Origin of the sequence: Desertibacillus haloalkaliphilus, assembly GCF_019039105.1 — a bacterium.
Lineage (GTDB): Bacteria > Bacillota > Bacilli > Bacillales > KJ1-10-99 > Desertibacillus > Desertibacillus haloalkaliphilus.
In genome coordinates this window covers 115,343-173,013 of record NZ_JAHPIV010000009.1, presented here as the reverse complement: position 1 = coordinate 173,013, position 57,671 = coordinate 115,343, and the positions used below count along the sequence as shown (strand labels likewise).

Here is a 57,671-nt window from a genome sequence, read left to right as displayed (position 1 = left end):
CCAATACCGAAAAATATGCTCGCTTTTTTCTTATTGCTCTTTACGATGATATGATAAATGCCTAAGCACCCAAATACGCCAGCAATAATAAAAAATAATAATCCAGTAATTATAATTGTTACTTCATTTCCCATAGCTAACTCCTTTTAAAATTAATCTTCTTCATTCAGTCCGAGACGCGATAAAATCGTATCAATTGGTATACCGTCTCTGCTATCAACGTCTCCAAAGTCGACATCCCTTAAATCGTTGATTCGACTCGGATCTACCACCTGTTCAGTCTGTTTATGTTCAACGAAGCCAGAGTTCCAATCCTCTATTAATCCTTGCTTTGACTTTTGCTGTAAGTCCCGTTGGAGGTCTGACAGATTGTCCCCTGTACGACTTATTGGATCATTTGTGAACAATTGAAAGATGATCAAGCCCCAAACACTCAACAGCAGACAAGATGCCATTATAACTAGTATCCATTGTTTCATAGTTTACTCCTCATACCGTGTACATGTTTCTATTATCTATTATATAGGTCTTTTAGTATACAGGATGTAGCCATTTCATGAAAACAAAACCATGTGAATTTATTACCGTTACATAAGCGGATAAGTAGCAAAAATCAATGATTCTTTCCAACATTTAACTCCCACCGTCATTTTTGATGTATAATGGAAAGTACTATATTGCAAGATCATAACTGCTAACAAATGAAAAGCATAGGTGATAAGCATGAAATCCCAAAAAAAATATAAAATCGGCGGGGAACGTGTCATTAAAACAGGGCTTGCCGTTTTGATTACAGCTTGGATTTGCACATCACTAGGACTCCCTGCCATTTTTGCAGTAATAACAGCCATCGTCACGTTAGAACCTACAGCATCAGATTCGATTCGCAAGGGGTTTGTTCGCTTACCTGCTTCAGCCATCGGGGCAGCCATTTCAGTCGGTTTTGTCTCCATCTATGGTGAAACCGCTTTTACTTACGCGATCGCTGCGACGTTAACCATTTTTATTTGCCATAAATTAAAGCTCACAGAAGGTACCCTAGTGGCAACTCTCACAGCTGTAGCGATGATTCCTGACATAGATGGCCATTTTTTAATGACCTTTCTAGCGCGTTTAGGGACTACATTTATCGGCCTTGTCGTCTCAACACTCGTTAATTTAGTTGTCTTACCACCAAAGTTCACACCGCTGTTGGCGGCAAAGTTAGACAAGCTCTTTCACTTAAGTGCCCATGTGCTCGTAGAGACGATGGAGACCATTTTTAAGATCGAAGGCCGTGTAACGCCAAAACCGATGGATAGCTACTTACTCTTACGTAAAGAAGGGGAAAAGGCCGTACGACTTTCTACATTCCAACGTGAAGAATGGAAGTTCCATCGAGGTAAAATCAAAGAGTTCCGTCTTTACTCTCTTAATGAAAAGCGCCTAACGATGTTGCAGAGGATTATCTTACATCTTGGCAACCTCCAATATATTGACCAGAATGTGCGCTTAACTCCAGAAGAGAAGACTTTACTCATATCGATTATGACAACCATGAAGAAGATTCTTCAAGACCCATACCACGAAATTGATGAAGAGCATTACTGTGCAATTGAAGAACTTGATACTCGCCTAAAAAAACATCGTCTCGTTGAAAAAAACCCTGAAAAATACCGTCATCACTTTTCACCTAAGACGATTGTTTTTTATGAACTGTTATCTTTACATGATACACTAGAAGAGCTCGAATTACTGATGAGCCATTCATCCAACATAAGAAAATGACCATTAAGTCTTTGACTTAATGGTCATTTTCTTATGACATCCATTTTGGGGGTGTGTTTTTATCCCAATAGATCTTCCCTAAATCATGGTGTTGTTCAAAGTTATCCTCTTGCAAGTGATAGTGAAAGTTAAACCAATACCCTTGTTTTGGCGGTTGGTCACGTCGCACATGAAAACGAACCAAATCTTCCCCGCTACGTTCATCATAAAGGTGGAAAATCTTTTCACCAAGTCCACTGGCAGGATCCTCGCTTACCTGCACATAAACCAGAGCCTCAGGGTCTACGTCATTACTAATCATCTCAATCACTTTTTCTATTTTGGGAGTTATTTTTTCCTCATACTCTTCACCGACTCGCTCTTGAATCACAGGGCCAAATTTCTTCTGTGCTTGAACCTGCGCTTGCTCACGTAAATACGCTTTCCATTGTTCCGATAGTTGCTCAGGGTCTTCGTCTGCCCAAAATGGGGTTTCACTTTGAACATATTTTTCGGAATCTGCCTTTTCTGTATCAGACGCCCTACTTTCAGCGTTCGACACTGAATTTGAGGAGCTTTCTGAATTCTGATCAGATTCTTCAGCTTTTAGATAATCGTTTGGTACAAATGTCCCGAGTGTAAATACTGCGACAAGGATGACAATGATTTTTCTCAAGAATAATGGCATTTGTATGTTCTCCTTCACAATCAAATCATATCTATTATTTTCTCATGAAGTCTAGTAAAACACCATTACAAATGCGTAACAAATCTATGAAACATTCATTTAATCTATGGCAACTGAGTTGATCCCATTAAGAATCGATCACATTCTCTGGCTGCCTCTCTTCCTTCATGGATCGCCCAAACAACTAAACTCTGGCCACGACGATTATCGCCCGCTGCAAAGACACCTTCAACACTCGTTTGATAGTTTCCATAATCAGCTTTAATCGTCGAGTGGTGGTTCGTACCTACCTCTAATTCTCGAACCAAATCCTGCTCCGGTCCTATGAAGCCAATCGCTAGTAAAACGAGATCTGCTGGCCATACTTTTTCAGTGCCAGGAACCTCTTTACGAGTTTTATTTCCGTTTTCATCAATGATCGTTTCTACCTCTATCGTATGAAGCTCTTTGATATGACCGTTCTCGTCCCCAACAAACTTTGTTGTCATCACTTGATACGTACGAGGATCTTTCCCAAAGACTGCTTCTGCCTCTTGATGTCCATCTTCAACTTCATGAACAACAGGAAATAGTGGCCATGGATTTTCGACGCTTCGTGTGTTGGGCTTTTCAACGTTTATATCAAATTGCGTGATGCTACTACAACTATGCCGTACTGAAGTCGTAATACAATCGACTCCAGTATCACCACCGCCGATAACGATCACATCTTTTCCAGCCGCTGAGATGTATTGACCATCCTGTAAGTTTGAATCAAGCAGACTCTTCGTGTTTTGACGTAAGAAGTCCATCGCAAAGTGGATGCCTTCTAGTTCTCTACCTTCAACAGGAACATCTCGTGGAACAATGGCTCCAGTACATAATATGACAGCGTCAAATTCGGAACGTAGTTCTGCTGTTTGATAGCCCTTTCCAACTTCAGTATTCGTCTTAAAGGTAACACCTTCTGCTTCTAGTAGATCGACACGCCGTTTCACAACATGATAAGATAGTTTTACATCTGGAATTCCATAGGTCAACAACCCGCCGATTCGATCATCCCGTTCAAATACAGTCACCCAATGACCCGCTTTATTGAGTTGTGCAGCTGCGGCCAATCCTGCTGGTCCAGAGCCAATGACTGCAACTTTTTTCCCTGTTCTCGTTTTCGGTGGTTCTGGTACAATCCAGCCTTCCTTGAACCCTTTTTCAACAATCTGCTTTTCAATGTTTTTGATTGAGACTGCATCATCACTAATCGCAACTGTACATGAACCTTCACACGGAGCCGGACAGACACGCCCCGTAAATTCCGGAAAATTATTTGTTTTATGAAGTCGAGCTAGTGCCTCCTTCCATTTCCCTTGATAGACAAGGTCATTCCATTCAGGAATTAAATTATGGACTGGACAACCGATTTCCCCAGAGCCATCGATCGCCGTTCCTGTTTGACAAAATGGAACACCACAATCCATGCATCGAGAGGCTTGCTCTTGTAAATTATTTTCCGGCATTACAAGTTGGAATTCTTGCCAATTCTTTACCCTTTCTAACGGATTCCGCTTTGACGGATTTTCACGTTTAATTTCAATAAATCCTGTTGGTTTCCCCATACTCTCACTCCAAACTTTGACTCTACTATGTCTATTCATATTGACATTCAAACCATGTAATCAACCTGACATTTATTTTCCACTTACTCGAGTTTTGTCATTTTTATTTTCAGAAAAAGCTACCATGACCGCCTCTTCATTTGATAATCCATCTTGTTTGACACGTTCAATTGCATCTAACATTCTTTTATAATCTTTTGGGATGACGCGAACAAATTTGGAAGCAAAGGACTCCCATGAATGTAACACACGACGTCCAAGACTACTGTTTGTATAACGAACATGTCTTTCAATCATCGATTTCATATCATTTATTTCCTTAGCGTCTTGCAACGATTCTAATTGAACAAGTTCTGTATTGCACTTCTCAGCAAATGTTTCATCTTGATCAAGGACATACGCAACACCGCCGCTCATACCTGCAGCAAAGTTCTTACCGGTTGTGCCAAGGTTTACAACACGTCCACCTGTCATGTATTCACAACCATGATCACCGACGCCTTCAACAACAACATCCGCCCCACTGTTTCGAACACAGAAACGTTCTCCAGCAGCACCATTAATATAAGCTTCTCCAGATGTCGCCCCATAGAAAGTCGTGTTGCCGATAATGATGTTCTCGTCTGCACTAAATGTTGATTTCTTGGGAGAATGGACAATGATCTTCCCACCAGATAAGCCTTTTCCAATATAATCGTTCGCATCGCCTTCAAGGGTAAGTGTCATTCCATGAGGAACAAATGCACCAAAGCTTTGACCAGCGGAGCCTAAAAAATTCAGATTAATCGTGTCTTCAGGTAGTCCGTCTGCACCGTACCGTTTTGTCACTTCACTTCCAACAATTGTCCCTACGACACGGTGGATATTTGAAATCGGTTGACGTGATTCAACAGGCTTTTTTTGTTTTAACGCTGGTTCGCACAGGTCAAGCAATACTTTTCGATCTAAAGACTCATCGAGCATATGATCTTGTTTTTTATGAGCATAATTAAACTTGCGTTCTTTATTCGGTTGATATAACAAACTAGAAAGATCGATATGCTCGGCTTTAGGATTTTGAACATTCTCATTCATTTCTAACAGATCCGTTCGACCGATCATCTCATTGATTGTTTTAAACCCTAACTTCGCCATAACTTCGCGAATTTCTTCAGCAATAAAATACATAAAGTTCTCAACATGTTCAGGCTTACCCATATACTTTTTTCGTAATTCAGGATTCTGCGTTGCGATTCCAACCGGGCACGTATCAAGATGACATACCCTCATAATCACACAGCCTAAAACAACGAGCGGTGCCGTTGAAAAGGCATACTCCTCTGCTCCTAAAAGAGCAGCAATTACTACATCTCGCCCCGTCATTAATTTCCCATCGGTCTCGATAACGATTCGGTCTCGTAGACGATTCATCACGAGGGTCTGATGAGTCTCAGCTAGCCCCATCTCCCAGGGAAGACCTGTATGCTTGATACTCGTTCTTGCTGCAGCACCTGTTCCTCCATCATATCCACTGATGACAATGTGGTCTGCGCGACCTTTAGCCACTCCAGCAGCAATTGTACCTACGCCTGTTCCAGCAACCAATTTCACACTAATTCTTGCCTTTGGATTAGCATTCTTTAAGTCATGAATTAACTCTGCTAAATCCTCAATCGAATAAATATCATGGTGTGGTGGTGGTGATATTAAACCAACACCCGGTGTAGACCCTCGGACTTCAGCCACCCATGGGTAGACTTTATTCCCAGGTAATTGACCACCTTCACCAGGTTTCGCTCCTTGAGCAACTTTGATTTGAATCTCATCAGCATTAACTAAATAATGACTCGTAACACCAAATCGTCCTGACGCGACTTGCTTAATTGCACTGCGTCTGGAATCTCCACTTGTGTCAGGGGTAAATCGATCAGGATCCTCTCCGCCTTCGCCTGTGTTACTACGACCACCAACCCTATTCATGGCAATGGCTAATGACTCATGTGCTTCCTTACTAATTGATCCGAAAGACATCGCCCCAGTTTTAAAGCGTTTTACAATTTCCTCAACTGGCTCAACATCATCTAGCGGAATCGCTTCTTGCTCCCTGTTGAATGCTAGTAAGCCACGCAATGTTGTTTGCTCTTCCGTTTGCTCATCAATGGCTTTAGTGTATTTTTTAAATAACTGATAATCATTGTTTCGACATGCATGTTGTAACATATGAATCGTGTGCGGATTATACTGGTGAGGATCACCACTTCTACGCCACTGCAAATCATCACCAGCATCTAACGTACGTTCAGCTGCTTGCTCTGAATAAGCGCGTTTGTGACGTTCTAATACCTCAGATGCAATCGTAGATAAGCCGATTCCACCAATTCGAGACGTCGTCCATGTGAAATAGTTATCAATGACAGTCGAGTCAATGCCAATGGCTTCGAAAATTTGCGCCCCACGATAACTTTGGATGGTTGAGATCCCCATTTTCGATAGGACCTTCATAATCCCTTTCGTTGCAACACTGACATATTTCGTTACCGCCTCATAGTATGAAACATTTTCTAACAATCCTTGTCTGATCATTGAATCTAGAGAATCGAAAACTAAATATGGATTAATGGCTTCTGCCCCATACCCTAATAGAACAGATAAGTGATGCACTTCACGCGGTTCACCAGATTCAACAATCAGGCTCACTTTCGTTCTTGTTCCTTTTCGAATTAAATGATGATGAAGTCCAGATACCGCTAATAAAGCCGGAATCGCTGCGGTTTGATAATCAAGACCACGATCCGTAAGTATCAGTAGGGTAGCACCCTTTTCAATCGCTTGGTCAGCTCGTGCGAAAAGGTTTTCTAGAGCCGTCTGTAATGCTCCCTCACCATCTTTGGTTGAAAACAACATCGGTAATACCGTAGAACGAAGCCCAGAGCGATTTTCTCTTAGCTTGGCAATCTCCTCATTTGTGATAATTGGATATTTCAAATGAATCTTTCTGCAGCTCTCTGGTGCCGGATGTAAAAGGTTTCTTTCTCCTCCGATTGTCGTCCCTACCGCTGTGACAACTTCCTCTCTGATTGCATCAATCGGTGGATTCGTTACTTGAGCAAACAATTGTTTAAAATAGTTATATAGCAGTTGAGGTTTTTTCGATAATACCGCTAATGGCGAGTCGTATCCCATTGAGCCGACAGGATCTACGCCTTCGGTAACCATTGGTTTTAGCACTTTATTTAATTCTTCATACGTATACCCAAAGGCGATCTGACGGCTGACTAATTGTTCAACATCAGTATCATAAACGTTCGAGCTTTCTAAAATATGTTCAAGCTCACAATAATGTTCATCCAGCCACTTACCGTATGGCTGTTCTGTTGCAATTTTATTTTTTATTTCTTCATCTGGAACAATTCGTCCTGCTTCTGTATCTACAAGCAACATATGTCCGGGACGTAAACGTTCTTTATAGGCGACTTTTTCTGGCTCAATGTCAATCACACCTACCTCAGATGACATAATAATGCGGTCATCCGTTGTCACATAATATCGCGCCGGCCGCAACCCATTACGATCCAGACATGCACCAATTTGCTTCCCATCCGTAAAAACAATTGCTGTCGGCCCATCCCATGGTTCCATTAAGCAGCTATGAAATTGGTAGAAATCTCTTTTTTCCTTATTCATAGATTCATCATTTTGCCATGGCTCAGGAATCATCATCATTGCCGCATGTGACATCGAACGTCCCGATAAAGATAAGAACTCTAGTGTATTATCAAACATCGATGAATCACTGCCACTCTCATCAATAACAGGCAGTACCTTACGTAAATCCTCACCAAAAATATCCGATTCGAACATGGACTCTCTAGCATGCATCCAGTTTACATTCCCTTTTAATGTATTAATTTCTCCATTATGAATCATATAGCGATTCGGGTGCGCACGTTCCCAACTTGGAAATGTATTCGTACTGAACCTCGAATGGACCAGTGCCAACGCCGTCTCAAACGTTGCATCATTTAGATCAAGGTAAAACTGATTCACTTGCTCGGTCGTTAACATCCCTTTATAAACAATGGTCCGACTTGATAGACTCGTAAAATAAAACGAATGACCGTTTGCTCGTTTCGATCCTATCTCTTTTTCAGCTCGCTTACGAATTACATATAATTTTCGTTCAAATGTTTGGTCACCTTCAATCTGATGATCGCGAGCGATAAACAACTGACGTACAAATGGCATCGATGCTTTCGCAGCTTGACCGAGCATCGAATCATCCACCGGTACATCTCGCCATCCTAAAAGCACCTGCCCCTCTTCGGTAATAATCTCCTCTAATTGTTTTTCACATTCTTTTCGAAGTGCTTGTTCCTGCGGGAGAAACAACATACCAACACCGTATTCGCCTTTATCTGGTAGTTTGATTGCTAACTGTTCACATTGGTGTTTGAAAAAGGTATGCGGAATTTGCATCAAAATCCCAGCACCATCCCCTGTATTTACTTCATCCCCTTGCCCACCTCTATGCTCGAGATTACGAAGAATATGAAGTGCGTCAGTGACAATTTCATGGGATTGTTGTCCTTTTACATTGGCGAGAAAACCAATCCCACAATTGTCATGCTCAAACTGAGGGTCATATAATCCTTGTTTTTGCGGTAAATGATTTCGTTGCATTCGCACCAACACCTTTCAATTCCAAAATAGTTTTTTTTATCTGAACTCACCAGGTATGAATTCTCCAATATACAAGATATTATCATTTTTCAGAAGTTTCGGCAATTTATTTCTTGTTATTTTTTTAAATGAAAACGCTTTCTGATGCCGTTTTAGATAATATGACAAAATCCATGTTAGAAAAATTAACATAAATTTTTATTCAATTAATTTAATTTTTATACGCAAAACGCACCAAAAACATATACTCATAGAGTTATATTAATAAAACAACCCATCCCAACTACTTCCTCCTATGTAAAAAAGAAGATTCCTACAGGTCATCCACCTAATAGGAATCTTCTCTAAATAATAGTCTATGATGAGTCGTAGTCTTGTTAGATAATCGTAACACTTCGGGCATCCTCGATTTACTTATAGTTTTTCCAATCAAGGTCACTTTCATCGAGCAACTCTTGAAAAGATTTATTTTTCTCACGTTCTTTGCGCTTTTTTATACGTATTTGCGCTGCTTCTTCCTGCTGCTTTTTTTCCTCCTGTTTTAACGTGTGAGCCGCCTCTTTTAGTTTTGACAAGCTATTTGAGTCAACAAGGTCATCAAGACCGAAATGATTTTCACCGTTCTGATTCTTCGGTTGTTTTGTTCGTTTTTTAGCCACTTCTATTCCCTTCCTTATCTTATTGTGTATACAAATCACTAAAAATATGTTCTAGCATTCGTTCATTAAGAAGAATGTCGTGTTCTGAGTCCTGTCTAATCCCGAATGGTATATCGTTTGGCCATGGACAATCTTGATCATATTTAGAAAAAAGGTCGTACAACATTTCAGATAAATGGCTTAGCAAATCAAATTGATATTCGCTTGTTAAATCCGATAAATGACGTTGAATCGCTTTAGCGATAAAATGAAGGGTTGGGATATGGAGGATGAACCCATCTTGTTCATAAAGGTATCCTTTGTACGTATCTTCATTCCAAATCGCCATAACAAAATAAGGTGCTGGTCGATACATGAGCCCATACGAAACACCGAAACTTGGCCCCTCATCAAACTGACCAAATCGATACTCAATATCGTCTAATCCACCCAAACTTAGGCGCTTTTGGCAAATCCACTTTTGTTCAATTTGTAATATTAGGTCTTCTCGATCCATCGTCTCACATCACCTTTGAACAGAACGTAAGAATGTTGATGTTTTTTCAATCGCTTCATCTAGTTCAGGCGTTGCCCCTGAAAACGGGTGCACAGCATTAAATGTATGCCCGGCATGCTTAATCCAAGATAATTTCCCATTCCTAGATGAACGTCCAAGCGTCTTTGCACCTTCAACAATTCGCTCAACATCCTCTTCTCCTTGAATAAAATGAAGCGGGGTTGATAGTGACCTGACAATATTCACTAAATCATAGTTATCTTTATTTGCATCAACATCGGCAATCGCTTCTTTACTTATTGGCATCTTCGCTTTTGTACGTGCATTGATGATATATCCAATTCCATCGCGCGTTATCTCTTCACGCAGTTCGGCATTAAACAAGTCAACATTGGAAATACCGTTCCACGTCACTACTCCATTGATATCTGATTCATGTTGAGCTGTAAAGAGAAGGGATGTAGCACCGCCCTTACTGTGTCCAAGTAAAAATATCTCAGACTCGTCAATAAAATCGGCAAACGGGATTTGGTTGGCTTTGATCAAGCTAATGACTTCTTTTAAATCTCTTAATTCGCGTTGGTACGTATTCTTGGAAAACTTCTCTAGCTCCGAAAAACTTTCTAAATCAGCGCCTACCCCATTACAGGAAAAGTTAAACGTTATCGTTATAAAGCCGCGATCACTAAACTGTTCCGCCGCATATGGAAAGAATCCCCAGTCTTTAAACCCTTTAAAACCATGACAGATGACAAGTACTGGCTGTTTTCCCCGATGCAATTGCTCGTCACTGGCATGGACTGTTCCACGGATAATCAAATCTTCTTCCATTACAATTTGAAAGTCTTCCTTCATCAACTTCTCCTCCCTCACCACTCCTAATGAATCGTAAATTCAACGCTAACATCGTTGATTCCTGCAAGCCCATCATTTCGATATGTTCGTTCATGAAATTCTACATGGCCATTATAATCAACGGTGATCACCGTTGATGACCTTGTTCCATACCCTTCACTCTTAATAAAAACAGATGATAATAACCGCTCTAACTCTAGGCTAACACCCGTTTTAGGCAAACACTCATCTGCAGCTTTCTTCTCGTCTTGTAACGTTTCAAGAATAGATGCCATTGAACAATTCGAATTTGTTTGATCCAAACAGTCTTTTAATGATTGTTTTCCCCTCGTCACTTTTGGCCATGGCGTGTTCAACAGATGGTTACTAAGCCCATGAACCCCCGGTGTAAGAGTTCGAATCACATCTTCCCGATTTGAGTAATACAGCAAGTCAGACTGGGTACCTACGAGGAGGTTAAACCCATTATAAGTGTCCTTATCTTTACGGATCGCTTGTAAATAGTCATGCGGAGAATCGTCCCCACATAAAAAATCTTTTACAAGAGCACCTCTAGAAATCGGTTGCTCTACCGTTTTGAGTTCTCTGTAATTTGTAATCGCGGCAAATCTTCCTGCCGTTGTCATCCCCATCCAAGTTCCTTGCATTTCAAGGTCTCTTCCTGCAAATACATGTGGATGATCGGACCAAAAGGTAGCCTGTTCCGTTGGTCGACGATAAAATTCATCACGATTGGCCGCAATGACAAGTAAATAATTTGGATGATACCGATAAGCAAAATTTATTAAACACATATTATCCCTACTCATTTTTCCAGGTTGTTTTTCCTTATATTTATTTTATGTGAACGAAAACTGAATTACAAATAATTTCATCGTACATGCGAAGGTAACAATGAATGGTATAATCTAGTTCACTTACCGTCCTTTACCTATGCTCTTAAAATCAAACATTTAAAGCGCTGATATGCTACAATAATAGAAAGAGCAATCCTTATCGATATCGAGGAGTGTGTGTCAAATGACTGAGCATACAAACGTACAACAAGACAAGCAATTAGATGAAAAAGCCGCAAAAATCATCGCGCAATTTCAAGAGGATGAAAATGTAACGAACTTGATTGATTCGTTAAGCGGTTTAGGCGAAGAAGCACAAAAAAATGCAGGCGAGTCATTAGAAGCATTAAAACGGCCTGTAAATGAAATGTTGAACGACCAAAATCAACAATTACCCGAGCAGCTCCATAAATTAAAAGAAATTGTTGGGGAACTAGAACCTGATTATTTAAAAGAAGGTCAACTAAAAAAAATGTTCAATCGACTCTTAAGAAAAAATCCGATTGAACAATATGCGAAAAAATATCAAACGATCGAAAGCCAAGTCGAACGAGTCATCGAAGGGTTACTGAGCGGACGTGACAAACTTCAAGAAGACACTCTCATGCTCCAACAATTAAAAGAGACTGCCTCTCAACGAATTAAAGATTTAGACGAAGAGATTGCGATCGGAAAATCACTACAATCAATGTTAGAAGCTGAAATGACCAGTGAAAAGTGGAAAGACAATCCTGTGCCCCTTCAAAAAGGCCAACAAAAAGTTGTTTCTCGAATCAAAAACATGTCTCAAGCAATCATGGTTCTACAGCAATCGATCGCATCTGTTGACCTAATCATTGAAAATAACGACAAACTTGATGAAGCTATTTTTAACGCGATGACTATGACCAAGAATGTCATTTCCGTCACAGCATCGATTCAGCTAGCGTTAGGTAATCAAAAGAAGGTTATCAATGCTGTGCAGAACGTCAACCAAGCAACGGAATCCATGCTTCTATCTAATGCAGAGATGTTAAAATCTAATACCGAAGAAACTTTAAAAACCCTTGAGGAACCTGCAATCGCATTGGAATCATTTCAGAAGGCCTACAACGATGTTTTTGATGCCATTCAATTAACGGAAGAATCAAATGAACGGATTGTTTCAAATGGTAAGAAAGTCATCGCAGAGCTCGATCAATTGAATCAACAAATGAAGACAAAATTGATTGGACGCTAAAGCTCATTCTCGCTTCTATAAGGAAGGGATTTTTACCATGTTTAAATCACTTGTTGAACTGCCATGGGTTGAAAGATTTTTACCTGAACGCTTAAAGCCTGTGAATGATGAACTGCTTTCGAACGCCCATAGCCAATTGCTAATCAAAGAAACAGAAAAACTATTGGACAAGTCTGCTAAACAAGCACCTAAACCGAACAGTACACAAACGTTTAAAAAGAAAGAAAAAGAGTATGTTATTACGTTAAAAATCAAAAAAAGAAAAATCAGTATTCTCGCTTATGATACAAAGCAATCAGGTGCTGCCATTAAAAAACGGTTCTTTATTGAATGCTTCCGAAAATATATAAAAGAAAAAAACGGTCGTGGAAAGTGCGTAGAAGCGACCATTCAGTATATCGAAAGCGGAAAAACTTACATTCGAAGTATAAAAAAATCACCGCATTTCCAATCGGTTTTCGATTGTATGTCCAAGCTTGATGATGCCATGATTGGCCAATTAATCAACTCACCACCAAGTGTTGTGACAATGGACCGGAACAACGATGACGAAGAATTGTCAAAAACACCGAGCGAGCTTCAACAGCTAATGACTGAAACTGAACAACTGATTGATAAACAAGACAAATTTGTGATCGATCCAATCATACAAAGCCGCTTGTCAAGATTACTTTCACAAACGGAAATGCTCATTCCAGATTTTGAATTGTTGGATATTGAAGAACGACATCTCATTAAACGAATGCTACGTGAAGATCTACCTAATTTGATTGAAACCTATGTGTCACTATCCCCTCAAAACCAAGCCATTCAAAAAGAAAGCTTGTTTATCGCCATCTCAAAGATGGAATTAACCGCCATTACATTAACTGAACGGCTTGAACAGACGAGGCTTCAAAAAATGGAACACCTTCTCAAGCTAAATGAATTACGGTATTCCAACCAAAACCAATCAGATTAACTGAACATACTTCCTGCAATCCTACTCCCGCAAAAACTGGCGTTCTGAATGTTCTGCGAGAGTTTACTTTTATTCTACTTCCCAAAAAATAAAACAAGCGCTCAGGATCGAGCGCTTGTTTTATTAGTTATTACCATTACCTTTGCCATTACCGTTTCCATTGTTTCCTCGAGATTTTTGGTTTCGATCCTCAAATTTTTGTTTCACGTGTTCAGGCATCTTTTCAAGTGCATGAGCCGGCGGTCCATTTCTCTTCACTTGGTCACCTTTTTTTTCAGCGCGATTTACCTTAGCACTTTCTACAATGTCATCACTTTCTTCAGTGGCTTCATCCGTAGCACTTTCACTTTCGTTCACAACTTCATTCTCTTTATCATCACTGTTTTCTTCTAGCGAATCATTTGTTTCTTCTTCTCGTCGTTGTTTTCGGTCCAGATGCTTCAATTGCCTTTCAATGTTTCGAGTAATCACTTCTTTCGCCCTTGGATTCTCAACTTTGTTCACAACATTTAGTAAGCTGATAATATTTTGAGAAAGCTTCAGCTCCACTTCATTGTCATCAGGCACGAGACCCTCTTCGATTAGGTCTTCAGTTGTTTCAAATTGGTTTCGATCATCATTCTCTCGTTTTTCCTCTTGATACTCGATCGCTTGATCATGAATCTCAAGCGCTTGTTTCAAGATTTCCTCCGCTTTAGCGGCCTCCCCTTGATCAATTAGCTGTTCGGCTTCTAATACTCGTTGTTGTGCAAAATCGATAAGGAGACTAGCTTTGTCTTGGTCAGCAAACGCCAACGTGTATTGAACTCGTTCAAGCAACTGCTTGACAAAATAAAACATATCTCCTGGTACTGTCGCCGCTTCCTCAGTTTGACTTAACTGCGCAGTATTAATCCCCTCTTTATAGATGATCTCAACCTCTTGATCATCAACACCAGCCTCTGTTTCATACACGCTGATTGCCTCCTCAAGCAATCGCTGTTCCTCAGTCACCTCTGGGCTTGCATAACTAATTCCCGCTCCCGATCCAATCGTTATGGCCGTTGCCAACATTCCAACAGCAAAGATTTTTCCACTTCTTTTCATGATGTTCCCCCTAAAATAGAATCATTTTATTTATTGCGTTATAATAATTCGGTCATCACTACCTATTTTATGGGGGTATATTCATTTAATTTTGGTTTGAAGGATGATTCTCCCCCTTTGGCTTTCCTTGTTGATTCGAAGGATGGTCTACACTCTTTTGATTTCCTTTTTGATTTGAAGGGTGGTTTGCGCCCTTTTGATTAGCGTTATTATTTGAACGTTCTGCTGCTCGTGGATTTTTCTCGTTTTGTGCGTTTTCTCTCGCTGGTTGTGCGCGCTTCACTTCAGCTTGATTTCTTGCATCATTGTCTTGTTTGCCCTTGTTCGTTCGTTCTTCTTTCATTTGTTGGCCAGGGGGATGAACGTTTGAGTTATCATGGTTGCTTCCTGAATTCTGTTGTCCCTGACCCTTTTGAAGATCTTGTGTATTCCCTTGTTCATGTGCGCTATCTTGATTTCCTTGCGAATCGTAATGCGGGTTGTCCTTCCAAGCCTGATACTGCTCATCACTAACCTCACTCCCGACAACTTCTTCAAGTTGCCCTACATCTTCCTTGATTTGGCTAACATTTTTCATTTTCACGTCTTGTACCGTGTAATCAAAGCCCTTTGCGTTCGCAGCAATAAATAATGCATATTTTCCCGGAGAGATATTATTCTTTAGTGATTCCTCGTAAATCGATGCCGTTGTTTGAAAAATTGTCATATGAACAGGATATGCCTGCTCAAGATTCTGCAACCTCGAAGTCACTACCTCATAAAACTCATCTGTCTCTGTTCCCTTAGCGGTTGCCATTGTAGAAATTAAAATATCGGAGTATGAATCAAAATTCCCTTTAGATAAACTATCACTGACAAGCTGTTTCGTCACATCTTCGACAGGTTCCTTTTTCCAATCGTTATTTACTGCAAGAAGTTGCTTTGCATCGTCATTATATGCATCGATGGCAACAACCTCCATATTTTTATTAACACTAATTCCAAAGCTAGGATTAATATCAATAGAGACGACCCCGTATACTTGATTGGAGTGATTGAAGTATGCATATGAACCAGCAATCAAGACAAGCAAAAACGAAAGTGTAGAAATCACTTGCTTTTGCATAGGGATGTGTAAGCCACCTGAGAATAAGGAATTCCGCTCTACAGGTGTAAACTCAATTTCTTCGCCAATTTGGTAATCACGCTCTGGTTTACGCGCTCTACAAAACTCCCCATCAGCTGTCATCACAATCAAATAGGAACGTTTAACCTCAGTTATCATTCCTGTTTTCATTTCAACCACTCCCTTACATAATCCCTTATATAAACGTAATCCTCTAGGAGAATAATCGCCAACGCAATTAAATATTTACGATTTCGTTCCAATGTTTTGCGACTAACATCAACATCATTTAATAATGGCTTGATTGGCAATCGTTTTTTCTCTAAAAGTTGTGCTTTCACTTCTTCATTTTCAATAATTACACGAGCGACCTTTGCCATATTTTCTCTGGCATCTCTATGTTTTGGACACTCTTTTTGTAAATGAGAAAAAGTTATTCCAAATTCCTTTAATCGTTCCTGAAAGTGAAGAAGTTCCTCTTTTCGATAGGAGATTTCGATTTCTTCTTGAAAAACATCTAGAGAGGCAGATACCTCTGCATAATTTTCTAGGTTTTCATGCAGGTCTTCATTATGGTCAAGTGATGTAGCCACTTGCCTTTTACTTTCTTGACGGATATAGTCAATCACTCTTCGCCTAATCACTAGGCTCGCAAACGAGAGAAATGAACTTCCCTTATCAGGGGCATACTGTTGAATCGCTTCATCAAAAGCAATGAGTCCAACACTATATTCATCGTCAATCGTACGGTCAACATACCGTTTACAAACGCTTGAAACATGTTTAGCAATGAATGGTTTATATTGATCTATAAATTCATTGTGTAGAGAGCGATCTCCCATTTTAATTTGGTCGATCACGTCCTCAACCTCTTTATCCTTTGTTCGTTTGGGTAAAAAGCGCCTTAACACCACGCACACCTCTTTACTGTCTTTCATTTTATAATATTCGTATCGTAATCATTGGATATGGGGGTCCATTCCCCACTAGTTTACCATTGTTTCGAAAATAGTTTATTCATATATAGTAAAGGGTTCTCCTAAAATACTCAAAGGAAAATCTAGTAAACCCACTATTTGTATGAATTTTTAGAAACATTTCTTTACAGCTATGTATTTGCTGATTACAATAGAATAAAAGGCACCTTATTATCATTGTCACTATTGCAAATACGAAAGGAGCACACGATGAATAAGAATCAGCCAATTGACTTAGGAAACCGCATTCATCTTATTGATGGATTTGACCTTGGTTTACCTGAGCGTACAGGAACCTATGTCATTCAAGAAGATGAATTAACGATTGTCGAAACAGGACCTAGTATGTCAATCCCCTACGTATTAGAGGGGCTTAAAACCTTACAGCTAGATCCGAGAGATGTCAGATATATTATTGTTACTCATATCCATCTTGACCACTCGGGTGGTGCTGGGCTATTACTTAAGGACTGCCCAAACGCTACCGTTGTTGTCCACCCTCGTGGTGCACGGCATTTAATTGATCCAACAAGATTAATTAAAGGAGCAAGAGCTGTTTACGGTGACGACTTTGACAAGCTTTTTGAACCAATTGTACCTATTCCTGAAGAAAAAGTGATCATAAAAGAAGATGGAGAAACATTAGCAATTGGCAGTGATTGTACCCTACGTTTTTATAATACACCCGGTCATTCCGATCACCACTTTAGTATTTATGATCCCGTTAGCAACGGAATGTTTACGGGCGATACCATCGGTATTAAATATGATCAGCTTTCGGATCAAAGGTTTAACCTGTATTTACCAACGACATCACCTAACCAGTTCAAACCCGATGCGATGCTTCACTCGTTAGAACGTATCAAAGACATGAATGTTGAACGAATTTATTTCGGACACTTCGGGGTGTCTACTGACGTCGATGATGTTTATCAACAAGTAAAAGAATGGATTCCGCGATTTGTTGCTGCTGGTGAAAAAGCAACAGAAGAAGGTCGTGACTATCATGCGATTGCTGAAGATCTATTAGCGATGATAACTGATCATTTAAAAGAAAAACATGTTCCTGACAATCATCCTATCTTTGAAATTTTAAAACTAGACACCGAAATATGTGCAATGGGAATTGCTGATTACCTTGCAAAAAGACAAAAGCAAGCATAAAACTCTAACAAGGGGATGCCCCAAAAAGGTTGATTTACCTTTTGGGGCATCCCCTTAACATTAAGAGTTATTTTATATTTTCTTTTAAATACGCTTCCACAGCATTCGTCACCTCAAATGTCGTATGGGCAAGCTCATAATTTTCAAAAGCATGCTCGCATGCTTGTTTATATTCCATCTCTTCATCATAATGGCTCATATGCTCACGGATAACCTCTTCAGAGTCACCACGTTCTTTCTGTCTTTCAATGACTGTGTTACGATCAGCATATAAAAACATGCGGATGACTTTATCTCCATATAAATCTTTTAGGATGTCCGCGCCCTCTTTGTTTAAGACGAGATAAATACAACCGTGTTTTTGAAAACTTTCCGCAACTTCAGCTTCTTTGATCCCATATAAATGCCCATTGATTTCTACTTTCTCAATAAACTCTCCATTTTCTTGTGCCTTCGCAAACGCTTCACGGGATAAATAATGATAATCAACATCTTCTCGTTCATAATGTCTTTTCTTACGAGTAGTCGAAGAGACAATTCCTTTCATATTCAATGTATCACCAACTAATTTGGCAACTGTCTTCCGCCCCGAACCATCTGGACCGGTAAATACGAAAATTCGCTCTTTTTCTTTTAAATTATACATTCAATCACCCTCCTAGTAGAAATGAATGATAAAAACAGTATCGATCAGCCTGCGCTGCCATGGCTAGACAAGCATACGCTACTATTTACTACTATCTCTTAACTATTCAACGAAGCCGTTGCATATTCCTGCTGATTTCTCTTATGTTTGTTCCTAACCTACCACTGCTATCACTCTTGTAAATACATGTAAATCACCTATAGACTTGCGAAACCTTTAAATAAACGACTATAATAGGATAGAAAGTAGATGAGTGAATTACCGTTTTTCCATCTAAAGAAAATTTACGTATGAAAGCTAATCGGCGCCCAAACTTCACTTTACCATCTGCGAAACTAGTAAAACATTTATAATTATAATCGTTATAACAATTAAAAAAGAGAGGGTTTTCATGGATCGTAAAGAAGCACAAAACCATATTGGAAAACAAGTCTTAATTGATGAAGCTATTAAAGGACAGTACGTTGGTGAATTAATAGATGTAGTTGCAGAACCCCGAAAACCATGGCGTGGGATTGTAAAAATAAAAGGTGTTGACGAATTTCCCTCACTACAAATTAACTCTGAAGGGCATTGTAAACTCCAAGAACCGATCTATTCAGTTGGTGACGTCGCAGAGTTTGCTAGTACAAAAATTAAACCATTGCCTGCGCCCTTTGAATCGAGTTTTGAACAATCGGTCATCGACTCTATTTATAAGAAACTATCAAGCTATGAACAAACAACATCACAATATGAGCATTTAATTTCACATTTAACAGACTACCTAGAAACGAACTACCCTAACCAAATCGATCCGAACAAACTTAAGCATAAGCAAACAAATAGAAATCAACAATATGTAGAACAGGATTTCGATGAAAATTACATTTTGTATGTTGTTCAGGATAATCATGCTGAAGTGATATTATATGATGAAGATAAAAAACAACACCTCGTTCTTGAAGGATGTCCATTTGAGTTCGAAGTCAAACATGGTAATGAGTGGGTCACTGGACATTATCTATCAAATTGGAAGTTTCAAACCAGCGATAACTCAGTGATCACTTTAACACCGAATCAAAAAATTAGGCTTCATAAAAAACAATTTGAGCCATACCATATTTTAATTAAAGAATTAGAAAATCCTGCTCGTCTATCGCTAGAGAAGAGCTTGAAAAACTTTGGAATGACGCATAATCATGCTGTTGATTGTCACAATTCTTTACTTTTTAAACTTCTTCATTCAACAGAAGAGAATAAATTCTCGGGTGTCAATTTCATCACTTACAAACGTAAGCAGAAAACGATTGTCGTTCAACATCATTATGAGCGAGAATTAATTGAGAATGACAATGATGTTATTTATGACCGCTTTGAATTTACAACAGATTCTGGTCAACGTTCGATCATTACGTACACAAACTCATATTCCAAAGATCGGTAACATCACAGGTTCGGTTGAACCATAATAATGATAGAAGTAGCAACAAGCGCGTTGAAATGAGGAGGTCATTCAACGCGCTTTTGTTACAGAGAACCATTTGAATAATCGTTCACTTTCGGTTTGATCTAAATCAATGACAGAGAAACTTTTACCAGTCATACTTGTTAATATTGAAACTTTAAACGTCGATAAGCTTCGATATGACTGCAGTAGTGATTGTTGATGTTCTGCGGCTTGAATCTTTCTTCTTGGAACAATGACCATCGTTTGATTTAAACGCCGAAAACGTAACCATACAGCTTCTTGATGATTTCCGTGACCGGCATCTCGATATTGAAAATAGGATAGTAAAACAACAATTGGTAGCGTCAGTACACTGAGATGCCCATACGGCATCACAAATGTTATGGTCACAACTAGTAACCCTGCTGGTAGCAAGTTTCGTAAGAGGTACCTTAACAATGCCCGTTTTGGCACGCGCTGAAATTGTAAGGGCACCGAAAATGTAGGGGCTATTTCTTTCAGCACAGCTGGTATGTCCCGCTTCTTTATTAATGGAAAGAGGATCGTTGATAACTGCTCTTCACGAGAGCCACCTCCTGCACTTTCTACATAAACAGTAGCATAACCAAACGGCTGTCTAAACAAACTACTCACAATTCGAATCGAAGTGATCCGATTCAAATGCAACGATAGTTGCCTTTGTTCAAGAAGCCCCCGCGTTATTTCCAATTTTTCATCTTTCTTCACAACCGAAAAGCCACCATATTTTAAAACGACTTGAGTCATTGAAATTAGCCAAGCAATGACGGCGAGAATAATCATCACGATAATTAGCACAAGTAAGCTTGATTCAAATATCAAACCTGCCGTTGTTTCCAAAACAGCATCCGGTAGCAATTGCTCAATTTGCGTAAATAAAGCCAAGACAGCAGATAGGACAAATCCTACACCACCAGAAGTCAGTGCAGCAATGAGTAACTCCCGTTTCTGTAATTGCCATACCCATTCAGTCGAATTTTCTATCTGATCCTCATCCGGCAATAGGACTTGCTCTGTTCCCATACTCTCCTCTTTACGTAATAATTCGGTTCTCATCCGGTTGGCTTCATCTTTCGTTATCGCCACCAGTAAAACTTCGGGCTCATTTGCTCCACCTGCAGTTTCAATCCGAACTTTCACTAAAGAAAAGAGTCGTTGGATAACACCTGCGACGACATCAATACTCTGAACTCGCTCTTGTCTTATATATCTTTTTTTCTTAATGAAAATTCCTTGCTGGACCGTGAGCTCACCATTCTCCAATACATATCGATACGAAACCCAATACAAGATACTATGGATAAGCACAAACAAACATATAACGAACAAAAAGATTTGCGTAAATGACTGACCTGTACTCCCGATTAACACCCCAACAACTAAAGGTACAATAAACTCCCGAATTCTCATAAAAATGGTAATCAATATTGCTGCCGGGTGCATTCGTCTCATCGGGTTATTCATCATCTTCAGCCACCGCAGCAAGAGACGCAATTCGATCTCTTAAATCATCTGCCACTTCATGAGTGAGCGCTGGTATTTGATGAACCGTTGCAGCCGTAGAAATAGTAACAGCAGCTAACCCATACTTACGAAGTAGGGGGCCATGCTCCGTATCTACATGCTGTACACGGTTCATCGGAATTAATGTTCGTTTCACTATGATGATTCCATATTGAAGGTCAATCTCACTTTCTAACACATCGTAACGCCACCGCTTCCAACGAATATTCGGAACAACAAAGATATGTATGAGACTGCCCAAAACAAAAACAATGATAATGAACACCAACAAACTAGTAGGTAATTGTAAAAAGTATGAGATAAATCCGTATCCAACGACCACGAGCGCAATCACAACTGATTCAATTACGGCTTTGAAACGCCACACCGGGAGTGCGTGCTTGGAAATTCTCTGTCTTGGCTCCGCTCGCAAGCAAATCCCCTCCCCTCAAAACACTTCTTTTCACTCTTCATCTGTTACATAGATAAGCTTGACTCCTAAGCTTTCTAGAAGTTCTAAAACTTCCTTGTTCAACTCTCGATCATAGAGTAACCCTAACGATTCTACTAACTCAAGTTCTTCTAAATAGCCCTCCTCAGCATCCTCGATCAGCTCAATAATATCCTCTAAGCCTTGTTCATTTAAGGCGTTTAACACTTCTTCTTTTGTCACACTCATTCATCTCCTTAGTAATAAGTAAATCATCAATCCATACTTCCGTCCTTATTTTACCATAGAATGAAACAAGAAAAAAAAGGGAGGGATTCTCAGTCTCCTCCCCTCCTTTTTGCTGCAACGACTATTGTTCATTCGTTTTGGAACGCTGCTCTGTCATTTGTTTCCAAACAGACCCTTTTGCTTCTTCCCCACCTTCAATTCGCTTTAAAGCCATTTGCGCTTGCATTGCTACTTCAAATTCTGGGTCATGTTGCGCTTTCTTTAAGGCATTAATCGCTGATTCGTCACCTACTTCATATAAAAACATCGCTGCTCGCCATCGGACTAGCTTGTTATTGTCTTTCAGTGCTTCAATCATAGGTGCGATTGCATCTTTATCACCAATATCTGATAAGCAATCCCCTGCCGTTCTCTTTACCGTTACTGAACTATCTTTCAAAGCTTTATATAAGTACGTCAAAACAACTGGCTTTTCAATCATACCTAAATATACTGTCGCTAAGCGCCGAATCGAAGCTTTTTCATCCTCAAGCGCTTTCGCTAGCACGGGAAGGTCCTCTTCTGTTGGGTCCATTTGTTCAAGCGCTGCATATCTCTCTTTCCAATCAGGCACATCAAGCATCCCTAATGTCACTTTTTTATAACGTGGTTGATTCGTATTATCTGTTTCACTCTCTTGTTGTAGCGCTTTTGACACTAACCTCTCTAAACGTTCATCACTATAAGAAGCGGATACTTCCTCAGCTACTTCTTTCGCCACTTCATCAAGATCACCGTATCGAACACCTTGCTCTACCCATTGACGTTCCATCACTAGATTATCTGCCGTTTCTTGAACTCGAAACGAAGCTTTTGAAAACCGTTCCGGCAAGCCTTCGCGAACTTCTTGGTCAGCCGTTGTTAATTTAATTTGCATCGGAATTCCTTTAAACATCTGTAAAAAGACGTGAACTTCCCCAAACCCGTCTTCGGTTGAGGCCTGATTGACCTCTTGGTTGGTTTCCTCATCACTAGCCTCTCCGAATACTTCTCGCACTTGAGGTAAAATCACTTTCCAATCCACTTTTGGATGACGCTCAATCGCTAAAAAATCTGCCACATGGTAAATCCCTTTAACACCTTCAATCTCAAAGAGCTCCTTAATATAGCTCGGCGCCTCTGAAATATTCTTTGCGGTATAGTTATTGCTACTCCCTTGCGGTAAATGTTCATCTAGCGTTAACTTCATTGTATTCGGGCTTGGTGTAGGCTCAATTGATTTAATTTCCATCGTTATTCTCCTTTCAAAGGAAGCGATCCATTCGCTGTTTACCAATATTTGTACTGTGTTAATGATTTTATCATAGGTGATTCTGTACTTCTACTAATTGAAGTTGATATACTTATGTCCATTAAGAAAAATTGAAGGAGTGATGATAACATGAAATTGGCATTTATTTCTGATATCCACGGAAATGCTATTGCCCTAGAATCTGTACTTGCGGACATCAGAAGGCAAAACGTTGATGAGATTATTGTTTTAGGAGATCTTTGTTATCGTGGACCCGAACCGAAGCGATCCCTGCAATTAATTAGGTCCCTAGAGACAAAAGTAATAAAAGGAAATGCAGATGAGTGGGTTGTTCGCGGTGTCAAGGAAGGTGAAGTCCCAGATAAAGCGTTAACAATGATGAATGCTGAGCGCGACTGGACAGTTTCTCATCTCGATCAAGATGACATCAATTACTTAGCTTCACTCCCTACCGAGTTAGAGTTACCATTAACAAGTAATCGAAGCCTCCATGCGTTCCACGCAACACCGAACAGTCTTTTTGATGTTGTCTTGCCAGATACGCCACCCGATCAATTACAAGAAAAGTTAATAAATAACAGCAGTCATGATCTATACATTTACGCACATATTCATTTACCATATGTACGTTATTTTAACGGTAAATGCTATGCTAATCTAGGCAGTGTCGGCCTTCCATTCGACGGACTTCCACAGGCATCATATGCCATTGTAGAAGTCGTAGACGAGCGATTCAAAGTAACAATTGAACGTGTTCCATACGATGTAGACAAAGTCATTCGACAATACAGCGATTACAATTTTCCAAATGCTGATGCTCTGATTGATGTCGTTAAAAACGCTAAAAGTCCATTTTAACTAACCATTCCCAAAGCTTGATTTAACTGCAAAATTGATTCGCTTTCACACACCCTACAATCAAAAAGATCAGCGCCAGCATCTGCTAGCGCTGATCCCTTCTTATTCAATCAGTTTACCAACACCTTTGATGATATCGATAAACGCGGCACGATCATTATAAGTTGCAACAATCTCTTGCTGTTCATTGATTAACACAGTCGTCGGTACCCCCATGCACCGGTACCTGTCATAAACCTTTGTTCCTTCATCAAACAAAACAGGGAACGTATAGTTGTGCTCCTTGATAAACGTTGCTCCATCTTCATCGTGCCCTTCACGACCGGTCACATTAATCGTTAAAAAAGCAAGCTTGTCCGTTTGCATTGATTGATAGAATTGTGCCTTTTGTGCTAAATCTCTAATTGAGTCCGGACACCAAGAAGCCCAAAAAGTCACCATCACAGCCTGACCTTTATAATCTGAGAGCGATTTGTACGTATCCGTGTGGTATTCTCGCAATGTAAAAGGTGGTGCCTGCATGACAATCTTCTCCTCTTCGTTACCAGTATAAATCGGCCTTAATCAAAAATTACTTGCAATACTTGTCATAACTTGTTGTTATGTTTTCAAGAATTTCCTCTAACGAGCGATCTTCAATCTCTTCACGAGGAATAAAGTGAACAACCTCTTTCCCTTTTAATAAGGCCATTGATGGGGAAGATGGTGGATAACCCTCAAAGTAGGTACGCATCTTGGCAGTTGCCTCTTTATCTTGTCCAGCAAAAACTGTTACGATTTGGTCTGGTGTCACTTCATGATTAAGTGAAGACACTGCTGCCGGTCGAGCAAGGCCTGCAGCACACCCACACACAGAATTAACAACAACTAGTGTTGTTCCTGTCACTTCATTCATAAACGCTTCCACGTCAGCTTCAGTTGTTAATTCCTTCACACCCGCTTGCGTTAATTCCTCACGCATCGGCTGAACGATTTGTTTCATATAATCTTCATAATGCATTGACATTAAACGTTCCTCCTCATTACCTTTATTTAGAAAAGCATACTATAGGAACGACTGAAAAAGCAAATCAAGAGTCCCCTCCCCTCCCCCGCTTGCCAGTCACGACTTCATTCGCTCATCTTCCTACCCTTGTTGGCAATAGCGATTATAGAAATGAACCGGGAACATTGAACCTTCATCGTTCATTCGCGCTTGTTCATCCGTCACTGGAATCGCAGCTCGTTTAGCAAACTGTTCCCAGGCGTAGCTCTCTTTTTTCGAAATCTTGTTTCTCATTGTCATCCCCCTTTTAACGTTACGGTTATTTTTCTTTTTCCGCTACAAATGACGTTTAAACATGAGATTTTATCAATTGATAGATGTCACCTACTGACTTAAACGCATACACGTCAGCAATCACTTCCCCGTGATCAATTAAAACTAGATAAGGGACACTCTTAATCTTCAATTGATTCGTAATCTCAGGCATTGTATTAATGTTACAAGCAAAAAAGCCTACATCATGTATCAGTTGCTCTACGACAGTAATCATTTTCGTTGCCATTTTACACGTACCGCATAACGGAGTATAAAAATAAAAAACACTAAAGTTGTTCGCCATTTTCTCATTGACTTCAGCTTGTTGTAATTCTTTCATATCTCCTCCAAGGATAATTGATCAACTAAAATTTTATTACGATAAAAAACCTACCAGTACGATGACTAGTAGGTTAAAAAAAGTCTATCACTTTGCAACTGGCTGTTCAAATGCACGGTCAGCCGCTTCGATCCCGGCCGCCACGTTCACGTCTACACCTTGTTTTCGTAACGCTGATCCCAGTGCCGTGAGCACTAAGGTGACTTTGTTAGGGTTTGCATTATAGCCCATTAACCCAATTCTCCAAACCTTCCCTTTTAATTCTCCTAATCCACCACCAATCTCGAGTCCATAATCGTCTAATAAATCCTTTCTGACTTGTGTATCATTAACCCCTTCCGGAATGCAAACAGAGGTTAATTGATAGAGACGATACTCCTTATCGACGAGTAATTCTAATCCCATTGCTTCAAGTCCGTCATGAAGGGCTAATCCATTACGCTTATGACGATCAAATACTTGATCTACACCTTCTTCCGTAATCAATCGTAATGATTCTCTAAGGGCATAAATCATCGTAATTGGTGCCGTATGATGATACGAGCGTTCATCACTCCAATAGTTTTGAATCATAGAAAGATCAAGGTACCAGCTTTGTACCTTCGTCTTGCGATTCCTAATCACATCAACAGCTTGCTCACTTAACGTCACAGGCGCCAATCCAGGAGGAGCACTTAAACATTTTTGTGTTCCACTATAAGCAGCATCAATTTGCAGTTTATCGATGTCTGTCGGGATTCCACCTAGAGAAGTGACCATGTCACAGACAAATAAACTGTTATGGCGGTGAACAATCTCACTAATTTGCTGCAATGGTTGCCTTACCCCTGTTGATGTTTCTGCATGAACGACAGCGACCAGCTTTGCTTGAGGATGTTCCTCTAAAGCCTTTTCAATCGCAGCTGGTTCTATAGTATCACCCCAATCTGCGGATACAGAGACAACGGTTGCCCCGCACCGCTCGGCAACATCAACCATCCGAGTTCCAAATAACCCATTGACTCCGACAATGACGGTGTCGCCTGGTTCAACTAAATTAACAAATATCGTTTCCATACCTGCACTACCTGTTCCTGACATCGGGATCGTCACTTGATGATTCGTTTGATATACCTCTCGTAATAATTCCATTGTTTCATTCATCAAGGTTAGAAAAGCAGGATCTAAATGCCCCAATAGCGGTGTTGTCATCGCACGCAACACTCGCGGATGGACATCACTTGGTCCTGGTCCCATCAACGTTCGTTCTGGTGGATTGAGCTCCGTTTTCATATGCCTATTACTCCTTCCTCACTCATTCATTGTTCGTCTATACGTATATTTAATTCCATAAAACAACAAAAACTCCTGCTTATCTACAGGAGTTTTTGCTGACGTTGACAACAGAACTATCATCTCTCAATAGAGATGATTCGCTTTGATCCAACTACAATAGAGTTGTAGGTTCATGTCTCTCACGATCGTTTCGCGAATACGTTGACCATCCATGTAAGCGCATCGATCGTTTACACGGACTCGTTCTGCTCAAGCTTTTCTATTAGTTCAGATAGCTCTGCCCAACGTTCAATCGCTTGTTCTAATTCATCATCTACCTTCTGTTGTTCTTCATATAGTCCATTGGCTTTTTCAAAGTCACTTCCTACGTTTTCAATTTCAGCCTTTAATTCCTCACTGCGCTGCTCTAACAGTTCGATTTGCTGTTGAATATCCTCCCACTCGCGCTTCTGCTTGTAAGACAGTTTTTTCTGACGTGTCTCTTTCACACGGACCTTTTCGTGTTCGCTACTTACTTTCTTCTGAGCACTCGCTTCTTTTTCTTGTTGCTTCTTTTCTTCAATATAGTCGGAATAACTTCCATAAAAATGACGAATCGATCCATTCCCTTCAAAAGCAAATAAGTGATCCACTGAACGATCTAAGAAATAACGGTCATGTGAAACCGTTATAACCGCACCAGGGAACTGTTCGAGGTAATCTTCTAAGACCGATAACGTTTCGGTATCAAGGTCATTGGTCGGTTCATCAAGAAACAACACATTCGGTTCAGACATCAAGATTCGTAGTAAATAAAGCCTTCGCTTCTCACCACCAGAAAGCTTGGAAATCTTCGTCCATTGTGCATGTCTTGAAAACAGAAAACGCTCTAACATTTGCGCGGCGGTGATCGCTTGCCCGTCTTTCGTATAAATGACTTCTGCTACTTCTTTAATGTATTCAATCACACGTAGGTTCTCATCAAGTTCTTGGCTCTCCTGCGTATAATACCCAATTTTCACCGTCGGCCCAATATCGATCTCTCCAGAATCGGGTTTGACTTTCCCTGCAATCATATTTAGCAAGGTTGTTTTCCCACTTCCATTCGGTCCAATAATACCGATCCGATCATTCGGTAAGACTAAATAACTGAACTGATCAATCAAAGTACGACCGTCAATCGCTTTTTCAACCTCGTTGATCTCTATCACTTTTTTACCTAATCGCTGTGAACCGATGGCTACATCGACTTGCTCTGACTGACGTGGCCCTTCTTCTGCTTTCAGTTGTTCAACTCTCTGAATTCTTGCTTTTTGTTTTGTTGTTCGCGCCTTTGCGCCTCGTTTTAACCAAGCAATTTCTTTTCGAAGTAAATTTTGCCGTTTTTGTTCCATTGAGGCTTCACGCGCTTCGCGTTCAGCTTTTTTCTCCAAAAAGACTTGATAATTCCCTTCATAACTATAGAGGCGTCCTTGGTCTAACTCGATGATCCGGTTCGCAACACGATTCAAAAAGTAACGATCATGGGTCACCGTTAATAAGGAGCCTTTATAGGTTGATAAATAGTCCTCTAACCACTCAATGGTTTGATTATCCAAATGGTTTGTCGGCTCATCTAAAATTAACAAATCGGCTTGCTGGATTAACGCTTTCGCAATCGCTACTCGCTTTTTTTGTCCACCTGAAAGATCGTACACACGCTTTGAAAAATCCTCAATACCTAGCTTTGTCAAAATTATCTTTGCACTTGTATTAGCATCCCATGCTTGCTGTGCATCCATCTTTTGTTGCAACGAAAACAAGGTGTTCTGTTTCGCTTCACTTGTAGGATCGTCTTCGAGTTCAGCTAATGCTTGTTCATACGTCCTAAATAATGTCATTAGTGGTGTGTCACCAAAAAACACTTCCTCTAAAACGGTTGAATCTTCCCGAAACTCTGGATTCTGTGGCAAGTATTCGATATGAAACTGTCTTGGATGATCTATGACACCAGCATCTGCTGTTTCGATGCCAGCAATCACTTTTAATAACGTCGACTTCCCTGTTCCATTTATGCCAATTAAACCGATCCTTTGTTGTTCAGCAACTGTCAACGATAACTGATCGAATAAAACTTTATCTCCAAACGATTTTGTAAGTTGTTCTACTGTTAAGATATTCATCGATACACTCCTGCCTTCAAGCTTTGTCGTCCTTTCTTCATTTTACTAAAATTCGCTAGACAAACAAGCGAACGGCCTAAAAAAACTAAAGCAGGAACATTACATCATTATAATCTTTTGACTTTAATTTTTTATAAGTAGGACAACTGCCCAATCATCCCTAACTATCAGGCATACAGTAGTAGTGTAAAATGATCTTGGGTTAAGGAGGTTTTCCACATGGCACATTATTACGGTGGAGGCTTTGCGTTAATTGTTGTATTGTTCATTTTACTAATTATCATTGGGTCTGCTTACACGTATTAAAAAAATCAATTAAAAAGACGGATAAATGAGAAAAAGTAAAGGCGATTTCGCCTTTACTTTTTCTATCTACATCCGTAAAATCATATGATTTTGTGTTTGACGAAGCCGCTGTTGGGCTCGCTCGAGTTGTTCTCGTTGTTCGGGTGTCGCACTACGTAAGATCTGTTCCAATTCTTCATCCACTTTTGTCAGTTGCCCCTGTGCCTCCGCATAATCAACAGGGTCACCCGGTTGCACTTGTTTCGCTTGCTGTAGCTGCTCTTCAGCATGACTAATCGTTTGATTCACTTTTTCTAAATAAAATTCTATTTGCTCGTGAGTTGCCATACCAATTCCTCCTCGCTTTTTTTCATATTGAGGTATGAATGGTATTAATTTGGCTCATTCATCTCGTTTTTATGCTTTGCTCGCAAACAATATACCCAGAGATCTTCTGCTAAATAACTATTTGAAAATAATTGCTTTGCCTCATTAATAAGATTCCATGCGTCCTCTTGATACCTTGAGCTAATGTGAGTTAGTATGAGCGTGTGAGCATTCGCTTCCTTCGCTGCTCGTGCAGCATCTACCGTCGTGGAATGATTAAATTCACTCGCATGACGAGCTTCTTCTTTTGCAAAGGTCGCCTCATGGACAAGGACATCAGCGTTTTCAGCCAAGCTCACAACCGCCTCACACGGCTTGGTATCCCCAGTGACGGCAATCACTCTGCCACGCTTTGTCTCTCCAATAAAATCCTTGCCATTGATCATTTGACCATTCTCTAAACGGATCGATTCACCATTTTTTAATCGGCGATAGACTGGACCTGGTTGAATCCCTAAAGACATGAGTCGTTCGGTATCTAACGCCCCTGGTTGATCGGTTTCTTGAATACGGTAGCCAAAATTATCAATGCCATGAGAGAGTTTCACACACTCAACACTCACCTGTTCATCTGTAAACAATGTTCCGCCTTCACTCACTTCAACAATCGAAAGTGGGTACGCAATATACGTACCAGAAACGGTAAGAGCAGCATCGATAAATGCTTTAATTCCTTTTGGACCATAAATGGTTAACGGGCGTGTGCTACCTTGAAAGGAGCGACTCCCAAGCAGCCCTGGTAACCCAAAAATATGATCCCCATGAAGGTGGGTAATAAAAATTTTTTCAAGCTTGCTTAATTTCAGTGGCGAACGTAATATTTGATGCTGTGTCGCTTCGCCACAATCAATCATCCATACGCTTCCGTTCTGTTGTAAGAACCGGATCGCAATCGAACTCACATTTCGACCTGTCGAGGGTACACCTGCCCCTGTACCTAAAAAATGAATTTCCATCTTCACTTATACTCCTTCTAAAAGAACCGTTCACGATTGCTTTGCAAGAACATCAGCAAACGCTTTGACGTACGGAGGTAAATCAGGTGGGCGACGACTAGAAACCAGATGTCCATCCACAACAACTGGCTCATCCATCCACACTGCTCCAGCATTTTCCATATCGTCTTTAATTCCAGGCGTGCTTGTTACTGTACGGCCATGTAGAATTTTTGCTGAGATCAATACCCACCCAGCATGACAAATTTGACCGATCGGCTTTTTCGCCTCATCCATATGTTGTACAAACTCAAGGACCTCGTTGTACCTTCTTAATTTATCAGGAGCCCAACCTCCTGGAACAAGAAGCGCATCATATTCACTCGGGTCAATATCAGTGAAGGCATAATCAGACGTTGCCGGTACTCCGTATTTACCTATGTATGTTTCTAATGCTTTCGCACCAACAACATGGACTGTTGCTCCTTCTTCTTGCAAGCGCAGAACCGGGTACCAAAATTCCAAATCTTCAAATTCATGATCAAGGATTGCAATCACTTTCATATTTTGTAAACGCATCTCTTAATGATCCCTCCTCGTTAATCTGTACCATACTCTAACATCAGGTACGTACTTCATTCTAGCATAGCTATCGATTCTCTTTTCTAATCAATGTACTTTCCGTTTTTAAGGGTTCAGCATCTCCATCCCATTCACGGTAGAACTCAGCTAAAAATTGCTCCATCACTTGATGACGTTCTTCTGCTAACTTTTTTGCATAGCTAGTATTCATCAAATCCTTTAACTTAAATAGCTTTTCATAAAAATGATTGACGGATGTACTCTTGCCCTCACGATACTGGTCATAGGTCATCTCACTGCGTGATTTTAGGTCAGGATCATAAATTAACTGCCCTTTTGCCCCGCCATAAGCAAAGGTTCGAGCAATTCCAATCGCACCGATAGCATCAAGCCGATCAGCATCTTGCACGACCTTACCCTCGATTGTCTCTAGCTGCTGCTTGTTCTGCCCACCTTTAAACGACATCGCAGTAATGATTGCAAGAATATGATCAATATCTTCACCACTCACTCCTTGTGCTGTTAACCAACTTCGAATTCGTGCGAGACCTTGCTGCTCATCACCATATAGCTTTTCATCTGCAAGATCATGAAGCAGAGCTGTTAGTTCACAAAGAAATTCATCTCCACCTTCTTGAACAGCTATCCGCTTCGCTAAGTTCGTGACACGATAAATATGCCACCAATCATGCCCACTGCTTTCCCCAGCTAATTCCTGTTGCACAAAATCCCTTGCCTTCGATAAAACAACGGAACGATCCATCTCAAACCACCTCACTATTGCTTCCACTCCGTGACAAACGTTTCTTATCTTTAGTATAGACGGATGAATAGCAGACTATCACATCCTCGAAATTGTTTGCAACTATTAAGCGTCATCAATGTTTCCTATTTTTTCAAGTATCTCCGGGAACTAAACGAACAACCAAACAGCGATTTGGAGCATCACGATACGCCTGTTCTAACCCTACTTCTCGTATTGCTTCTTTATTAACCTCTTTTCCCTCTATTGAAACCATGAGGCGGTCTTTTAATGGGAACGGAGAAAGAGACACTTCTGTTGTATCAAGCCAATGAGCAACAACGCGCCGTTGATTAAAAAAAGAGAACTGTTGTGGGAACCCCGAACGAAACCATGAAACTTCATTCTCCTTCTTCGTCCCTGGTTCATGTAAACAGATATAGAGGGACAAGTTATCACAAAACTGAAGAAGGTCAAAGTGGAAGTGAAAATTCTTCGTATCCACCTCTCGCTCACGTTTCAATTCTCGAATTAACTGTTGTTGTCGTTGTTGCTCATGAATAAGGAATTGCCGACTTAGACCCCCAAGTTGTTTGACATCGTCAAAAAAGGAGGTGTAATGACAACTGCAAAGTAAAGCGGCATAACGGTCATCTCGTTCGAGAGCATCAATCCCTCCCTTATACGCCGTGAGCTTCTCATTTATTGGATAATCCATAAACGAGTATGGAGCCTGTTTGACCTCATTCCAAAGCGGTTGATCATCAAGTGGCAACCAACTTGCATCATGATGTTCAATTGCATACATCACAGAAGACCATTGGTTCAATCCGTAAAAAAACGTCCGGTCCCAAACAGTCGCAATCTCACCAGATACCTTCGCATGTTCATGTTGTGTTACTAATAAAAAATGACTTGAACAGTCCCTTACAATCAATGAGATTCACCTTCAATTCTCTTAATATATGAACCACCAAATAAACTACTTCACTTTAGAGAATAACCCACTAACTTAATCCTAAGGCGGTGCGAGTAAAAAACAACCTCTATCGGTTTGATAGAGGTTGAGTCTATTTAATCTGCATGTCGTAAACATTTATCACATTGATTATGATACGATTCATGCATCTCATCGATTTCTGATCCACAATCTGTACATGTTTTCGGTGGTAAGTTTCTAAAAAATTCAGTGCTCGGTGTCATTTGACATCCCCTCCGTTTGATTTGTTACTCATATTGTATTATAACAGCGTCGAATTGTCAACACTCTGTATTGCTACAATTTTATCTTTTTTATGAAATGTGCGTCTGCCACCGTGATTTGTGTTTAACTAACTTTAGGTGGTAACACACTGTATTAATACAGAAATAAAAAAACACACCTAGTATCAACTAGATGTGCTTAAACTTATAAAATCAATTGATCGATTTTTTGAACAAGGTTCGCAATGTCTGGCTTACTTACTTGTGCGTCAGCACCGACAACTTCACCCTTATGCTTTAGATCACCGGAAATCAAGGAAGAAAAAATAATCACAGGAATTCCTTTCAGCTCTTGGCTCGACTTTATTTTCTTTGTTAGGTGATGACCATCCATTTTCGGCATTTCTAAATCCGTAATCATAAGGTTAACGTAACCTTGAACATGATCATTCGAAGCAAGCTGGTCTAAAAACAGCCAAGCGTCTTGTCCATTTTCAAAGAAACGAAGATCCGCATATCCTGATTCAGTCAGTGTGTGCTCTAACTGTTTACGTAAGATCGGTGAATCTTCCACAACAATTATTTTTTTCAATGATCGTTCTCTTGTACCAAGGACTTTTAACTTATCAACATGAATACTTGATTGCGGGCTAATGTCTGCAACAAGTTTCTCATAATCTAACAATAAGACCATTTGTTCATCCATTTTCACAACACCTATCGTAGAACCTTCAAGCCCTTGCGATAATTCAGCAGGCTTTTCAATCTGTTCCCATGAAATGCGATGGATCATTGAAACTGAATGAACATGAAAAGCCACCTTTTGTTGGTTTAATTCAGCCACAATATATTTATCATGACCGGGGTTTGCGGATGGCGGAAAACGAAGCGCTTTCGCGACATCCACGACTGGGATGACCTCTTCCCGTAAGCGGACAACCCCTTCAACAAATGCGTGGCTATTGGGCATTTTTGTAAGCGGAGGCGGTTGAATGATTTCCCTTACTTTCATGACATTTATGCCAAACGTTTCTTGACCAATCTTGAAGACAATGACTTCTAATTCATTTGTTCCGCTCTCTAACAAAATCTCACTATGATTCTCGCTTTTCATGAACTCCCCCCCTAGATCAATAGATTAAAAAGACTTTCATCTTTGTTGATCTCATTATAATCAAAACCTTTCTTATTAAGACGATCAATGAGGCGTTGATAATTCTCCCTTTTCTTTAGTTCGATCCCGACAAGAGCGGGTCCATTTGACTTATTATTTTTTTTAGTATATTCAAAACGAGTAATATCATCATCAGGTCCTAATACATCGTCTAGAAACTCGCGCAAAGCCCCTGCTCGTTGTGGAAATTTAATAATAAAGTAATGTTGGAGTCCTTCATAGATTAACGAGCGTTCGCGCATTTCTTGCATACGGCCGATATCATTGTTTCCACCACTAACAATACAAACTACATTTTTACCTTTGATTTTTTCCTTGTAGAAATCGAGGGCTGAAATAGGCATTGCCCCAGCAGGCTCGGCAACAATTGCATTTTGATTATATAACTCTAAAATGGTTGTACAAATTTTACCTTCAGGTACTGGCACAATATCATCAATGACTTGCTTACAAATTTCAAATGGCAATTGGCCGACTTTCTTGACTGCGGCTCCGTCGACAAACTTTTCAATGTTTTCAAGCTCGACAACTTTATCTTGTTTTAATGCCTCTTTCATTGATGCAGCACCGGCAGGTTCAGTTCCGATGATTTTTGTTTTAGGACTGATACTTTTGATATACGTACCAACTCCAGAAATTAATCCCCCACCACCAATAGAGGAGAACACGTAGTCAATATCCTCTTCAATATCATTCATAATCTCCATCCCAGCTGTTCCTTGCCCTGCAATGATTTTCTCCTGATCAAACGGGTGAATAAACGCCATCTTATGCTCATTACAATAATTCATGGCCTCATTGAAAGAATCATCAAACGTATCTCCGGTTAGAATGACTTCAACAAACTCACTACCAAATAGTTTCACTTGGTCCACTTTTTGACTAGGTGTCGTTGTTGGCATGAAGATCTTCCCTCTAATCTTTAATGCTTTACAGGAATAGGCAACTCCTTGTGCATGGTTACCAGCACTTGCACACACAACTCCATTTTTCAACTCTTCCTTTGGTAAGCTATCAATTAAATGATACGCCCCGCGGATCTTAAACGAACGAACAACTTGAAGATCCTCTCTTTTTAAATATACATTACATTGATACCGTTTCGAGAGGACTTCATTTTTTTGTAATGGAGTATGAACAACGACATCCTTTAATGTTTGATTTGCAATAATTATGTCTTCAATTTGAATTTTTGCCATTTTACTAGTCCTTTCATTCTATTGATTACCTTTAACCTATAAAAATAGCCTATCTCATCTTGATAGGTTTACTTTCTTTTCATATCAACTTCTGTCGAATACTAGTTATTATAACATGTTTTACTTTGAGCGAAACCCTTGATCAAATGTCACAACATAATCTTTTTGGGGGGCGAAGAGGGATCGGTCCTTTGTTCAAAGTTCAAAGATGTAGTCTCACTGATCTTGAAATATCATTGCTAAAAACATTGACAAAATCTATAATGAATATTGTTGGTATCCTTTGCTGAACGATGTACATACGGATGGATTGATATCGTTCATGACCATAAAGGTGATAAAAACTATTTATTAGTAAGGAGGTCAAATGATGGTAAAGAAATTAGTCGTGTTTATGTTTTTAGGTGTTCTCCTATTGGCTTTGCCCGACATGATGTTCGCTGCTGGTGCAGAAGGTGCGGCAACTGAGGGTGACAGTGAAGGAACAAACGCAATATTAGATGGGTTTTTACTTATCCTCTCAGGAGTTACAATCGTCCTTATGATTTTTCTTTCAGTTACCGATAACGGTTAAGAACCAGGGCCAACCTGCTTTTATCTGAAGGTTGGTTGTATAAAAATGCCGAGGGACACAATCTTCGGCATTTTTTTATTCAGTGAATATTTACAATTCAAATAAAATTCATGCTATCCTTAAATAAGTTGATCATAGTATTAAATAGATGGGGAGAAACAAATGACTTGGGAAATTTTAAATATTATTGGTACGATTGCGTTTGCACTCAGTGGTGTTATCGTTGCAATGGAGGAAAAATATGACCTGATGGGCGTCTATATTTTGGGATTCGTAACCGCCTTTGGTGGAGGAGCGATACGTAACCTCCTCATTGGTGTACCAGTCAGTGCCCTTTGGGAGCAAGGAACACTATTTACCATCGCATTCATTGTCATGACGATTGCTTTTTTACTACCAAGCCTGTGGATTAATCACTGGTTAAAATGGGGATTATTATTTGATGCGATTGGTCTTGCGGCTTTTGCTATTCAAGGCGCACTTTATGCTGTTGATATGAATCACCCATTAAGTGCGATTATTGTTGCTGCTGCTCTAACAGGTACTGGAGGAGGGATGGTTCGTGACCTTTTAGCTGGACGGAAACCTCTCTTTCTCCAAAAAGAGATTTATATTGCTTGGGCGATGCTGGCAGGGCTAGTGATTGGTCTAAACCTTGTCAGTGGTACGATAGGCTTAACCATACTGATCATTTGTATTGTCCTACTGCGAATGCTTTCTGCTCACTATAAATGGCAGTTGCCATACCGAAAATTAAAACACCCCAACATCAATGAAGAGCATGTGAACAGCTAGAGAAACCGTTCAATATGAGAGAGAGGATGTCTCAAAAGGTATACCTTAACCTTTTGGGACATCCTCTCTCTTCATCATCGGACATCTATGTTATTTTGGAAGTTGTTGTTCAATGGTAGCTAAAACGTAGTCAATTGATTTAATCATTTCTAGGAAACGTTTCTTTTTTGTATCTGTTTGAAATGCTTGGACGGATGAGATTGTTATGTTTTCGTACGTATCTTTAATTTGTATACCATAAACATAGGTAGGCTTCATTTCAATGACCCACTGCATCGCAAGGGGGCGCCATTCATCTGCTAATGCTAAGACGGCATCAGCAAACGGCTTTACACGCTCATAAAAATTAACTTGATAATCGGTTTTACACGTATCTTCTACGAATTGCTGTCGTGCGAGTTCATTATATCGTCGTAACTCGTTTGTTAGCTCTTTCAAGCGAAGTTGTTGGTTCTGTTCCAAATGCTCGACACCTCCACTTCCATCGTACCAAAGCTCACTCGCAATTGAAAATAGAAGGTTCGATTAGAACGAAAACATTTTCACCAATGCACGTTTGACTGAACGCGGTTGTTCAAATAACTGCCGCTCTGGTTCTTTGTTTGCTTCGATATCTTGATGCACTTGTTGTTCAATCGTACTCACTCGCTCTTCTATTTTTTGAAGGGTTTTCATCATGTCATCAATTTCAGTTCGATGACGCAACACTTGAAAACTGACAACTTCATCTGCTTTCTCTGAAAGCTTTCGTTCTAATAAGTCAATTTGCATCGTTAAATTTTCAAGCTTCTTTTCATACAGCGCTTTAGGAATCATTTCTTTTTTAGGGCTTTCTTTATGAACGGCAACAACTTTATCACCTTCTACCGTCAAATCCTTCATCTTTTGCCCAGCTCTTAAGTGTTTTTTGATTTCAAGAAACAATTCAACTTGTTTTGGGCTGTATAAATAATGGCCTTTGTCATTCGTCTTTAACGTTAGATTAAAATGAGTTACCCATCGCTTCACCGTCGTTGAATTTACACCTACTCGTTTGCAAACATCCGTAGTCTTTAGCATCGTTTCCATACGAATCCCTCCAAAATCATTGTTAGTTTACGTATTCTTACCCTTACTTGAAGATCCCTTTACGCTTGACAAAACTAGTAGCCATTCGGCAAAGAAAGTGAAAAATTTCCAAAACCAGCTCTACATTAGAAAAATTTCAACGAAGACCTTGCTTTTCGTATGATTTTGTAAAAAATACGCAAACTAACAAATGATTCTTTATTAGAAAGGTGTGAAGCATGTCATGAGCGATAGTAAACAACAAAAGAAACAAGCAACGCAAAATCAAGAACGTCAACAACGAAACCAATCACCTGAAGGGTACGGCGATAAAAAATTAAAAGGCCCTAATCGCCCAGCAGAATAAAAAAAACCGGTTTTAACCGGTTTTTTTTATTCTGCTGGATCAATTCTCTCCCCAAGTGTATCTGGTTGAATCGCTGATAAAATGACATGATCACTATCTGCAATAATAATTGACCTCGTTTTACGTCCACTTGTTACATCAATCAGCATATTTCTTTCTCTTGCCTCTTGAATCAAGCGTTTTGTTGGAGCAGAATCTGCACTGACAATAGATACAATCCGATTTACAGGCACTATATTACCAAAGCCTATGTTCAAAGGTTCAATATCCACGCTAAACCCTCACTTTTTTGTTAATTTAATGTAATCCCACACATTTTTAGGCAACAACAACTCTTCTAGTCTCATACTAACATATAATTGCTTCTGTTTGTTCTCATACCACTTCGTCAATTCGTATTTTCTAGGTACGGTGAAATTTGCGAAATATTTGTCGACATAACGATTGGTTTTCTGCGAAAACCAATCATGTCCTTGCCTACGCTCATGATAAATGACTGGGTATGTCGAGCGCAACATCGGTGTTTTTTTTGGTGGTTTTGTTACTAGGTATCGTTCATAGTCACTACGTGAACCTGTATGTTGGACTTTGAGCGAAAAGTCGCGAATTTGGTTTTGAGCAGGAGAATTAAATAATACCCAAGCCAGCCGTCTTCCTAATAAAATTCGATTCTTTACCTTTTGAAAACCGTGTACAGAAAAACCAAATAATTGGCCATTACGTGACGGTAAGAGAACAACACTAAAATGAAGCAGTTCTTCCAAATAAAATGGGAATGTTTTAAACACTTTTTTTTGATAAAACGGATGTTCAATAACAGGCTTTTGAATCAGGTGCTGTTCATTAATAATTAAGGCTGTACAAAGTCGATCCTGATCTTTTTTTCTCCAAAATATCATCCATTCATGAATCATAAAGTTAGAAACATGAAAAGCTTTTAAAAGGTGAAACAATGGCTGCTGTTGCTGTTTAGAAGCTTCATAAATAAGAAGCTGCGGGTAGGCATCATCAAAAATCAGCCAATTTGCTCGTTCATAGGTCATAAATAAAAACTTACGATAATGGGTTGGTATCATCCGCTCATAGACTTGACTAGCCAGATCCGTCATATTCCAACCCGCATTTCGTGATACCATACTCGCTAAATATGCCCACTTTATTTCGGGATGTTTCTTATAAAATTGCTGATAACATACGGTACGTGAAATATTATCAAGATTCCCTTTTCTCGTCTGTCTCTTCAGTCGATTAATCATAATCTGATCATTTCGAGAATAAAATGATCCTTGTATTATCATAAACTTCACCTCTACTCATGCAGCAAATAAGTTACGTCTTAACGATTGAGACTGAACAGGACAAAATAATCTTCTCTAGATCTCGTTTTCATGCTATGATTGAGTGATGGCATCTGCAAAAGCAACCATCTTACTTATGAGAAAGGCAGGTGATGAATGTGGCATTTCGATATCCAAATGGGAAAATGTATACATCCACGTCTCAAAAGCGACCAGTAAAGAACAATGTAACCTATAGTAATCGTGGGATGACGCTTGAAGAAGATATTAATGTAACTAACTCCTATTATTTGGCTGCAGAAGTTGCCGTCATTCATAAAAAACCTACACCGCTACAAATCGTCAAAGTTGATTATCCGAAACGAAGTGCGGCTGTGGTCAAGGAAGCTTATTTTAAACAACCGTCCACAACCGATTATAACGGTGTTTATCGAGGCAAGCATATTGATTTTGAAGCAAAAGAAACGAAAAATAAAACATCATTTCCGTTAAAAAATTTTCATGACCACCAAGTTCAACATATGAAAACAATCTTGAATCAGGGGGGCATTTGTTTCGTCCTGCTTCGCTTTTCGAGCCACGATGAGGTTTATTTACTTGATGCCTCCTATTTGATTTCGTATTATCAAGAAAAAGAAGAAAAGCGAAAGTCGATTCCTAAGCAAGACATTGAACAATATGGTCACTTTATCAAAACCGGGTACCATCCGAGAATTGATTATTTAAAGACAGTAGATGAAGTTTATTTTTCACATAACGATTGATAAACATGTATCGATCGTTTTAATCTCGTCATTTATCAAAGTTCTTTTTCGAAAAGGATGAAAGGAAGATATTACCATGTCAGAAGATATGAATACTAGACAAGGTCGCCGCAAAGCGAAACAACAACAAAAGAATAACCGAAAAAACAAAGGTGGCTTTTTTAGAAAGCTCGTCATATCCTTACTAATCCTCATGGTTATTTCTGTAGTAGCTGGCGGTATTACCTTATTTGCAATGATTCAGCAGGCACCAGAACTTGATCCAGATCGACTAACGCTTGCACAATCGGCTCAAATATATGATCAAAATGACGAACAGTTTGTGCAACTTCAAGCCTCTGAAAATCGGGTAAAAGTTAACATTCAAGATGTCCCTCAACTCGTCGAAGACGCCATTATAGCAACAGAGGACGTACGATTCCGAGATCATTTCGGAATTGATATCCGCCGTTTATTTGGTGCAGTTGCTGCAAATATCTCTAATGGATTCGGAGCTGAAGGTGCAAGTACGATTACACAACAAGTCGTGAAAAACCTCTTTTTAACGTCAGATAAAACGATTAGTCGTAAAGTTCAAGAGCAATATTTAGCGATCAAATTAGAACAGCAATATTCCAAAGACCAAATTTTGGAAATGTATTTAAATGCGATTTATTTCTCCAAAGGAGCTTATGGAATTGTACAAGCAGCTGATACGTATTTCGGGAAAACGTTAGATGAACTAGAAATTGAAGATGCGGCCTTACTTGCAGGTATACCACAACGCCCGAATTACTATAATCCATTTGTTAATCCAGATGCTGCTGAACAACGACGAAATACCGTCATCGCGCTTATGGAGCGCCATGAGAAAATTAGTAGTGAAGAAGCAGAAGCCGCACGAGCGGTACCGGTCGTTGACCAGTTAAATGAACAGGAACAAGAAACGTATCCTTATGAGGCCTTTCTTGACCACGTACTCGCTGAGGTAGACGAGATGGACGGAATTTCAACCAATGACCTTTATACAGCAGGGTTAAAGGTGTACACAACTCTTGACCGTGATGCTCAATCACATGTTGAATCAGTCTTACAAACTGACCAGTACATTAACGGCTATCCAAATAGTGAGAGCTTTCAAGCAGGGATTACCCTAATTGATACAAAAACAGGAGAGATTAAAGCCATTGGTGGCGGAAGAAATAAAAATAACGTTCAGCGAGGCTTTAATTTCGCAACAGATATTAAAAAACAGCCTGGTTCCACGATTAAGCCAGTTCTTGACTATGGTCCAGCAATCGATGAATTACAGTGGTCAACCGCTCACATTTTAGTTGATGAACCTCATACGTATAGTAACGGTGATCCACTCCGCAACTATAGTAGAAGTTATCGCGGTAGAGTAACCTTGAGGGAAGCCTTAGTCAATTCAGACAATATCCCTGCTATTAAAGCATTACAAGAAGTTGGTCTCGATAGTGCCCAACAGTTTGCTGAACGACTAGGAATCCCCTTTGAAAATAGAATTGAAGAGGCCTATGGGCTCGGTGGTTTTACAACTGGAATCTCAACGCTTGATTTAGCAGGTGCTTATTCAGCATTCGGTAACGAGGGGATTTACAACAAGCCTCATACCATCAGAAAAATTGTATTTCCTGACGGTCGTGAAATCCGAACCACACCAGATCCTGTTGTCGCTATGAATGACTATACCGCTTATATGATTTCTGACATGTTAAAATCGGTCGTCAACTATGGGACAGGCCGTCATGCTAGCATTCCTGGTCTCCCATTAGCTGGAAAGACAGGTACAACGAACTTTACCCCAGAGGATATCTCCCGCTATAACATTCCAAGTGGCGGAGTTCCCGATGTGTGGTTTGCTGGGTATACGACTAATTATACGGCTGCTGTTTGGACTGGATATGATAAAAAGGGTGAAAATCATTATTTAAGTGGAAATGAACGTAGGCTTGCCCAACAGATATTTAAAGCGGTTATGAGTGAAGTATCTAAGGCCAAAGAAACCGCAGACTTCAAACAGCCAAATTCTGTCGTACGAGTTGGAGTTGAACGGTCTACAGGTTTATTACCGAGCGACAGCACGCCATCTGATCAAGTCATTTATGAACTATTTGTTGAAGGTACAGAGCCACGTAGAGTGTCAAATGTGTATCAAAAAATGACAGCACCACAAGACTTTGCGGCTGGTTATAATGAAGATACAAACCAGATTATTATGAGCTGGGGTTATCCAGAAGATGAGCGTTCTGGTGTATCATTTAGACTTGATCAGCGTATAGGAGATGGAGAGTATACCAATCTAACATCATCTAGAGATATGCAATATATCGTTCTTAACCCAGAGCCCGGACAGACGTACCATTTCCGGTTGACAGCAATAAATGATAGTAATCAAAACAGACAAAGCGATCCAGTACAAACGTCAGTAACGGTTCCTGGTGTAGATGTTATTGAAGAAGATGACGACCTTGATGAAGACATTGACGAAGACATTGATCTCCCTGAAGATCTCCTTCCACGTGAAGACGATGAAGATCAGGATGAAAATGATCAAGATCAAGGCCAAAGTCAAGGCAACGACAATGGGGAACGTGAAAACAATTCAAACCGTGGTAATAATGGAAACGGGAACAATCAAAATGAAGATGAGCCCGATGATGTTGAGGATGAAGAAGAAGCCAGAGACTTGTTAGACATTACTGGTTAACCTTCACAAAGAAGAGGTATATATGGCGACAATTGTCGCCACATATACCTCTCTTTTTTTACTTACTTTTATTACACGTGATATGCTTTTCTTTCTGCTTCTAGAGATTGTTGTTCGACTTGGTCAAACATGGCTTCAAAGCGCTCGAGTTCTGTATCTAATGCCACTTTTAAACGCTGCTTCAAATCTTTTTCAAGTTCTTCACATAATGTCAACACTTCCGCTTGCAACTGCTTTGCTATGTCAGCAATGGTCTCACTACCAGCTTCGTACCCTTGATCGACTAACGCCTCTTTTAACGCACGAATGCCTCCATTTTCAAAGAAATCTTTCTTCGATTTAAAATAAGAAAGGAATTGGTCGGTATCAATCGCCAACAAGGAATCAACATCCGGAATTGTTAGTGTTGGTACTTTCACCTCTTGGGAACAATACAAATGCGGTAGCTGTTTTTGAATATGATTCACTTGTTCATGTAACCATGCTTCTGCTTTATTTTTCAATGTTGCTTCTAAACGTATAAGCGTTGCTTCAATTTCTTGTTTCAAGAAATACTCTCCTAATCCTTTCCATTCCTTAATACCATTACTTAATGCTTTTTGCTGCGCCTTTTTGTTTGCCCCTACAATCGTCGCTGCATTAATCGCAGTTGAATAATAGTCATTAATCACAAACTTCACTCGTTCTCGCAGGTATAACAATAACTGCTCTTGCTCAAGGAAAACATCACGGGTCGCATGCTGAAACGTAAGTGTTTCAATTGATTCATTAAGCGTTTTCACTGTTTGCTTCAGTTCTCGATGACGTTCATGTTGCTCAGCTGTTTCTGCTTGCATAAATGCCAAGCTATCATCAATCTTTTTCAAAAATTGGTCAAAATGATCCTTAATCATCGACATGCTTAGCTGCTTTAATTCCAAAATCGTATGCTGGTAAAAAGAATCTTCAAACTCAGTAAATGAAGTTTTTTCATTTGATGCTGCTTTCTTTGCCTCTAACCCTTGCTTACTTGAAACATGATGAAGTCTTGGTTTTTCAATGCCATTTCTTGTTAGTTGGTCATACACATGCTTACGTACACCATTTAATTCTTGATTACTACTTGCCAGGTCGGCAGCATTAATCACGAAATAAAGCTTGTCATGACTGAAACTTTCATTGACCTTTGCCATTTGTTGCAAAAAGTATTGATCCGCTTTTGAAAACGCATGATTGTAGTACGTTAAATAAAAAATCGCATCAGAATTTCGGAGTTGTTTAAAGGCTACATTTGTATGTCGACCATGGATCGAGTTAACACCAGGCGTATCAACAAGAATAACGCCTTTTTTAGTAACCGGGCAATCGTAAAAAATAGTCACTTCCTGTAATAAACAGGCTTTATCTTCTTCGGCAATTAAACTTTGTAGCTGCTCAAGTGTCACAGAAAAATGGTTTCCTAACTGCCACTCTGTCTCCTGTAAACTTGCTTTGATCGTCATTAAATATTCAGCGTATGTTTTTTGCCAACTTGAAACGTATTGGTTTGGCTTTGGTTTCCACTTTTGTAACGAATCAATCGTCAATTTCTCATCAAGCTGTTCTGCGACAATCGAAATTTCCTCGTTTAATTGTTCTCTTGTTTTCACAAATACGACAGCTGTTCCGTGTTGATTTTCTTCCGTTGATTTACGCACTGTATTCACAGTTGCTGTCGTTGGATGTGGCGAAACAGGCAAGATCGCTTCACCGAGTAACGCATTAGCAAAACTTGATTTACCAGCACTAAATGCTCCAAACAAAGAGATAATAAACGTCTGCTTTTGATAACGATCAATTCGTTCAAGTAATTGTTGGCGTTCATGAGAAAGCAATTGCCGATCTTGATAGTCAGTTAACGTCTTTGAAAGCTCTTCGATCCATTGTTTTGTTTCCTCTTCAGAAAAGTCAACCACACCTTCGGACGAATCCTCTTCTTCCCAACTCGTATCAATCACACTTTCTGTTGGAAGCGTTACGTTATGAAAACTGTCTTGACGAGTCGTCGGATAAGATTTTGTAAATGTCGCTCGAATCACCTGTTCAAACTTTCCGTTATCATCAAGCCTTGCTAACATGTCGTCGATCCGTTCTATTTGTTGATCAAACGCCTGCTTCTTTTTTTCAATCGCATCCACATACGCCTCGAGTTGTTTGAACTCCTCAAGCCTTTTCACAAGTGCATCACGCTTTGTTTTCCAATGGCTCTCGAGCCCTTCTGTTTGTAACTGTAAGAGACGTAGTGCTCGGTTTTGCAGTTCTTTTACGATCACTGCCGTAATTTCCTTCGTGAACGTAAAGACGTAGTCACGGCTATGCTCACCTGTTTTCACTCTACTTGTAAGCAAGTCAGCCTCAACAAAATAATCAAGTTGGTCAAGTTCTTGCTCAAATGCCTCACGATTGGTCAACAATTCACGTTCGACTTTTTGAAAATAACTTTGCACGTGAAAGAGTAACTGTGTCTTTACCTTATCTTGTAAATCCGCTATTAACTTTTGTAAACGATTAGCTCGTTCCTCAGCGGTTTTTTTCTTTGAAAACAGCAGACCTACTTTAAACTGTGGCTGAATACTTTCTAACCACTGTCTGGTCAATTCAGTTGTTGTATACGGGAAAAGAGTTACATTTTTGAATAGACCGCCAATTTCCTTTTGGTATTGCTCCTCAATTTCAATCGGTTTACGCTCAGTTACAGCAAGTTCTTCCTGTAATTCTTCTCGCTTGGACAAATCTTCACTTTGGTAGCCTTGATCCTCCATCTCTGCTATCATTTCATCAACCGCTTCTAGTTTCTCTTCTTTGATCCGTGCTTCAACTGCACGAAAATGACTCTCCACCAAACGCGATTGAGAAATGTCGACAATGTCTTTACTGTTGTATAATAAAGCTTTTAATTTCTTTTCGAACGCTGAGAATTGATTGAGGTGATGGCTTGGATTTTTCATTGTCGTATAAAACATATCCAAATAATCAATCTCCCAATTCGCAAACACGTCCTTAACAGATTGTTGAAAGGCCTCGATCGAAAGCTCCTCTTCATTGTGTTTATCAATTTGATTAATCACAATAAACAATGGTTTCTTTTCATGTGACAACTGTTTGAGAAAATAGAGATTCGTCTCCGATTGCACATGGTTATAATCCATGACATAGACGATCACATCAGTTGTATATAATTGTTCAACTGTAACCGTTTGATGGGAATCATCCGTTGAATCGACCCCCGGTGTATCTAAAATCTTGCTATGCTCGCCCAAAAAAGGCAACGGTGCAGTAATCGTCATCGATGTAATTTCATTACCATCCATTCCCCACTCTCTAACCCGCTGCCACGGAATTTCACCAGTCCATGTTTGTTCTTTTCCTGTTTGATTAGCAACGGATAGAGCAAGTTCACCATTTTTAATGGCGATTATATTTGCACTTGTCGGAATCGGGCTCGTCGGTAATACTTCTGCACCTAACAACGTGTTGAGAATGGTTGATTTCCCTGCCGAAAAGTGTCCACAAAACGCAACTTCGAAGTCATTTTGCTTTTGTTTTGCTTCAAGTAATGCATAACGATGTTGTTCTTCAGTCGTTACGATATCATCAAGGTTTTTTGTTTCATTTGGTTTTACTTTTACTATTGTCATCGTGTTTACACCGTCCTTATCGTACCCTTACTATAACGAATTTTCCAAAAAATAAAAAGGCAAATGTAGAAATTCCTACATTCCTTTTTTCCGATCTAGTAATAATTGTTTATAAAATAGCTTCTCAATCTCGACAAAAAGAGCCTTAAGCTGAATAAAGGAATGATAATGGTCAGGCTGTTCGATGCTAAACGACAGCCTCTCCACTACATTTACAGGTTTGATTTCTAATCGTGCTAACTCTGACCTCCATGTTACTAATGAGTGGACTGGCTGTTTATTCATCCAAAACATAGCTTCTATAAAGTGGGCCAACTGCTTAATCATTGGATCTCTTGCTTGCACACGATCTCTGTTACGGAAATGAATAGCAATCACTTCTTCAGTTGATGTCCAATCCGAAAAAAGCTTTGGAACGTATCGCTCACGTTCGTTCCAAGGCTGTAGCGATTTAATGTGAGAAGCTTTCATGATATCAAATAAAAATAGCCCTTGTCTTTGATGAAGGAAAAAGGAGAAAGACGCATCCTCATCATAAGTGATCGTATCTTCTGTTTTAAAAAACGGCTCTAGTTGAAATGATTTTGGAATGATTAACTCAGGCACGCTGCTTCTCTCTCCTTTTCATTCTTTTTTGGCCTTCTCGACATAGGTCAAGTAAAGGACAACTATCACAGTTTGGGGATTGCGCTTTACAATGATAACGTCCAAAAAAGATTAAGCGATGATGTGTATCTGACCACAGTTCCTCTGGTATTTTTTTCATCAATGTTTCTTCCACTTCACGTACAGAATCTTTCCATTTACAAATCCCTAACCGCTTACTCACACGCTCTACATGTGTATCAACTGCAATCGCCGGGATGCCAAATGCGACTGATGTCACTACATTTGCCGTTTTTCGACCAACTCCTGCTAATTTCACTAACTCCTCGCGAGTCGCAGGTACTTCACCATGATGTTCATCTAGTAATGACTGTGATAATTTTTTTATATTTTTTGCTTTTGAGCGGTACAAACCAATCGAACGTATGTCTTGTTCAAGCTCCTCCAATGGGACAGCAAGATAATCCTCTGGTGTTTTATACTTCTCAAATAATGCTGGGGTTACTTTATTGACAAGTGCATCTGTACACTGAGCCGACAATACTACAGCGATTAACAACTCAAATGGATTTCTGTGGGCTAACTCACACTCGGCATCCGGGTACATATCAGCAATTGTATCTAATACTGTGTTGATTTGTTTTTTTGTTAACATCTTCAATCTCCTTTACTCAATTCTTATCGCCAAACGGAACAAAAGCGAGAGGGCGCTCCTCTCGCTTCAATCGTCCCTGCTATTGCTCTAACCAATTATATGTCGGAAACGTATTCGGCTGTACGCGTTCGGGCTGTTGATATCTTTTCCCTTGGTTTTTTCTAAACTTTTCACCGTATGCTTTGGCCTGTTCAACTGTACGAATACCATTCTTTTTCCATTCAAATAAGATTCGATCAATGTAGCGAAAATTTAATTTCCCAGAAACAACCGCTTCTTTTAAGGCTGCTTTTATTAGAATCGCCTCATGTTGGTCTTGGTCGAGCCACATCGACAACGTTTCACATTCAATCGGTGATAGTGGTCGACTAAACTCTTTTTCAAATAACTGAAATAAATTAATTTCCTCATCCTGCTTTTTCTTGTCTGTTGCTTCCCCTTCATGGCTACGCAACATTGAAATCAACTTTTCCCATAACGGTTCTAGTGAATACGACTCAGAAAGCAGTTGGTGATCATCTTGTTGTTCAAGTAAATCAAGGTAACCTTTTTTCACAAGCAGACGTAATTTTTCTGCACATTCCATTTCTGTTAAACTCATACGTTCTGAGATGTCGTGTGGAGTCGGAAATGAGTGCCCATCTTCAATAAATGCTTGAACATGCAACAATAAGACAAGTTCCTCTTCATTGATGCCAAGCTTTGTGTAATACTGTAATAACATTTTTGAAATTGATAAATGGCCGGCAGCCATCCATTGCACCATAATTTTATTACTCATTTAAACACCTCATTGTTTATTATAACACGACATCTCCACTTGGTCGTACAAATCGAACCTTTAATTTTTACCACGATTCATTCTGATCCGCTTGTAAACTTGAATCATCAGTCATGAAAAACTGCACCTCCAACTGTTAGATTGTGTCTAACAATTGGGGTGCAGTTCAAATTCGGTTTTTTTAACTGCTTAAGGATAAAGTCTATTTAGTAATCGTGGAAATGGGATTGTTTCACGGACATGCTCAACCCCGCATAACCAAGCCACCGTTCGTTCAAGACCAAGACCAAAGCCTGAATGAGGAACTGATCCATATTTACGTAAATCCATATACCATTGATAGGACTCTTCTGATAAGTTGTGTTCTTGATAACGTTGTTCTAATAATGCTTGGTCATCAATTCTTTGGCTACCACCAATAATCTCTCCATATCCTTCTGGGGCGATTAAGTCTGCACAAAGAACAACTTCTTCACGTCCGGGTTGTGGCTTCATATAAAATGCCTTTATCTCTGCTGGATAGTTGGTGATAAAGACCGGCTTATCAAAGCTTTCAGCAATCGCTGTTTCATCCGGGGCGCCAAAGTCTTCACCCCATTTAATTTCATGACCCTTTTCTTGTAAGAATGTAATCGCATCATCATATGATATGCGCGGGAAAGGTGCTTGAACCTTTTCTAATTTAGAAAGGTCACGATCAAGTGCCTTCAGCTCTAGTTGACAATTTTCCAGGACGGATTGCACAATAAATGCAACATATTGCTCTTGAACTTCTAAACTCTCTTCGTGATCCATAAATGCCATCTCAGGCTCAATCATCCAAAATTCAATCAAATGACGGCGTGTCTTTGATTTTTCAGCTCGGAATGTTGGGCCAAATGAAAAAACTTTTCCAAGAGCCATTGCAGCGGCTTCCATATATAACTGGCCAGATTGTGACAGATATGCATCTTCATCAAAATATTTCGTATGAAATAAGTTCGTTGTTCCTTCAGCCGAACTTCCTGTTAGGATCGGTGGGTCAACTTTCACAAACCCTTGTTCATTAAAAAACTGATACGTTGCTCGAATAATTTCATTACGAACCTTCATAATCGCGTGTTGACGTTTTGATCGAAGCCATAAATGGCGGTGGTCCATTAAAAACTCTGTTCCATGCTCTTTTGGTGTAATGGGATAGTCTAGCGCGTCATGAATGACTTCAATATTTGTTACCGTAAGCTCGTAACCCGAAGGAGAACGTTCATCTTCACGAATTAATCCCGTTACGTATAAAGAACTTTCTTGCGTGATCGCTTTAGCTGATGAAAAAACCTCTTCATCAACTTCTTGTTTTACAACGACACCTTGAATAAAACCTGTTCCATCACGTAATTGTAAAAATGCAATTTTACCACTAGAACGTTTATTTGCTAACCATGCTCCTATTGTTACCTCTTGTCCGACATACTTGCCTACTTGTGAAATAGTCGTTTTCACGCTTTTCCCTCCATGACATTTCTTTCTCTATGTATACCTGGCATCATTATACCCTTCGGTAAAATTAGAAGTCAATGTTACCGCAGAAGTACGGCTATTCAGACTTATTTTCCCATTAAAAAAGGGAGCTAAGGATTGAACCGTTACGTTCATTCCTCTACTCCCTTAGCTTTATTTCGTTTTACTTTTCACAAAGCGCTCAATTCTTGTTAAGGCCTCTTGAATTAACTCCAACGATGTTGCATATGACAACCTTACATTTTCTGGTGCGCCAAAACCAGACCCTGGCACTAATGCCACTTTTTCTTCTTCTAATAAGTCCTTAACCCAATCATCAACATGGTCATAACCATTCATTTTTACAGCTTCTGTTACATTCGGGAACAAATAAAAAGCTCCTTTTGGTTTTACACAAGAAAAACCAGGAATTTGGATCAGCTGCTCATACACCTTGTCTAGTCTCTCTTCAAATGCCACTCTCATGTTCTCAACCGAACCATCGTCTTCGGTATAAGCAGCAATTGAGCCAAATTGTGCATTTGCCGTTGGGTTCGATGTACTATGACTAGCTAAATTTGTCATCGCCTTAATAATCGTTTCATTTCCAGCTGCATAGCCGATTCGCCAACCTGTCATCGAATGTGATTTTGAGACACCGTTAATAATGATTGTCTGCTCTTTCAACTCTGGCGACAATTGTGCAACAGATGTATGCGTAGCTCCACCATAAACAAGTTTCTCATAAATTTCATCTGATACAATTAGAATATCGTGCTTCAAACAAATTTGACCAAGAGCCTCTAACTCTTCTTTACTATACATCGAACCTGTAGGGTTACTTGGTGAATTTAGAATGAACGCCTTCGTTTTCGTTGTAATCGCCTGCTCAACTTGTTCAGGAGTTACCTTAAAATCGTTCGTTTCTTTTCCTTCAATATAAACCGAATTTCCGCCCGCTAATTTTACTTGTTCTGGATAACTAACCCAATAAGGGGTCGGGATAATCACTTCTTCCCCTTCATCAAGGATGGCTTGGAATAATGTATATAAGGCATGCTTTGCCCCACTACAAACGATCACTTCACTAGGGTTATATGTAATGTCTTGGTCTTGCTTAAATTTCGTAATAATTGCTTCTTTTAGTTTTGGTAAACCACCGGATGGCGTATATTTTGTTTGTCCCTCTTCCATCGATTTAATGGCCGCATCAATAATATATTGCGGGGTATTAAAGTCAGGCTCTCCGGCACCTAAACCAATCACATCATGGCCTTCCTCTTTTAGCGCTTTTGCTTTTGCAGTGATTGCTAATGTTGATGAGGGTGTTAATGTTGATACACGTTTTGCTAAGTTCATGCTCCACTTCCTCCCATGTCAATTCAATTGAGTATAAAACCATTTGTTATAACTATAAGGGTTGTTTTCAAACGATTCAACCTTTTTCCGTTAATAATAAAAGATCTTTTCACAAAAAATGACTTATTATGACGTTTTCTTTACACTATACCTTTTCATAAATGTGCCGTCATCAAAGGTCATGTAATAATAAGAGTAGCGATCATCTTCATCTAAGTAAGTAACCTCATAAACAGGAATTCTTTTCTCTATGCCTATACGTATCGAGATCAGTTTCGCCACATTGAGCTCGTCACTTACCAGCTGACGAACATCATCTTCTGAAAGTCCATCCTGGCCGGTACGAGTGAATGTTTCCTCTAACCCTTCATCAACCCAAACGATTTTCTCTTTTTGATTTGAATCGTATCCTTTTGCCACATAATAAGTATGAGTCCCATGGTAAAAATCCATCGTTTCGATTGTTTCAAGTACACCTTCATTAATGAGGTAATGACGAGCTTTTTCTTGTTCGACAATTAGCGGCTCTCTAACTGACTGGTAAAAAAAGTATGACGATATAACGATGACAACAATTATCACTATACTGCTAATTAACATCCATTTTTTCATCGTCTCACCAAATTACGTTCGATAAATCGTAAAGACCATTTTTTCTTTGTCCTCATCAAGCGCTAGACCAAACATAAGGTCATCCTCTTTCAAGGTACGATTTAGAGCATCAACAACTTTATAGACATCTGGTGACTTTTGAATCTTCACCGTAGATAGCTTTTCAATTTTTTGTTCCATTTTTATTCCTCCAGCTTTTCCAAACATCTCACCTATACTGCAAACTATTTCTAAACATAGCCGCCCTTGTAATGGCCATACTATTAGTACCGCTCAACAAAGGAGGTCTGAGCGTGTGATACAAAATACGACGGTACAACAACCAATGTCTACAGCAGAAAAGTTTCAACAACAAAAAGATTGGTTTGCGCTCTCTTCTCGATATCGGCCACAAGAAGAGAAGACGATTGAAGAACATTTCAGGCAAACACAATTTCCAACAGCACTAGATCATGACCAATTCCGTTGATATGTTTTTAATAGTCAGATAAGCAAAAAAAATTCCTCCTACCACACCTCAGTTATGTGGCTGTCCCACTCGTGACCGCCTACATTGACCTAATGCCTCGGTTGGTGTTACGGCTTGGGACAGCCAGATTTTAATACATATGATTATTTATTTAACAGATGATAGCCACGATTCGCTTCAAAAAGTACTCGCTCCTCATCAATCGTAACACATTCTCGATCTTCCATGATTACCTTTCCTTTAACAACAACGTCACAGACATCAGCTCCTGTTGCTGCATAGATTAAGTGTGAGTGTACGTGAGCCTGAGGTTGTAAATGTGGCTTCATACGCGGATCAATCGTAATAAAGTCTGCATCCTTATCAACCTCAAGACTTCCGACTGCTTTAAGATTCAATGACTTTGCTCCATGTATGGTAGCCATCCTCAACGCTTCATGAGCAGAAATGGCCGTTGGATCTTCTGACGCACCTTTATGTAATAGCGCAGCCATACGCATTTCTTCAAATAAATCAAGGGTATTATTAGAGGCTGCACTGTCTGTCCCAAGTGAGACGGTAACGCCAGCTCGTGACAAATCTGGCACCCTTGCAATTCCTGATCCTAACTTCAAGTTGCTTATCGGATTATGGGAAACAGCAACATTCTTCTCAGCTAATATCTCTATCTCCCTATCATTAAGATGAACCGCATGTGCAATTAGGCTTTTACCATTAAAGAAATCGAGTTCATGTAAATGCTCAACAGGCCGTTTTCCGTATTTGCTGACATGCTCATTCACTTCATGACTTGTCTCAGATAAATGAATATGTAATGGTAGTTCTAGTGCATGAGCCTCACTGACTACAGCCTCAATAAACGAAGGTGGACATGTATAAGGTGCATGTGGCGAGAGCATCGTTGTAATTCGCCCATCCGCCTGAGAATGCCATGCTTTCGTCAACGCAATCGCTTCATTTAGCTTAGACTGCTGTTCCTGAGCAGAACATAAACCGATCATACCACGGGTGAGGACCGCACGAACCCCTGACTGCTCGACAATTCTTGCAGTTGTATCGAGGTGAAGATGATACATATCTAAAAAAGTCGTTGTCCCTGTTTTCACCATCTCTAAGATTGCTAAGGAACTAGCGATTTCAATTAGCTCTTTATTTAGTTGCGCTTCCATTGGCCACATTTTTTTACGAAGCCACTCTTGTAATGGAAGATCATCTGCAAAGCCACGCAGTAAGGTCATTCCGGTATGGCCGTGCGTATTAATAAGACCCGGCAAGACCCACTTCCCGTGAAGATCAACAACACGGTCAGCTTTCACATTCGAAGGCAGCGCTCCTTCTCCGACCTCACGTATCTTTCCATCAGTAATAATCAGATAACCGTTGTCAACGACACGGTCATCCTCATCAACTGTCACTATCGTAGCATTAATATAAGCTGTTTCCATCATAAAAAATCCCCTTTTTGAGATCGCTCTTGCCACACTTATCATCCATTCGTTAAAGAGTAGCTAACTCCTTCTTCTTGGTTCGGACTGTTAAAATTTCATAATCATTTCTTGTACATTTAATTAACACTGTGCCAATTTTATACGTTTGATAGATGTCAATCCACGTCTCCTGTAATCGCTCTAACACAAATGCACTTGGACTTTCACCACGTTTCTTAAACAAAATCGCAACTTGAGGGTCGACTTCATCTAAAAAGTATTGCGAGGTCCCCTCCTGACTACCAAAGTCAGCAACCTTGAGAATCGATGATTTAAGTGGAAATTGATTCGCTAACTGCTCCTCTACTTTTACATCGGCAATTCCCATATAAAGCGTGCGCAAATCACCATAAGTAAATCCGATCACCATCGCACCCATATGCTCTTGACGGTCCTTTTCTAGATAATAAACATCCGTTTCTAAACCTGGTAATAGCACTTCATGGGTACCAACATCCCAACCCTCTACCTTATCAGCGTCGATCGAGAAGCGGTCGATTAATACCTCTTCAAGTAATTCAGGTACAATCACCTTTTTAACATTGTAGTGGTCTAACACCCATTTTGTATTCCCAATATATTCATTCGTACCATTCGTTAATAAAAGAACATCGATCACATCAATATTGAACATCTCTAAACGTTTTTCTAATTCATGCTCTGAATTAGTATCCCCGGTATCAACGAGGATTGTTTCACCTGTTCCAGCCTTGATCAGGGTTGCTTCCCCACTTTCTAAATCAAAATATGTATAAGCGAGCTCATCTGCATCTAACTTTAAATCAACTTCAACCTTATCGTCATCTGCAGCAATTACGATTGGTAATGCAACAAGCACACAAAAAAAACAAACGAATCCCCAATACGTACGGATACCCATCCTAATCCCTCCACATCCATTTTCTTACATTACCGTTTAGTTTGTCTCAAACGATTAAAACTTATAACTGTTTTCATTAGGACAGTATGGAGATTCGCTAAAATTGCATGACGGCCGAGTTTAGGATTAAAGCCAACTGTTTAATTCAGTTAATAGCTCCTGGATCGGCTGTTTACTGACAGGAACAGGAGGTAGTGATCGAATAAAAGACTTCCCATACCTTGTCGATGTGATCCGTTTATCAAAAACAATCACCACGCCACGGTCTGTTTCAGTACGAATTAAGCGGCCAAAACCTTGTTTAAAACGAATAATTGCTTGTGGCAGAGCAAGATCCATAAAAGGATTTTTTCCTTCTTCTTTTAACCTGTCCGATTTGGCTTGCAATACCGGTTGATCTGGAGGCGAAAAAGGTAAACGAACGATAACCAAACAACTTAAATCTTCACCTGGGATATCAATCCCTTCCCAAAAGCTGCTCGTACCTAATAAAATCGCTTTATCAAACTGTTTAAAGGTTTTCATCAACTTTGCCCGACTACCGCTATGAATCCCTTGACCTATAATCGCATAATCATCACTGCCGATTTTCTCTTTCAGTTGTTGGTGCGCTTTACGTAACATATCGTACGACGTAAATAACAGTAACATCCGCCCTGATGTTATTTCAGCGATCGCAGCAATATGTTCAACGACCGTTGAGATATATTCTTCTTCAGTAACATCCTTAATACTCGGAATATCCGTTGGTATCATTAATTTTGCTTGGGTTTCATAATGAAAAGGTGATTCAATCACGGACTGGTTTGGTCCAAAATCTTCTAACCCCAACCGATCAATCATATAGTCAAACGATTGGTTAACAGTCAATGTTGCAGAGGTCATGACGACTGTTTGTTTCTTCGCAAAAAAATCATCTGCTAAGCGGTCAGCGACATCAATTGGTTTACTATAAAGATACGTTGCATTCTTTGCTCCCTTTGCTTCAACCTCAATCCAATACACGGAATTTGGATCGTACTCCAAGAGAAGCTCCTCAATATCAACCCTTGTTTGTTCAAATGATTTCGTCAGACCATTAAATTCAGCCACTAGACTATTTTCAGCATAACTTAATTGCTCCTCATTCTCTTCCAAGACAACCACAATCTTTCTCATTGCTCTTCCTAGCTCTTTTAATTTCGCCGATATTCTCAACGTACTCTCTAGTATCGCTCGCCAAATCGAGCCTTCCTCACGATGAGCTTGGTACCGATAACTGATTCGTCCAATTTCAGTCGTCGACGCTTTCCTTCTTTCGACAACAAACGTATGAATCATTCGGAATAACTCGTCCACTTCAAATTTCAGTTCATTGATGGAGCTTTCAATTTGTTCAAATTTGCTTTCAAGTGAACCATTTATATTTGTTGCAGTTGTGTATAACTTATATAATAAGTCCCCTTCCTGCAAGGTTCCTAAACGGTTCCAATAATGATTAAAGGTCAAGTAATCACTGTGTACACCAAAATGATCACTTGCCACATCTTCAAGGTGATGAGCTTCATCAATAATCACTTGTCGATAACTAGGCAACAGCGGTGTATCGCTTACTAAATCTGAAAATAGAAGTGCATGGTTTGTAACGATGACATCGGATTGATAAGCATTTCTTCGAGCTCGCTGATAATAGCAACGGGAAAACCACGGGCAGTTCTTTCCTGTACATGAGCTTCCATCACTTTTTATTTCATGCCAAAAGGCACGCCCTCCCGACGGTAAATTTAATTCCTCGACATCACCATGTTCGGTTTCAGTCAACCAAACTAAAATTTGGCCTTTTGATAAAACTGTATCATAATTATCATCATAGCTTTCGGCTAATTTTTGTTCAAACTTGCGCAAACAAATATAATGGCTTCTTCCCTTCAATACACTCGCTTCAAATTCAAAAGGAATCACCTTTTTTAACAATGGGATATCACGTTGAATTAGTTGCTCCTGTAATGGAATCGTGTGCGTACTAATCACTACCGCTTTCTGTTGCTGTTTAGCATAGAAAACCGCAGGGACTAAATAACCAAGTGATTTTCCCGTTCCTGTAC

Annotated in this window: 59 protein-coding genes (2 of these 59 running past the window's edge); 13 read left to right on the top strand and 46 right to left on the bottom strand. The window is 39.8% G+C overall.

From position 1 onward, the window contains the following. Positions 1-134: the 5' portion of a hypothetical protein gene (locus KH400_RS11995; RefSeq protein ID WP_217224889.1), read on the bottom strand. 49 nt of this gene lie to the left of the window's left edge; the window shows 134 of its 183 coding nt (coding positions 1-134); the start codon lies at positions 132-134; the stop codon falls past the left edge of the window. Between the two features lie 18 nt (positions 135-152). Next, a complete protein-coding gene (locus tag KH400_RS11990) occupies positions 153-479 on the bottom strand; it encodes a hypothetical protein (RefSeq protein ID WP_217224888.1) in 327 nt (108 codons plus the stop codon). 244 nt (positions 480-723) lie between these two features. Between KH400_RS11990 and KH400_RS11985 the strand changes: the two genes are divergently transcribed. Then, on the top strand, positions 724-1,767 hold the full coding sequence (locus tag KH400_RS11985) for an FUSC family protein (RefSeq protein ID WP_217224887.1): 1,044 nt from the start codon (positions 724-726) through the stop codon (positions 1,765-1,767). A gap of 31 nt (positions 1,768-1,798) precedes the next feature. On the opposite strand, the gene KH400_RS11980 is transcribed toward KH400_RS11985, so the two are convergent. The 7 genes from KH400_RS11980 to KH400_RS11950 all read right to left on the bottom strand — a co-directional run bounded on the left by KH400_RS11980 (position 1,799) and on the right by KH400_RS11950 (position 11,489). After that, complete coding sequence (locus tag KH400_RS11980; RefSeq protein ID WP_217224886.1) at positions 1,799-2,434, bottom strand: YpjP family protein; 636 nt, start codon at positions 2,432-2,434, stop codon at positions 1,799-1,801. Positions 2,435-2,538: 104 nt separating this feature from the next. Continuing rightward, positions 2,539-4,026 carry a glutamate synthase subunit beta gene (locus KH400_RS11975; RefSeq protein ID WP_217224884.1) on the bottom strand — a complete coding sequence of 496 codons (1,488 nt, stop codon included), beginning with the start codon at positions 4,024-4,026 and terminating at the stop codon, positions 2,539-2,541. Positions 4,027-4,098: 72 nt separating this feature from the next. Continuing rightward, positions 4,099-8,685: a glutamate synthase large subunit gene (gene gltB, locus KH400_RS11970; protein WP_217224882.1), complete on the bottom strand. Its 4,587-nt coding sequence runs from the start codon at positions 8,683-8,685 to the stop codon at positions 4,099-4,101. A gap of 410 nt (positions 8,686-9,095) precedes the next feature. Next, positions 9,096-9,344, bottom strand: a complete 249-nt coding sequence (locus KH400_RS11965; protein ID WP_217224880.1) for a DUF3886 domain-containing protein — start codon at positions 9,342-9,344, stop codon at positions 9,096-9,098. A 19-nt stretch (positions 9,345-9,363) separates the two neighbouring features. After that, a complete protein-coding gene (locus tag KH400_RS11960) occupies positions 9,364-9,840 on the bottom strand; it encodes a hypothetical protein (protein WP_217224877.1) in 477 nt (158 codons plus the stop codon). Between the two features lie 9 nt (positions 9,841-9,849). Further along, positions 9,850-10,695: an alpha/beta hydrolase family protein gene (locus KH400_RS11955; RefSeq protein ID WP_217224874.1), complete on the bottom strand. Its 846-nt coding sequence runs from the start codon at positions 10,693-10,695 to the stop codon at positions 9,850-9,852. Between the two features lie 23 nt (positions 10,696-10,718). Beyond that, entirely contained in the window at positions 10,719-11,489 is a 771-nt protein-coding gene (locus KH400_RS11950; RefSeq protein WP_217224873.1) for an NRDE family protein, read from the bottom strand. A gap of 226 nt (positions 11,490-11,715) precedes the next feature. Here KH400_RS11950 and KH400_RS11945 point away from each other — a divergent pair, with 226 nt between their 5' ends. Then, positions 11,716-12,750, top strand: coding sequence for a toxic anion resistance protein (locus KH400_RS11945; RefSeq protein WP_217224872.1), 1,035 nt, complete (start codon positions 11,716-11,718; stop codon positions 12,748-12,750). Positions 12,751-12,787: 37 nt separating this feature from the next. Further along, a complete protein-coding gene (locus KH400_RS11940) occupies positions 12,788-13,711 on the top strand; it encodes a hypothetical protein (RefSeq protein ID WP_217224871.1) in 924 nt (307 codons plus the stop codon). Between the two features lie 123 nt (positions 13,712-13,834). Here the strand turns inward: KH400_RS11940 and KH400_RS11935 are convergent, their stop codons facing one another. The 3 genes from KH400_RS11935 to sigI all read right to left on the bottom strand — a co-directional run bounded on the left by KH400_RS11935 (position 13,835) and on the right by sigI (position 16,744). Then, positions 13,835-14,797 carry a DUF5667 domain-containing protein gene (locus KH400_RS11935; protein ID WP_217224870.1) on the bottom strand — a complete coding sequence of 321 codons (963 nt, stop codon included), beginning with the start codon at positions 14,795-14,797 and terminating at the stop codon, positions 13,835-13,837. A gap of 85 nt (positions 14,798-14,882) precedes the next feature. Further along, positions 14,883-16,073: an anti-sigma factor domain-containing protein gene (locus KH400_RS11930; RefSeq protein ID WP_217224868.1), complete on the bottom strand. Its 1,191-nt coding sequence runs from the start codon at positions 16,071-16,073 to the stop codon at positions 14,883-14,885. Then, positions 16,070-16,744, bottom strand: a complete 675-nt coding sequence (gene sigI / locus KH400_RS11925) for an RNA polymerase sigma-I factor (protein WP_246589536.1) — start codon at positions 16,742-16,744, stop codon at positions 16,070-16,072. Before sigI ends, KH400_RS11930 begins: the two co-directional genes overlap by 4 nt. A gap of 345 nt (positions 16,745-17,089) precedes the next feature. Between sigI and KH400_RS11920 the strand changes: the two genes are divergently transcribed. Further along, positions 17,090-18,043, top strand: a complete 954-nt coding sequence (locus KH400_RS11920) for an MBL fold metallo-hydrolase (RefSeq protein WP_217224863.1) — start codon at positions 17,090-17,092, stop codon at positions 18,041-18,043. A gap of 67 nt (positions 18,044-18,110) precedes the next feature. On the opposite strand, the gene KH400_RS11915 is transcribed toward KH400_RS11920, so the two are convergent. After that, positions 18,111-18,689: a guanylate kinase gene (locus KH400_RS11915; RefSeq protein WP_217224862.1), complete on the bottom strand. Its 579-nt coding sequence runs from the start codon at positions 18,687-18,689 to the stop codon at positions 18,111-18,113. Between the two features lie 391 nt (positions 18,690-19,080). Here KH400_RS11915 and KH400_RS11910 point away from each other — a divergent pair, with 391 nt between their 5' ends. Beyond that, positions 19,081-20,115 carry a DUF2777 family protein gene (locus KH400_RS11910; RefSeq protein ID WP_217224861.1) on the top strand — a complete coding sequence of 345 codons (1,035 nt, stop codon included), beginning with the start codon at positions 19,081-19,083 and terminating at the stop codon, positions 20,113-20,115. A 69-nt stretch (positions 20,116-20,184) separates the two neighbouring features. Here the strand turns inward: KH400_RS11910 and KH400_RS11905 are convergent, their stop codons facing one another. From KH400_RS11905 to KH400_RS11890, 4 genes are all read right to left on the bottom strand, one after another. Continuing rightward, on the bottom strand, positions 20,185-21,624 hold the full coding sequence (locus KH400_RS11905; protein ID WP_217224860.1) for a PH domain-containing protein: 1,440 nt from the start codon (positions 21,622-21,624) through the stop codon (positions 20,185-20,187). Continuing rightward, a complete protein-coding gene (locus KH400_RS11900) occupies positions 21,614-22,093 on the bottom strand; it encodes a PH domain-containing protein (protein ID WP_217224859.1) in 480 nt (159 codons plus the stop codon). Before KH400_RS11900 ends, KH400_RS11905 begins: the two co-directional genes overlap by 11 nt. Positions 22,094-22,123: 30 nt before the next feature. Further along, complete coding sequence (locus KH400_RS11895; protein WP_246589528.1) at positions 22,124-22,339, bottom strand: hypothetical protein; 216 nt, start codon at positions 22,337-22,339, stop codon at positions 22,124-22,126. Between the two features lie 121 nt (positions 22,340-22,460). Next, the gene (locus KH400_RS11890) at positions 22,461-23,609 is read right to left on the bottom strand and encodes a conserved virulence factor C family protein (RefSeq protein ID WP_217224858.1); all 1,149 of its coding nucleotides are present in this window, start codon (positions 23,607-23,609) and stop codon (positions 22,461-22,463) included. Between the two features lie 150 nt (positions 23,610-23,759). Between KH400_RS11890 and KH400_RS11885 the strand changes: the two genes are divergently transcribed. Beyond that, on the top strand, positions 23,760-24,488 hold the full coding sequence (locus KH400_RS11885; RefSeq protein WP_217224857.1) for a metallophosphoesterase family protein: 729 nt from the start codon (positions 23,760-23,762) through the stop codon (positions 24,486-24,488). Positions 24,489-24,590: 102 nt separating this feature from the next. Here the strand turns inward: KH400_RS11885 and KH400_RS11880 are convergent, their stop codons facing one another. The 6 genes from KH400_RS11880 to KH400_RS11855 all read right to left on the bottom strand — a co-directional run bounded on the left by KH400_RS11880 (position 24,591) and on the right by KH400_RS11855 (position 29,544). After that, positions 24,591-25,010 carry a TlpA disulfide reductase family protein gene (locus KH400_RS11880; RefSeq protein WP_217224855.1) on the bottom strand — a complete coding sequence of 140 codons (420 nt, stop codon included), beginning with the start codon at positions 25,008-25,010 and terminating at the stop codon, positions 24,591-24,593. 49 nt (positions 25,011-25,059) lie between these two features. Next, entirely contained in the window at positions 25,060-25,494 is a 435-nt protein-coding gene (locus KH400_RS11875) for a BrxA/BrxB family bacilliredoxin (protein ID WP_217224854.1), read from the bottom strand. A 120-nt stretch (positions 25,495-25,614) separates the two neighbouring features. After that, positions 25,615-25,767 carry a hypothetical protein gene (locus tag KH400_RS11870; protein ID WP_217224852.1) on the bottom strand — a complete coding sequence of 51 codons (153 nt, stop codon included), beginning with the start codon at positions 25,765-25,767 and terminating at the stop codon, positions 25,615-25,617. Positions 25,768-25,822: 55 nt separating this feature from the next. Further along, positions 25,823-26,128 (bottom strand): thioredoxin family protein, encoded by a 306-nt coding sequence (locus KH400_RS11865; RefSeq protein ID WP_217224851.1) that lies wholly within the window; start codon positions 26,126-26,128, stop codon positions 25,823-25,825. 87 nt (positions 26,129-26,215) lie between these two features. Continuing rightward, positions 26,216-27,400, bottom strand: coding sequence for a pyridoxal-phosphate-dependent aminotransferase family protein (locus KH400_RS11860; RefSeq protein WP_217224849.1), 1,185 nt, complete (start codon positions 27,398-27,400; stop codon positions 26,216-26,218). A 233-nt stretch (positions 27,401-27,633) separates the two neighbouring features. Beyond that, the gene (locus tag KH400_RS11855; protein ID WP_217224847.1) at positions 27,634-29,544 is read right to left on the bottom strand and encodes an ABC-F family ATP-binding cassette domain-containing protein; all 1,911 of its coding nucleotides are present in this window, start codon (positions 29,542-29,544) and stop codon (positions 27,634-27,636) included. Between the two features lie 219 nt (positions 29,545-29,763). Between KH400_RS11855 and KH400_RS27420 the strand changes: the two genes are divergently transcribed. After that, entirely contained in the window at positions 29,764-29,850 is an 87-nt protein-coding gene (locus KH400_RS27420) for a YjcZ family sporulation protein (RefSeq protein ID WP_217224922.1), read from the top strand. A gap of 66 nt (positions 29,851-29,916) precedes the next feature. On the opposite strand, the gene KH400_RS11845 is transcribed toward KH400_RS27420, so the two are convergent. From KH400_RS11845 to ilvA, 8 genes are all read right to left on the bottom strand, one after another. Continuing rightward, positions 29,917-30,177, bottom strand: coding sequence for a DUF2524 family protein (locus KH400_RS11845; protein WP_217224845.1), 261 nt, complete (start codon positions 30,175-30,177; stop codon positions 29,917-29,919). Between the two features lie 44 nt (positions 30,178-30,221). After that, on the bottom strand, positions 30,222-31,172 hold the full coding sequence (rnz, locus tag KH400_RS11840; RefSeq protein ID WP_217224844.1) for a ribonuclease Z: 951 nt from the start codon (positions 31,170-31,172) through the stop codon (positions 30,222-30,224). A 30-nt stretch (positions 31,173-31,202) separates the two neighbouring features. Then, a complete protein-coding gene (locus tag KH400_RS11835) occupies positions 31,203-31,730 on the bottom strand; it encodes a type 1 glutamine amidotransferase domain-containing protein (RefSeq protein ID WP_217224843.1) in 528 nt (175 codons plus the stop codon). 70 nt (positions 31,731-31,800) lie between these two features. Next, entirely contained in the window at positions 31,801-32,496 is a 696-nt protein-coding gene (locus KH400_RS11830) for an HD domain-containing protein (protein WP_217224842.1), read from the bottom strand. 133 nt (positions 32,497-32,629) lie between these two features. Further along, positions 32,630-33,412, bottom strand: coding sequence for a DUF3891 family protein (locus KH400_RS11825; protein WP_217224841.1), 783 nt, complete (start codon positions 33,410-33,412; stop codon positions 32,630-32,632). A gap of 137 nt (positions 33,413-33,549) precedes the next feature. Beyond that, entirely contained in the window at positions 33,550-33,678 is a 129-nt protein-coding gene (gene yhfH / locus KH400_RS11820; RefSeq protein ID WP_217224840.1) for a protein YhfH, read from the bottom strand. Between the two features lie 205 nt (positions 33,679-33,883). After that, a complete protein-coding gene (locus KH400_RS11815) occupies positions 33,884-34,792 on the bottom strand; it encodes a chemotaxis protein (protein WP_217224839.1) in 909 nt (302 codons plus the stop codon). A gap of 11 nt (positions 34,793-34,803) precedes the next feature. Beyond that, positions 34,804-36,051, bottom strand: coding sequence for a threonine ammonia-lyase IlvA (gene ilvA, locus KH400_RS11810; RefSeq protein ID WP_217224837.1), 1,248 nt, complete (start codon positions 36,049-36,051; stop codon positions 34,804-34,806). A 367-nt stretch (positions 36,052-36,418) separates the two neighbouring features. Between ilvA and KH400_RS11805 the strand changes: the two genes are divergently transcribed. Together KH400_RS11805 and KH400_RS11800 are read left to right on the top strand one after the other, a co-directional pair. Then, the gene (locus KH400_RS11805) at positions 36,419-36,625 is read left to right on the top strand and encodes a hypothetical protein (RefSeq protein WP_217224835.1); all 207 of its coding nucleotides are present in this window, start codon (positions 36,419-36,421) and stop codon (positions 36,623-36,625) included. Positions 36,626-36,787: 162 nt separating this feature from the next. Continuing rightward, a complete protein-coding gene (locus KH400_RS11800) occupies positions 36,788-37,420 on the top strand; it encodes a trimeric intracellular cation channel family protein (protein WP_217224833.1) in 633 nt (210 codons plus the stop codon). A gap of 90 nt (positions 37,421-37,510) precedes the next feature. On the opposite strand, the gene KH400_RS11795 is transcribed toward KH400_RS11800, so the two are convergent. Further along, entirely contained in the window at positions 37,511-37,882 is a 372-nt protein-coding gene (locus KH400_RS11795) for a DUF1798 family protein (protein ID WP_217224831.1), read from the bottom strand. 63 nt (positions 37,883-37,945) lie between these two features. Further along, on the bottom strand, positions 37,946-38,488 hold the full coding sequence (locus KH400_RS11790) for a MerR family transcriptional regulator (RefSeq protein ID WP_217224830.1): 543 nt from the start codon (positions 38,486-38,488) through the stop codon (positions 37,946-37,948). A 223-nt stretch (positions 38,489-38,711) separates the two neighbouring features. On the opposite strand from KH400_RS11790, the gene KH400_RS25300 reads away from it, so the two are divergent. Beyond that, positions 38,712-38,834, top strand: coding sequence for a hypothetical protein (locus KH400_RS25300; RefSeq protein WP_281418699.1), 123 nt, complete (start codon positions 38,712-38,714; stop codon positions 38,832-38,834). 26 nt (positions 38,835-38,860) lie between these two features. On the opposite strand, the gene KH400_RS11785 is transcribed toward KH400_RS25300, so the two are convergent. Next, positions 38,861-39,106, bottom strand: a complete 246-nt coding sequence (locus KH400_RS11785) for a DUF370 domain-containing protein (RefSeq protein WP_217224829.1) — start codon at positions 39,104-39,106, stop codon at positions 38,861-38,863. A 9-nt stretch (positions 39,107-39,115) separates the two neighbouring features. Continuing rightward, positions 39,116-40,132 (bottom strand): DUF2515 domain-containing protein, encoded by a 1,017-nt coding sequence (locus KH400_RS11780; protein WP_217224828.1) that lies wholly within the window; start codon positions 40,130-40,132, stop codon positions 39,116-39,118. A gap of 158 nt (positions 40,133-40,290) precedes the next feature. Between KH400_RS11780 and recU the strand changes: the two genes are divergently transcribed. Both recU and KH400_RS11770 read left to right on the top strand, forming a co-directional pair. Beyond that, positions 40,291-40,896 (top strand): Holliday junction resolvase RecU, encoded by a 606-nt coding sequence (gene recU, locus KH400_RS11775; protein WP_217224827.1) that lies wholly within the window; start codon positions 40,291-40,293, stop codon positions 40,894-40,896. Between the two features lie 76 nt (positions 40,897-40,972). Beyond that, positions 40,973-43,606: a PBP1A family penicillin-binding protein gene (locus KH400_RS11770; RefSeq protein ID WP_217224826.1), complete on the top strand. Its 2,634-nt coding sequence runs from the start codon at positions 40,973-40,975 to the stop codon at positions 43,604-43,606. Positions 43,607-43,677: 71 nt separating this feature from the next. Here the strand turns inward: KH400_RS11770 and KH400_RS11765 are convergent, their stop codons facing one another. From KH400_RS11765 to KH400_RS11730, 8 genes are all read right to left on the bottom strand, one after another. Further along, positions 43,678-47,262: a dynamin family protein gene (locus KH400_RS11765; protein WP_217224824.1), complete on the bottom strand. Its 3,585-nt coding sequence runs from the start codon at positions 47,260-47,262 to the stop codon at positions 43,678-43,680. 75 nt (positions 47,263-47,337) lie between these two features. Continuing rightward, positions 47,338-47,868, bottom strand: coding sequence for a YpoC family protein (locus KH400_RS11760; RefSeq protein ID WP_217224822.1), 531 nt, complete (start codon positions 47,866-47,868; stop codon positions 47,338-47,340). Next, positions 47,861-48,523 carry an endonuclease III gene (gene nth / locus KH400_RS11755; RefSeq protein WP_217224820.1) on the bottom strand — a complete coding sequence of 221 codons (663 nt, stop codon included), beginning with the start codon at positions 48,521-48,523 and terminating at the stop codon, positions 47,861-47,863. The genes KH400_RS11760 and nth overlap by 8 nt, the downstream gene beginning before the upstream one ends. Positions 48,524-48,602: 79 nt before the next feature. Beyond that, the gene (locus tag KH400_RS11750) at positions 48,603-49,304 is read right to left on the bottom strand and encodes a DnaD domain-containing protein (RefSeq protein WP_217224819.1); all 702 of its coding nucleotides are present in this window, start codon (positions 49,302-49,304) and stop codon (positions 48,603-48,605) included. A gap of 189 nt (positions 49,305-49,493) precedes the next feature. Then, positions 49,494-50,783 carry an asparagine--tRNA ligase gene (asnS, locus tag KH400_RS11745; RefSeq protein ID WP_217224816.1) on the bottom strand — a complete coding sequence of 430 codons (1,290 nt, stop codon included), beginning with the start codon at positions 50,781-50,783 and terminating at the stop codon, positions 49,494-49,496. 171 nt (positions 50,784-50,954) lie between these two features. Further along, positions 50,955-52,139 (bottom strand): pyridoxal phosphate-dependent aminotransferase, encoded by a 1,185-nt coding sequence (locus KH400_RS11740; RefSeq protein WP_217224814.1) that lies wholly within the window; start codon positions 52,137-52,139, stop codon positions 50,955-50,957. A gap of 126 nt (positions 52,140-52,265) precedes the next feature. Next, positions 52,266-52,751: a cell wall elongation regulator TseB-like domain-containing protein gene (locus KH400_RS11735; protein ID WP_217224812.1), complete on the bottom strand. Its 486-nt coding sequence runs from the start codon at positions 52,749-52,751 to the stop codon at positions 52,266-52,268. A gap of 12 nt (positions 52,752-52,763) precedes the next feature. Beyond that, positions 52,764-52,931, bottom strand: a complete 168-nt coding sequence (locus KH400_RS11730; protein ID WP_217224811.1) for a YpmA family protein — start codon at positions 52,929-52,931, stop codon at positions 52,764-52,766. Positions 52,932-53,046: 115 nt separating this feature from the next. On the opposite strand from KH400_RS11730, the gene KH400_RS11725 reads away from it, so the two are divergent. Beyond that, complete coding sequence (locus tag KH400_RS11725) at positions 53,047-53,220, top strand: hypothetical protein (protein WP_217224810.1); 174 nt, start codon at positions 53,047-53,049, stop codon at positions 53,218-53,220. Between the two features lie 143 nt (positions 53,221-53,363). Here KH400_RS11725 and KH400_RS11720 read toward each other — a convergent pair whose 3' ends face one another. The 3 genes from KH400_RS11720 to dinG all read right to left on the bottom strand — a co-directional run. Further along, entirely contained in the window at positions 53,364-54,668 is a 1,305-nt protein-coding gene (locus KH400_RS11720; RefSeq protein WP_217224809.1) for an amidohydrolase, read from the bottom strand. A gap of 49 nt (positions 54,669-54,717) precedes the next feature. Next, positions 54,718-55,587, bottom strand: coding sequence for a ComEC/Rec2 family competence protein (locus KH400_RS11715; protein ID WP_217224808.1), 870 nt, complete (start codon positions 55,585-55,587; stop codon positions 54,718-54,720). A 126-nt stretch (positions 55,588-55,713) separates the two neighbouring features. Next, on the bottom strand, positions 55,714-57,671 hold the 3' portion of the coding sequence (gene dinG, locus KH400_RS11710; RefSeq protein WP_217224807.1) for an ATP-dependent DNA helicase DinG. Its footprint extends 859 nt past the window's final position; only the last 1,958 of its 2,817 coding nucleotides appear in the window; its start codon lies beyond the right edge, outside the window; its stop codon occupies positions 55,714-55,716.

What these genes read in the sequence shown, in the direction of transcription:
- KH400_RS11990 (WP_217224888.1), bottom strand. Translation starts at nt 479, where the DNA reads ATGAAACAATGGATACTAGTTATAATGGCATCTTGTCTGCTGTTGAGT.
- KH400_RS11985 (WP_217224887.1), top strand. Translation starts at nt 724, where the DNA reads ATGAAATCCCAAAAAAAATATAAAATCGGCGGGGAACGTGTCATTAAA.
- KH400_RS11980 (WP_217224886.1), bottom strand. Translation starts at nt 2,434, where the DNA reads ATGCCATTATTCTTGAGAAAAATCATTGTCATCCTTGTCGCAGTATTT.
- KH400_RS11975 (WP_217224884.1), bottom strand. Translation starts at nt 4,026, where the DNA reads ATGGGGAAACCAACAGGATTTATTGAAATTAAACGTGAAAATCCGTCA.
- gltB (WP_217224882.1), bottom strand. Translation starts at nt 8,685, where the DNA reads ATGCAACGAAATCATTTACCGCAAAAACAAGGATTATATGACCCTCAG.
- KH400_RS11960 (WP_217224877.1), bottom strand. Translation starts at nt 9,840, where the DNA reads ATGGATCGAGAAGACCTAATATTACAAATTGAACAAAAGTGGATTTGC.
- KH400_RS11955 (WP_217224874.1), bottom strand. Translation starts at nt 10,695, where the DNA reads ATGAAGGAAGACTTTCAAATTGTAATGGAAGAAGATTTGATTATCCGT.
- KH400_RS11950 (WP_217224873.1), bottom strand. Translation starts at nt 11,489, where the DNA reads ATGTGTTTAATAAATTTTGCTTATCGGTATCATCCAAATTATTTACTT.
- KH400_RS11945 (WP_217224872.1), top strand. Translation starts at nt 11,716, where the DNA reads ATGACTGAGCATACAAACGTACAACAAGACAAGCAATTAGATGAAAAA.
- KH400_RS11940 (WP_217224871.1), top strand. Translation starts at nt 12,788, where the DNA reads ATGTTTAAATCACTTGTTGAACTGCCATGGGTTGAAAGATTTTTACCT.
- KH400_RS11935 (WP_217224870.1), bottom strand. Translation starts at nt 14,797, where the DNA reads ATGAAAAGAAGTGGAAAAATCTTTGCTGTTGGAATGTTGGCAACGGCC.
- KH400_RS11930 (WP_217224868.1), bottom strand. Translation starts at nt 16,073, where the DNA reads ATGAAAACAGGAATGATAACTGAGGTTAAACGTTCCTATTTGATTGTG.
- sigI (WP_246589536.1), bottom strand. Translation starts at nt 16,744, where the DNA reads ATGGGAGATCGCTCTCTACACAATGAATTTATAGATCAATATAAACCA.
- KH400_RS11920 (WP_217224863.1), top strand. Translation starts at nt 17,090, where the DNA reads ATGAATAAGAATCAGCCAATTGACTTAGGAAACCGCATTCATCTTATT.
- KH400_RS11915 (WP_217224862.1), bottom strand. Translation starts at nt 18,689, where the DNA reads ATGTATAATTTAAAAGAAAAAGAGCGAATTTTCGTATTTACCGGTCCA.
- KH400_RS11910 (WP_217224861.1), top strand. Translation starts at nt 19,081, where the DNA reads ATGGATCGTAAAGAAGCACAAAACCATATTGGAAAACAAGTCTTAATT.
- KH400_RS11905 (WP_217224860.1), bottom strand. Translation starts at nt 21,624, where the DNA reads ATGATGAATAACCCGATGAGACGAATGCACCCGGCAGCAATATTGATT.
- KH400_RS11895 (WP_246589528.1), bottom strand. Translation starts at nt 22,339, where the DNA reads ATGAGTGTGACAAAAGAAGAAGTGTTAAACGCCTTAAATGAACAAGGC.
- KH400_RS11890 (WP_217224858.1), bottom strand. Translation starts at nt 23,609, where the DNA reads ATGGAAATTAAATCAATTGAGCCTACACCAAGCCCGAATACAATGAAG.
- KH400_RS11885 (WP_217224857.1), top strand. Translation starts at nt 23,760, where the DNA reads ATGAAATTGGCATTTATTTCTGATATCCACGGAAATGCTATTGCCCTA.
- KH400_RS11880 (WP_217224855.1), bottom strand. Translation starts at nt 25,010, where the DNA reads ATGCAGGCACCACCTTTTACATTGCGAGAATACCACACGGATACGTAC.
- KH400_RS11875 (WP_217224854.1), bottom strand. Translation starts at nt 25,494, where the DNA reads ATGTCAATGCATTATGAAGATTATATGAAACAAATCGTTCAGCCGATG.
- KH400_RS11870 (WP_217224852.1), bottom strand. Translation starts at nt 25,767, where the DNA reads ATGAGAAACAAGATTTCGAAAAAAGAGAGCTACGCCTGGGAACAGTTT.
- KH400_RS11865 (WP_217224851.1), bottom strand. Translation starts at nt 26,128, where the DNA reads ATGAAAGAATTACAACAAGCTGAAGTCAATGAGAAAATGGCGAACAAC.
- KH400_RS11860 (WP_217224849.1), bottom strand. Translation starts at nt 27,400, where the DNA reads ATGAAAACGGAGCTCAATCCACCAGAACGAACGTTGATGGGACCAGGA.
- KH400_RS11855 (WP_217224847.1), bottom strand. Translation starts at nt 29,544, where the DNA reads ATGAATATCTTAACAGTAGAACAACTTACAAAATCGTTTGGAGATAAA.
- KH400_RS27420 (WP_217224922.1), top strand. Translation starts at nt 29,764, where the DNA reads ATGGCACATTATTACGGTGGAGGCTTTGCGTTAATTGTTGTATTGTTC.
- KH400_RS11845 (WP_217224845.1), bottom strand. Translation starts at nt 30,177, where the DNA reads ATGGCAACTCACGAGCAAATAGAATTTTATTTAGAAAAAGTGAATCAA.
- rnz (WP_217224844.1), bottom strand. Translation starts at nt 31,172, where the DNA reads ATGGAAATTCATTTTTTAGGTACAGGGGCAGGTGTACCCTCGACAGGT.
- KH400_RS11835 (WP_217224843.1), bottom strand. Translation starts at nt 31,730, where the DNA reads ATGCGTTTACAAAATATGAAAGTGATTGCAATCCTTGATCATGAATTT.
- KH400_RS11830 (WP_217224842.1), bottom strand. Translation starts at nt 32,496, where the DNA reads ATGGATCGTTCCGTTGTTTTATCGAAGGCAAGGGATTTTGTGCAACAG.
- yhfH (WP_217224840.1), bottom strand. Translation starts at nt 33,678, where the DNA reads ATGACACCGAGCACTGAATTTTTTAGAAACTTACCACCGAAAACATGT.
- KH400_RS11815 (WP_217224839.1), bottom strand. Translation starts at nt 34,792, where the DNA reads ATGAAAAGCGAGAATCATAGTGAGATTTTGTTAGAGAGCGGAACAAAT.
- ilvA (WP_217224837.1), bottom strand. Translation starts at nt 36,051, where the DNA reads ATGGCAAAAATTCAAATTGAAGACATAATTATTGCAAATCAAACATTA.
- KH400_RS11805 (WP_217224835.1), top strand. Translation starts at nt 36,419, where the DNA reads ATGATGGTAAAGAAATTAGTCGTGTTTATGTTTTTAGGTGTTCTCCTA.
- KH400_RS11800 (WP_217224833.1), top strand. Translation starts at nt 36,788, where the DNA reads ATGACTTGGGAAATTTTAAATATTATTGGTACGATTGCGTTTGCACTC.
- KH400_RS11790 (WP_217224830.1), bottom strand. Translation starts at nt 38,488, where the DNA reads ATGGAAACGATGCTAAAGACTACGGATGTTTGCAAACGAGTAGGTGTA.
- KH400_RS25300 (WP_281418699.1), top strand. Translation starts at nt 38,712, where the DNA reads ATGAGCGATAGTAAACAACAAAAGAAACAAGCAACGCAAAATCAAGAA.
- KH400_RS11780 (WP_217224828.1), bottom strand. Translation starts at nt 40,132, where the DNA reads ATGATAATACAAGGATCATTTTATTCTCGAAATGATCAGATTATGATT.
- KH400_RS11770 (WP_217224826.1), top strand. Translation starts at nt 40,973, where the DNA reads ATGTCAGAAGATATGAATACTAGACAAGGTCGCCGCAAAGCGAAACAA.
- KH400_RS11765 (WP_217224824.1), bottom strand. Translation starts at nt 47,262, where the DNA reads ATGACAATAGTAAAAGTAAAACCAAATGAAACAAAAAACCTTGATGAT.
- nth (WP_217224820.1), bottom strand. Translation starts at nt 48,523, where the DNA reads ATGTTAACAAAAAAACAAATCAACACAGTATTAGATACAATTGCTGAT.
- KH400_RS11750 (WP_217224819.1), bottom strand. Translation starts at nt 49,304, where the DNA reads ATGAGTAATAAAATTATGGTGCAATGGATGGCTGCCGGCCATTTATCA.
- KH400_RS11740 (WP_217224814.1), bottom strand. Translation starts at nt 52,139, where the DNA reads ATGAACTTAGCAAAACGTGTATCAACATTAACACCCTCATCAACATTA.
- KH400_RS11735 (WP_217224812.1), bottom strand. Translation starts at nt 52,751, where the DNA reads ATGAAAAAATGGATGTTAATTAGCAGTATAGTGATAATTGTTGTCATC.
- KH400_RS11730 (WP_217224811.1), bottom strand. Translation starts at nt 52,931, where the DNA reads ATGGAACAAAAAATTGAAAAGCTATCTACGGTGAAGATTCAAAAGTCA.
- KH400_RS11720 (WP_217224809.1), bottom strand. Translation starts at nt 54,668, where the DNA reads ATGATGGAAACAGCTTATATTAATGCTACGATAGTGACAGTTGATGAG.
- KH400_RS11715 (WP_217224808.1), bottom strand. Translation starts at nt 55,587, where the DNA reads ATGGGTATCCGTACGTATTGGGGATTCGTTTGTTTTTTTTGTGTGCTT.